At 45.8% G+C, this 57,671-nt stretch carries 37 protein-coding genes and 1 riboswitch; of the genes, 18 read left to right on the top strand and 19 right to left on the bottom strand.

What is annotated here, in order from left to right:
• Nucleotides 1-244 precede the first annotated feature (244 nt).
• Entirely contained in the window at nt 245-1,387 is a 1,143-nt protein-coding gene (locus tag C7460_RS14160) for a T9SS type A sorting domain-containing protein (protein WP_115868773.1), read from the top strand.
• A gap of 229 nt (nt 1,388-1,616) precedes the next feature.
• On the opposite strand, the gene C7460_RS14155 is transcribed toward C7460_RS14160, so the two are convergent.
• Genes C7460_RS14155 through C7460_RS14140 form a run of 4 tightly spaced genes read right to left on the bottom strand, consistent with a single transcriptional unit; the run spans nt 1,617 to nt 10,533 of the window.
• Entirely contained in the window at nt 1,617-3,959 is a 2,343-nt protein-coding gene (locus C7460_RS14155; RefSeq protein ID WP_115868772.1) for an OmpA family protein, read from the bottom strand.
• Complete coding sequence (locus C7460_RS14150; RefSeq protein ID WP_115868771.1) at nt 3,956-4,981, bottom strand: PorP/SprF family type IX secretion system membrane protein; 1,026 nt, start codon at nt 4,979-4,981, stop codon at nt 3,956-3,958. Before C7460_RS14150 ends, C7460_RS14155 begins: the two co-directional genes overlap by 4 nt.
• Entirely contained in the window at nt 4,978-6,180 is a 1,203-nt protein-coding gene (locus C7460_RS14145; RefSeq protein WP_115868770.1) for a hypothetical protein, read from the bottom strand. Before C7460_RS14145 ends, C7460_RS14150 begins: the two co-directional genes overlap by 4 nt.
• Complete coding sequence (locus C7460_RS14140) at nt 6,181-10,533, bottom strand: tail fiber domain-containing protein (protein WP_115868769.1); 4,353 nt, start codon at nt 10,531-10,533, stop codon at nt 6,181-6,183. It lies immediately after the preceding gene.
• 447 nt (nt 10,534-10,980) lie between these two features.
• Nucleotides 10,981-11,203: riboswitch (cobalamin riboswitch) on the top strand.
• Between the two features lie 149 nt (nt 11,204-11,352).
• Between C7460_RS14140 and metE the strand changes: the two genes are divergently transcribed.
• From metE to C7460_RS14110, 6 genes are all read left to right on the top strand, one after another.
• Complete coding sequence (metE, locus tag C7460_RS14135) at nt 11,353-13,665, top strand: 5-methyltetrahydropteroyltriglutamate--homocysteine S-methyltransferase (RefSeq protein ID WP_115868768.1); 2,313 nt, start codon at nt 11,353-11,355, stop codon at nt 13,663-13,665.
• 54 nt (nt 13,666-13,719) lie between these two features.
• On the top strand, nt 13,720-13,953 hold the full coding sequence (locus tag C7460_RS14130) for a cysteine-rich CWC family protein (RefSeq protein WP_115868767.1): 234 nt from the start codon (nt 13,720-13,722) through the stop codon (nt 13,951-13,953).
• Between the two features lie 2 nt (nt 13,954-13,955).
• Nucleotides 13,956-14,459 carry a PAS domain-containing protein gene (locus C7460_RS14125; RefSeq protein WP_115868766.1) on the top strand — a complete coding sequence of 168 codons (504 nt, stop codon included), beginning with the start codon at nt 13,956-13,958 and terminating at the stop codon, nt 14,457-14,459.
• A 46-nt stretch (nt 14,460-14,505) separates the two neighbouring features.
• Nucleotides 14,506-15,378, top strand: coding sequence for a cation diffusion facilitator family transporter (locus C7460_RS14120; RefSeq protein WP_115868765.1), 873 nt, complete (start codon nt 14,506-14,508; stop codon nt 15,376-15,378).
• Between the two features lie 6 nt (nt 15,379-15,384).
• Nucleotides 15,385-15,765 (top strand): hypothetical protein, encoded by a 381-nt coding sequence (locus C7460_RS14115; protein WP_147302959.1) that lies wholly within the window; start codon nt 15,385-15,387, stop codon nt 15,763-15,765.
• Nucleotides 15,766-15,911: 146 nt separating this feature from the next.
• Nucleotides 15,912-16,916 carry a transporter gene (locus C7460_RS14110; RefSeq protein WP_115868763.1) on the top strand — a complete coding sequence of 335 codons (1,005 nt, stop codon included), beginning with the start codon at nt 15,912-15,914 and terminating at the stop codon, nt 16,914-16,916.
• A gap of 78 nt (nt 16,917-16,994) precedes the next feature.
• Here the strand turns inward: C7460_RS14110 and C7460_RS14105 are convergent, their stop codons facing one another.
• Together C7460_RS14105 and C7460_RS14100 are read right to left on the bottom strand one after the other, a co-directional pair.
• Nucleotides 16,995-18,521, bottom strand: coding sequence for an OmpA family protein (locus C7460_RS14105; protein ID WP_115868762.1), 1,527 nt, complete (start codon nt 18,519-18,521; stop codon nt 16,995-16,997).
• 164 nt (nt 18,522-18,685) lie between these two features.
• Complete coding sequence (locus C7460_RS14100; protein ID WP_115868761.1) at nt 18,686-19,315, bottom strand: DNA-3-methyladenine glycosylase; 630 nt, start codon at nt 19,313-19,315, stop codon at nt 18,686-18,688.
• Nucleotides 19,316-19,341: 26 nt separating this feature from the next.
• On the opposite strand from C7460_RS14100, the gene C7460_RS14095 reads away from it, so the two are divergent.
• A complete protein-coding gene (locus C7460_RS14095) occupies nt 19,342-20,211 on the top strand; it encodes a DUF2911 domain-containing protein (RefSeq protein WP_170148020.1) in 870 nt (289 codons plus the stop codon).
• 124 nt (nt 20,212-20,335) lie between these two features.
• On the opposite strand, the gene C7460_RS14090 is transcribed toward C7460_RS14095, so the two are convergent.
• The 9 genes from C7460_RS14090 to C7460_RS14050 form a co-directional block, all read right to left on the bottom strand.
• Nucleotides 20,336-21,802, bottom strand: coding sequence for an RICIN domain-containing protein (locus C7460_RS14090; protein WP_147302958.1), 1,467 nt, complete (start codon nt 21,800-21,802; stop codon nt 20,336-20,338).
• A gap of 118 nt (nt 21,803-21,920) precedes the next feature.
• Nucleotides 21,921-24,629 carry an RICIN domain-containing protein gene (locus tag C7460_RS14085; protein WP_170148019.1) on the bottom strand — a complete coding sequence of 903 codons (2,709 nt, stop codon included), beginning with the start codon at nt 24,627-24,629 and terminating at the stop codon, nt 21,921-21,923.
• A gap of 152 nt (nt 24,630-24,781) precedes the next feature.
• A complete protein-coding gene (locus C7460_RS14080) occupies nt 24,782-28,831 on the bottom strand; it encodes a two-component regulator propeller domain-containing protein (protein ID WP_115868757.1) in 4,050 nt (1,349 codons plus the stop codon).
• A 29-nt stretch (nt 28,832-28,860) separates the two neighbouring features.
• Nucleotides 28,861-30,432 carry a glycoside hydrolase gene (locus C7460_RS14075; RefSeq protein WP_170148018.1) on the bottom strand — a complete coding sequence of 524 codons (1,572 nt, stop codon included), beginning with the start codon at nt 30,430-30,432 and terminating at the stop codon, nt 28,861-28,863.
• Nucleotides 30,416-33,796, bottom strand: a complete 3,381-nt coding sequence (locus C7460_RS14070; protein WP_115868755.1) for a VCBS repeat-containing protein — start codon at nt 33,794-33,796, stop codon at nt 30,416-30,418. Before C7460_RS14070 ends, C7460_RS14075 begins: the two co-directional genes overlap by 17 nt.
• 23 nt (nt 33,797-33,819) lie before the next feature.
• Nucleotides 33,820-35,544, bottom strand: coding sequence for a RagB/SusD family nutrient uptake outer membrane protein (locus C7460_RS14065; RefSeq protein ID WP_115868754.1), 1,725 nt, complete (start codon nt 35,542-35,544; stop codon nt 33,820-33,822).
• A gap of 6 nt (nt 35,545-35,550) precedes the next feature.
• Entirely contained in the window at nt 35,551-38,676 is a 3,126-nt protein-coding gene (locus C7460_RS14060) for a SusC/RagA family TonB-linked outer membrane protein (protein WP_245986365.1), read from the bottom strand.
• Nucleotides 38,677-39,081: 405 nt separating this feature from the next.
• The gene (locus tag C7460_RS14055; RefSeq protein ID WP_115868753.1) at nt 39,082-40,788 is read right to left on the bottom strand and encodes a sodium:solute symporter; all 1,707 of its coding nucleotides are present in this window, start codon (nt 40,786-40,788) and stop codon (nt 39,082-39,084) included.
• Between the two features lie 135 nt (nt 40,789-40,923).
• The gene (locus C7460_RS14050) at nt 40,924-43,413 is read right to left on the bottom strand and encodes a PIG-L family deacetylase (RefSeq protein WP_115868752.1); all 2,490 of its coding nucleotides are present in this window, start codon (nt 43,411-43,413) and stop codon (nt 40,924-40,926) included.
• A 228-nt stretch (nt 43,414-43,641) separates the two neighbouring features.
• Here C7460_RS14050 and C7460_RS14045 point away from each other — a divergent pair, with 228 nt between their 5' ends.
• From C7460_RS14045 to C7460_RS14020, 6 genes are all read left to right on the top strand, one after another.
• The gene (locus tag C7460_RS14045) at nt 43,642-44,316 is read left to right on the top strand and encodes a response regulator transcription factor (RefSeq protein WP_245986362.1); all 675 of its coding nucleotides are present in this window, start codon (nt 43,642-43,644) and stop codon (nt 44,314-44,316) included.
• Nucleotides 44,317-44,474: 158 nt separating this feature from the next.
• Complete coding sequence (locus C7460_RS14040; RefSeq protein WP_115868751.1) at nt 44,475-44,942, top strand: hypothetical protein; 468 nt, start codon at nt 44,475-44,477, stop codon at nt 44,940-44,942.
• A 227-nt stretch (nt 44,943-45,169) separates the two neighbouring features.
• Nucleotides 45,170-45,670 (top strand): hypothetical protein, encoded by a 501-nt coding sequence (locus C7460_RS14035; protein ID WP_115868750.1) that lies wholly within the window; start codon nt 45,170-45,172, stop codon nt 45,668-45,670.
• A gap of 13 nt (nt 45,671-45,683) precedes the next feature.
• Entirely contained in the window at nt 45,684-46,079 is a 396-nt protein-coding gene (locus tag C7460_RS14030) for a hypothetical protein (RefSeq protein WP_115868749.1), read from the top strand.
• A 12-nt stretch (nt 46,080-46,091) separates the two neighbouring features.
• Nucleotides 46,092-46,652 (top strand): hypothetical protein, encoded by a 561-nt coding sequence (locus C7460_RS14025; protein ID WP_147302957.1) that lies wholly within the window; start codon nt 46,092-46,094, stop codon nt 46,650-46,652.
• A 109-nt stretch (nt 46,653-46,761) separates the two neighbouring features.
• Entirely contained in the window at nt 46,762-48,096 is a 1,335-nt protein-coding gene (locus tag C7460_RS14020) for a sensor histidine kinase (RefSeq protein WP_115868747.1), read from the top strand.
• A 3-nt stretch (nt 48,097-48,099) separates the two neighbouring features.
• On the opposite strand, the gene C7460_RS14015 is transcribed toward C7460_RS14020, so the two are convergent.
• Nucleotides 48,100-49,170 carry an o-succinylbenzoate synthase gene (locus tag C7460_RS14015; RefSeq protein ID WP_115868746.1) on the bottom strand — a complete coding sequence of 357 codons (1,071 nt, stop codon included), beginning with the start codon at nt 49,168-49,170 and terminating at the stop codon, nt 48,100-48,102.
• A 15-nt stretch (nt 49,171-49,185) separates the two neighbouring features.
• On the opposite strand from C7460_RS14015, the gene C7460_RS14010 reads away from it, so the two are divergent.
• Entirely contained in the window at nt 49,186-50,370 is a 1,185-nt protein-coding gene (locus C7460_RS14010; protein ID WP_115868745.1) for an S-adenosylmethionine:tRNA ribosyltransferase-isomerase, read from the top strand.
• Nucleotides 50,371-50,374: 4 nt separating this feature from the next.
• Nucleotides 50,375-51,289 carry a mechanosensitive ion channel family protein gene (locus tag C7460_RS14005; RefSeq protein ID WP_115868744.1) on the top strand — a complete coding sequence of 305 codons (915 nt, stop codon included), beginning with the start codon at nt 50,375-50,377 and terminating at the stop codon, nt 51,287-51,289.
• Here C7460_RS14005 and C7460_RS14000 read toward each other — a convergent pair.
• Both C7460_RS14000 and C7460_RS13995 read right to left on the bottom strand, forming a co-directional pair.
• On the bottom strand, nt 51,273-52,010 hold the full coding sequence (locus tag C7460_RS14000; RefSeq protein WP_115868743.1) for a DUF2490 domain-containing protein: 738 nt from the start codon (nt 52,008-52,010) through the stop codon (nt 51,273-51,275). The genes C7460_RS14005 and C7460_RS14000 overlap by 17 nt on opposite strands.
• Before the next feature lie 107 nt (nt 52,011-52,117).
• A complete protein-coding gene (locus C7460_RS13995) occupies nt 52,118-53,026 on the bottom strand; it encodes a DUF3078 domain-containing protein (RefSeq protein ID WP_115868742.1) in 909 nt (302 codons plus the stop codon).
• Nucleotides 53,027-53,064: 38 nt separating this feature from the next.
• Between C7460_RS13995 and C7460_RS13990 the strand changes: the two genes are divergently transcribed.
• Complete coding sequence (locus C7460_RS13990) at nt 53,065-53,895, top strand: DUF3298 and DUF4163 domain-containing protein (protein WP_115868741.1); 831 nt, start codon at nt 53,065-53,067, stop codon at nt 53,893-53,895.
• Here C7460_RS13990 and C7460_RS13985 read toward each other — a convergent pair.
• Nucleotides 53,889-55,574, bottom strand: a complete 1,686-nt coding sequence (locus C7460_RS13985) for an AMP-binding protein (protein WP_115868740.1) — start codon at nt 55,572-55,574, stop codon at nt 53,889-53,891. The genes C7460_RS13990 and C7460_RS13985 overlap by 7 nt on opposite strands.
• A 1,769-nt stretch (nt 55,575-57,343) precedes the next feature.
• Between C7460_RS13985 and C7460_RS24075 the strand changes: the two genes are divergently transcribed.
• Nucleotides 57,344-57,586, top strand: coding sequence for a hypothetical protein (locus C7460_RS24075; RefSeq protein WP_115868739.1), 243 nt, complete (start codon nt 57,344-57,346; stop codon nt 57,584-57,586).
• The last annotated feature ends 85 nt before the right edge of the window (nt 57,587-57,671 follow it).

The following is a 57,671-nucleotide window of genomic DNA, read 5'->3' as shown; positions in this document are numbered from 1 at the left end:
GAAAACGTTTCCGTTAAATAAAAACGATACCGAGAACGTTTCCGCAATTTTTTAGCTAAAACCCTTCAAGTCAAAGGGATACAACACACTAGATTGAGTCATTAGTCCTGCTACCAAAGGCATTTTGTCCGAACAGTATGTTGCTGGTGACATCTACCTAATACTGACTACTCAGGCAGATCCCTTTTGGCGATAGCGGCTTAAAGTACGAGCATACATTTATCTAAACTATAAACTAAAACCAATGATGAAAAACCAACAACCTTACTTAGCAAAACTCGCCTGTCTGATACTACTACTGGCGGCAGGCCCCCTAGTACTGGCTCAGCAGGCGCCGCCCAGTGCTGTAGCAGGCTTGTACAATGCTTCGGTGGACTGGAGTGTGTCTGACGATTTTAACTCATTGAACTGGAGTAAATGGACCTACCGAAAAGACGATGGTACGAATGGCATAGGAGAAGGCAGCAACTACGTATATATAGTCAATAACAGCTATGTAAGTCTAAAGGGCTCAGGAGCTACCGACAAAGGTGGAGGGCTATCCTCTCTCAACCCGACGCATTATGGGTTTTACATTACAAAATTTAGACTATTGGGCGGTTTTCCTGAAGACCACTCCACTGCATGGCACCCGTCCATCTGGGCGAGTCCGTGGAACATGGGGAGCGATGCGCGTCAGCTAAACCCTTTGCCTTCAGACTGGGTGGAGATTGATTTTATGGAATACATCGAACAGTGGCCTTCATTTTGGCATACTCAACTCATACCACGCCTCAACAATGTAACGGAGCCAGTCTCAGGAAGACCTCTACTTTACACGCGAGACACAAATTTTGGAAGCTGGACCACTTTGGGACTGGAATATCACCCGGACTATTTTCAGCTATGGGAGCTTACCAATGGTACCTGGACCAAAAAAGGGACCAAAATCTACACGTCAGGCTATGAAAACACTACTTCGAAAATCCACTACAAATGCCGCTCGCAGGTATACTGGATACTCAGCAATAAATACCACTATGCTGGAGGGTGGTATCAGGGTGACAGCTGGATGCACGTAGACTATTTCTACTACTACCCGTACAATGGCAGCTCACGAAATGACCTGAGCCACTTTGAGGCTGATAATCCTCAGTCCAACATGGGGCTGGAGCAGGTCAGCCTCTCCCCCAACCCAACCCATGGGTTGGTATCATTGGCTAACCTGGCAAATGGCACCTATGAAGTAACGGTGGTAGACTTGCTGGGTAAAACTGCTCTTGAACAAACTATCAATGTATCTGCTGGCTCCTACAGCATGGACGTGGCCACCCTGCCTAAGGGTACGTATGTACTAAAAATTAAAAGCCGCGAGGGATCTAGAAACATGCGTTTTATCAAGTATTAGATCAACCAAAATGAGGGAGAAGTTTTATACAAAGAAAGCCCCGGGAAATTCCCGGGGCTTTAGTGCTTACCTCTGTATTTTTTCACCTAACCAAACCAATCTACGAGGCAAGCAAACTTCACTATGAAAAACCTGATGTAAAGATGCAGTGAAATACTCCCTATTTGGTCTCCAACTCGATGGTCTGCTGGAGTAACACGATCAGTCAACCGTTTGAGGCAATGAGTGCCTAATGCTTGTAAATCACCAACTCCTGGCCGGGCATGACTTTACCGGGCAGGTGATTTACCTCGATGAGCAGCTCCTCGATCACTCCGAATCTTCTGGCGATAGACGCTATGGTATCGCCTGGGCGCACGCGGTATGAAATGAGCTCTTTGCCTACCGCATCTTCAGGGATCATGTAATTGTAGTTTGGCGAAAGGTGCTGAGGGTCAAACACGCGCAGTACGTGTCCTTCTTTGAGCATGGTGACTCCTGCTTCCAGGTTGTTCCACTCACGCAGATTTTCTGCGGGGATTTGCAGCAAGTCTGAGGCTTTGTCTATAGACAAATCCTGACGAACTATGAACACCTCTGGGTGGGCAAAAACCACCGGCTCACGGGTATAGATGACAATTTCAGCGCGGCGGTTAAATAGCCGGCTGTACCAGGAATCATGACTGGATAGCAAGTCTTTTTCCCCGTTGGGGTAGATACGCAGCTGCTCATAACTGAGTCCTCTGTTGTGCAGGTAATCAATGATAGCCAGTCCCCGGTTTTCACTCAGCTCGTAGTTGTAGGCATTGTTGCCAAAATGGTCTGTATGGGTATAAACGTCTACCATCACCACGTTTTCTGGATCAAAGTAGCGCACCAGATCGTTGAGGGTTTCCATAGACTCATTGCGAAGGACTTTGGAATCAAAATCAAAGTAGATGCGCTCAAAATCGTACTTTATGCCATCAAAACCCATGGGTGAGACACGTGCCATTACAGGTTGGCCTGCTGCGGTGAGTGTGGGAGTGCGAAGTGTATCTGGCAGGAGTCTAAGCTCAAACCTGCCCTCATCTGAAGCCTTAGTGATCACCTCTGAGGTATCTGACAGGGTAAGCCTAATGACGGACTGTGCAGGTGCCGATCCAGTTACCATTTTGAATCCGAAGCTCGTTGATGAATCTCTAACTGTCTGCGAGCCTTTCACACCTTCTATGGGATGCAGCAGATGGTAGTCTTCGTACTCTTCCAGTCGGAATGAAAACAGGTCTACAGAGGCCGGCCGCTTGAGCACCAGGTCTACCAGTGCCCGCTCCTCCATGAATGACTTGAGTAGCCGCATCTCGCTACCGTAATCAAATCGGTAGATATCAAACTGGTTTTGGGATCGGTTGGTAGTGACAAACCCCTGGTTTGCTCGGATGTAAAAGTAATTGTCATCAAAAGAGCTATTGAAAGGTGGACCCACGTTGTATACATCAGCCGCAAAGAATGTAGTCCCTTTGGCCAGGTAAATGTCAAAACCACCATAGCCCACGTGTCCATTGGAGGCAAATAGCAACCCCCCGAAAGTGGAAGAATAGTATGGGCTCATTTCATCAGCCATTGTATTTACCGTAGCCCCCATGTTGATGGCTGGAGACCACTCACCTTTTCTAATCTGAAAGCTCATCCAAATGTCTTGTCCGCCTTCACCTCCGGGTCTATTGGATACAAAAAAAAGTGTATCTCCTGTATATGAGATTGCTGGCTGCTTGTTGTCATAGCCGGGCTTGTTGACCTGGGCACCCAGCTTGATAGGCTCTCCCCACTCACCTGCGGCTGATCGCTCTATCTGGAGTATTTCGCAGGGCTGATTGTCCAAACACGATGAGTAGTAAAAAAACTGGCCATCTGCTGAAAAGCTACCAGTGCCTTCAGCCCACTCGGTATTGAGGTGATCAAAAGATTGCTTATCTGAGCTAAGCATCTGGTCGCTGGTCTTAAAGGCATATATATCTGGCAACACACCACCGTATGTAGGGTCGTAGAACTGTTTTTTGCGTGTTTTCCGGGAGCTGGCGAGTGCATAGAGAGCATCCCCATCGTAGGCCAGGCCAAAGTCATGACTGGAGGAGTTGACCGCATCAAACGGAGTAAGCGTATATTCACTTCTATTTTGTGAAAAGCGGATACCCAACTGACATCCCTCTTGCTGAAACAACCCAAGTTTTCGCAGGTCTTCGTTCAGGCCTTTTTGAGAGAGCATCAGGCCAAATACTGAGTCGGCTTCATGATAAGCTCCAGCTACTTTGAGCAACCACCCATAGTGATAAAGCGCCTCCTCATTTAGGTAACCTGCATTGAGCAACTTGAGTAGCTCTTTTTCTGAGCGCTCATACTGTAGGCTATGGTGCAGACTGAGGGCCAGTTTTAGCTGAATGGCCCGATCATCGGGTTTTGCCTCGTGCAAAAACTCGTAATACTCTACAGCCTCTTTGTATTTCTCTGAGGAATAATATTGAGCTGCCAGGTCTTGTATTTGCGTAAGGCTTTGTGCCGCTACAGGCAAATACGCACTGGCAAGGAGCCATATGGTCGTTAGCGTTTTTCTCAAAACAAGGGATTTGACACGTCTACCATCACATTTTTGAACTGAAAGCTATAACTAAAAGACACCTCGTATGTTGTGCGGCTGTCTTCGGGTATGATCTCGCTATTCGTTAATGTATTGGCATTGAGGTCTATGCTGATGCCAGCTTTCCATTGCTTATGCTTTACACCTGAGAGGAAAATAAATGAGTCGTTGAATCTGTACCAGGTCCCGAGCTGAATGATGGTGGTCAGGTTTCTCCCCACATATCTGGAGAGGTATAGGCCGGAGTTGATCTGCACACTGCCCTGGAGGTACTGAACATACCCTGATGGGTGCAGAAAAAACAGCTGAGACACCTTTTTACGAGCCGACACGATGCCTTTGAATTGCATGGGGCGATTGGTGTTGCTATTGAAGCCATCCGCGGGGCGATTGATGCTATGTACACTTAGCCCTAGTAGCAGAGAGTTTTGGCTCAAAAGTGGGTTTTTATGGTCGGTAGTCTGTAATACTGCTCCTACATTGAAAGTAGGTGCAAATTTAGACCCTTCAGCGATCAGCTCAGCCGGTAATGAGTCGTCGTATCCATAGTAGGGATTGAACTGCGAGCCGTATTTCAGCTCAGATAGGTCCAGTTTGTTTTGAATGACTCCACCCTGTACTCCAAAAGACAGGAATTTAGTACCCTGATAGTCGAGGTTGAGTACGTAGGAAGAAGATAGCAACACATTAGTGGTTTGGTAAATGCCCTCATAGCCGCTTTTTTCCTGTACAAATGTTAGCCCCACTCCTGCTGATCGTGACGCAAAGGAAGTGACTTTCTGAATAGGATGTATGAAAGAGGCATGCGTAAGCTCCTGCAAAGCATGGCCATTTCCATTCACTCCAGATTTGTAGTTGAGGTCCATCCGCGTACTTGACTGTAGGCCTACAAATGCAGGGTTTAGATAAGCCGAGGTGGCGAAGAATTGTGAAAACTGAGTATTCTGCCCCTGAGCTGCGAAGCTCCAAATGATCGATATCGCAAGTAGTAGCTTTTTCATCGCATCAACATTACGGTACCAGACTGTTCGAATACTCCCTGATCTTTAGTTTCCAGCTTCACGCTGTAGTAATATACTCCCTGGGCAGCTTCACCGCCTTGCACCAGACCGTCCCACCCTGTTTCTTCCAATGGAGTGTCCATTACCTCCTCTGAAAAGACCTTATTGTTACGCTGATCCCAAACCATGAGGGCTACCCGCTCTACTTCCACTGCTGAGGCAAATGCTCTAAATCGTTTGTTTTCATCATACTGCCCAGAGGGAACAAATACAGTGGGCACATAAAACTCTGCTCCACTGATGACTGGCACTACTCCTACCCCAAGAATTGCGGTAGCGTTATCTAATCGAAGGGCATTACCAGACACTACACTCTGACGTGCATTGCCACCTGGCATTACCTCATGCATTTCTGATTGCCCACTAAGCGGCACAAACACACTATCGGCCAGCACAGAAACAATGGCGCTGTAAGCTTTGGATCGGATGGGGTTGGTCTGAGGTACGCTGGCAGGATCCATATCCGGATAGCCCAGCGTCACCATGCTATTCAATGCAACATTTCCGCTGTGCTGTACTTCCCAAATGGCCACATCTGAAATAGCTACCATCTCTTCGTTTGGCTGTAATAGAACCTGCTCTGGGGTTTTAGCTTCGACCTGAAGCCTTGAATCACTTGTATTTTCGAGGCTTAGTGGCAAGTAAACTCCATCATGCCCTACAGGATAATGAAGGAATTCAGCTTGCTTGTTGGTAATGGCCAGTTTTCCCTGTACAAATGAACTTTCGCTTCCACCTATGATAGTGCCCAGAACCTCCAATCCATCCCACCCGGCTTGAAGTATACCATGTGTAAGTCTGAGCTCATCGGTTACTGTAACCTGGGATGCGGTCAAACTACTTGTAGTGGGGCGGTCTATTTCTAAAGTTGAAACATTCAAATTGGAGCCCGTGATGGATTGAGCCGAAGCTCCTACCAGCTTGAGTGCTCCTAAAGTAGTATTTGGGCCAAAATCTGCATGTTGCTCTAGCTCTATGAGGCCTTCATTGTGTAGGGATCCAGAGATAATTGCGTCTGCGGAAAAATGAATGGTGGCACCCTTACTAACCTCAAGGTGTGACTGCTCTGGCACAAATACATATTGCGCCAGAGAAACCTGAGCGAGAATTAGTGTACATACGTTCCAGAATATTTTCATTTATTTGATCTCTGCTGACTGTGAGGCAAGCACTTCTAAGAGTGCTTCTACCTTTTGCAATCTAGCTTCGTACCCATTAGCAAGCTGACGGGATTCGTTCAGCTCAGCTCTAAGGTCGTCGATCTGTTGTGCCTGCTCTTTAAGTGCTTCTACCAAAACAGGGATTACACCTGTATAATTTACAGATTTGGTGCCTTCTGCATTGGTCATCACCAGGTCTGGAAAGGCTGTTTCCAACTGCTGAGCCATAAATCCATATTGAATTCCGGGTAGCGACTCATCCTTCCAGTAGTAGGTATACCCCTTCACCTGTCTGAGTCGGCTGAGGGCATTTCCGATACGTACAGTATCCTTTTTGAGGCGCTGATCTGAAGTACCTGTAGAAGTAATTTGCCCTTTACTGTTGTAAGTAATGGAGCCGCCCAGCACAATATTATAAGTATTGGCGGTAACGACATCTGCCATCTTACCTGGGGTAATGGCCAGGTTATCTACATCAGCCGTAGCTACGGTATTTTTTGCTGCCAAACTACCCAATGTTGGAGCACCCGTCAGGCTGCTATAGGCACCATCAAAATCGTCTGCAGCATTGGTATCCCAACCCGTAAAGTCCGGAGCACCCACCAAACTGCTATAATTGCCATCAAAGTCATCGGATGCGTTCTGGTCCCAAGCGCTAAAATCTACGATCGTATTGTCGGGATCGTTGGTCAGGCTCAGCTGGCTTGCGCTGTATTGTAAATCTTGAATCTCGTTGGTAGCACTAGCATCTGCGTCGTTGACGCTTGTGATAAAGCCAGCGTCATTGGTTAGATCACTCGTTTTAGTAGGGATCGTTGGAGCACCCACCAAGCTGCTGTAGTTGCCGTCAAAATCATCGGATGCGTTTTGATCCCAAGAGCTGAAATCTACGATCGTGTTATCGGGATCGTTGGTCAGGCTCAGCTGGCTTGCACTGTATTGTAAATCTTGAATCTCGTTTGTTGCACTGGCATCTGCGTCGTTGGCGCTGGTGATAAAACCTGTGTCGTTAGTTAGATCACTTGTTTTTGTAGGAATCGACGGTGTGCCTACCAAGCTGCTGTAGTTGCCGTCAAAATCATCGGATGCGTTTTGATCCCAAGAGCTGAAATCTACGATTGTGTTATCGGGATCGTTGGTCAGGCTCAGCTGGCTTGCGCTGTATTGCAAGTCTTGAATTTCGTTTGTTGCACTGGCATCTGCGTCGTTGGCGCTGGTGATAAAACCTGCGTCGTTCGCCAGATCACTTGTTTTAGTAGGAATCGACGGTGTGCCTACCAAGCTGCTGTAGTTGCCGTCAAAATCATCGGATGCGTTTTGATCCCAAGCGCTGAAATCCACGATCGTGTTATCGGGATCGTTGGTCAGGCTCAGCTGGCTTGCACTGTATTGTAAGTCCTGAATCTCGTTTGTTGTGCTGGCATCTGCGTCGTTAGCGCTGGTGATAAAACCTGCGTCATTGGTTAGATCACTTGTTTTAGTAGGGATCGTTGGAGCACCCGTCAGGCTGCTATAGGCTCCATCAAAATCGTCTGCAGCATTGGTATCCCAACCCGTAAAGTCGGGAGCACCCACCAAACTGCTATAATTGCCATCAAAATCATCGGATGCGTTCTGGTCCCAAGCGCTAAAATCTACGATCGTATTGTCGGGATCGTTGGTCAGGCTCAGCTGGCTTGCGCTGTATTGCAAGTCTTGAATTTCGTTGGTAGCGCTAGCATCTGCGTCGTTGGCGCTAGTAATAAAGCCTGCGTCGTTGGTCAGATCACTCGTTTTAGTAGGGATGGTTGGAGCACCTGTGAGACTGCTATAGGCACCATCAAAATCGTCTGCAGCATTGGTATCCCAACCCGTAAAGTCCGGAGCACCCACCAAACTGCCATAATTGCCATCAAAATCGTCGGATGCGTTTTGATCCCAAGAGCTAAAGTCAACGATCGTGTTATCGGGATCGTTGGTCAGGCTCAGCTGGCTTGCACTGTATTGCAAGTCCTGAATCTCGTTCGTTGCACTGGCATCTGCGTCGTTAGCGCTGGTGATAAAACCAGCGTCATTGGTTAGATCACTGGTTTTAGTAGGGATCGACGGTGTACCTACCAAACTGCTGTAGTTGCCATCAAAGTCATCGGATGCGTTTTGATCCCATGCGCTAAAATCCACGATCGTGTTATCTGGATCGTTAGTCAGGCTCAGCTGGTTTGCGCTGTATTGTAAATCTTGAATCTCGTTCGTAGCGCTAGCATCTGCGTCGTTGGCGCTAGTGATAAAGCCTGCGTCGTTAGTCAGGTCACTTGTTTTTGTAGGAATCGTTGGAGCACCCGTCAGGCTACTGTAGGCACCATCAAAATCGTCTGCAGCATTCGTATCCCACCCGGTAAAGTCAGGAGCACCCAGCAAACTACCATAATTGCCATCAAAATCATCGGATGCGTTTTGATCCCAAGAACTGAAATCTACGATCGTGTTATCAGGATCGTTGGTCAGGCTCAACTGGCTTGCACTGTATTGCAAGTCCTGAATCTCGTTTGTTGTGCTGGCATCTGCGTCGTTAGCGCTGGTGATAAAACCTGCGTCATTGGTAAGATCACTTGTTTTAGTAGGGATCGTTGGAGCACCCGTCAGGCTACTGTAGTTGCCATCAAAGTCATCGGATGCGTTTTGATCCCAAGCGCTGAAATCCACGATCGTGTTATCGGGATCGTTGGTCAGGCTCAGTTGGCTTGCACTGTATTGTAAGTCCTGAATCTCGTTTGTTGCACTGGCATCTGCGTCGTTGGCGCTAGTGATAAAACCTGAATCGTTGGCCAGATCACTTGTTTTAGTAGGAATCGACGGTGTGCCTACCAAACTGCTATAATTACCGTCAAAATCGTCAGATGCGTTTTGATCCCAGGCACTGAAATCCACGATTGTGTTATCGGGATCGTTAGTCAGGCTCAGCTGGCTTGCGTTGTATTGCAAGTCTTGAATTTCGTTCGTTGGATTGGCATCTGCGTCGTTGGCGCTAGTGATAAAGCCTGTGTCGTTGGTCAGATCACTCGTTTTAGTAGGGATGGTCGGAGCACCTGTCAGGCTGCTATAGGCACCATCAAAGTCATCGGATGCGTTTTGATCCCAAGCGCTAAAATCCACGATCGTGTTATCTGGATCGTTGGTCAGGCTTAGTTGGCTTGCGCTGTATTGCAAGTCTTGAATTTCGTTCGTTGAATTGGCATCTGCGTCGTTGGCGCTAGTAATAAAGCCAGCGTCATTGGTTAGATCACTCGTTTTAGTAGGGATCGATGGAGCACCTGTGAGGCTGCTATAGGCACCATCAAAATCGTCTGCAGCATTCGTATCCCAACCCGTAAAGTCCGGAGCACCCACCAAACTGCTATAATTGCCATCAAAATCATCGGATGCGTTCTGATCCCAAGAGGTAAAATCTACGATCGTGTTATCGGGATCGTTGGTCAAGCTCAGCTGGCTTGCGCTGTATTGCAAGTCTTGAATTTCGTTCGTTGAATTGGCATCTGCGTCGTTGGCGCTTGTGATAAAGCCTGAATCGTTGGCCAGATCACTGGTTTTTGTAGGGATCGTCGGAGCACCCGTCAAGCTGCTATAGGCACCATCAAAATCATCTGCAGCATTGGTATCCCAACCCGTAAAGTCCGGAGCACCCACCAAACTACCATAATTGCCGTCAAAATCATCGGATGCGTTTTGATCCCATGTGCTAAAGTCAACGATCGTGTTATCAGGATCGTTGGTCAGGCTTAGCTGGTTTGCGCTGTACTGTAAGTCTTGAATCTCGTTTGTTGCACTGGCATCTGCGTCGTTGGCGTTGGTGATAAAGCCTGCGTCGTTGGTCAGATCACTTGTTTTAGTAGGGATCGATGGAGTGCCAACCAAACTGCTGTAGTTGCCATCAAAATCGTCGGATGCGTTCAAATCCCAGTTCGACACATCTATACTGTTTCCATCGGAAATGGTGAGACTACCTCCTTCCAGAGAAAGAGTTTGTAATTCATTTTCTGGATCATTGTCTACAACTGCCTGATTGAGCGAGGCCCAGGTATTGTTGTGCCAATAGTAAAAGGCGCCTTCCTCTCTATCATACACCATCAATCCTTCATCGGCTGTGGATAACGACATTGCCAATCGTTGAGAGGAGGTTAATGCCGGAATTTGAAACCCCTGATTATTATTTGGCGAAACAAGATGGAGAACAGCATTCGGATTTGGAGTACTTGTATTGATGCCCACAGATTGCTGACTCCAACCTACTAAAGGCAAGAGCATCATTGTGATTAAAATACCTGTCAGCCTTAAGTTGTTTCCTGATCTGTTCATAATCTTCTAGTTAATTCAAGTGATTCGTCCCCGCTCCTACCCGTCTACTCTATCTTCATCTACACTCAACTTCTCAAAATTCATCTCCTCATCTTATCCCTTACCGTGGGAGAATCACTTAAATGTATACGGTAAATATCGGCTGATTAGATGTCTAAAAAAAATCAGCACCTCGTCAAAAATGGCCCAAAACAGCATTTAAAGACCACTTTTTACATCAAAACCGACCAACCAACTGGCTGACTTATTCGTCCAACTAGCAAAACCAATCACTCACCGAAAACCGGTTTTTTTTCAGCTTCTCAGAAAGATTTCTTTCAATTTTTTATTGATTTAATACAATTGCACCCGTATCGCTCTTGATTTTCTTAGTGCAGTCTCCTCTCTCTTACCTTACTTCTTAAAAAGGAGCACTATATTTGGCGTTCAAGTTCTTTTCTTGATTTCTTAATCAATATCGATTGGGGTTCGCCTACTTTACGAGTAGGTGATTAAAAGGGAATCATGTGCTCTACATGTGTAGAAAATCATGAGCTGACGCGCAACTGTAATTCTGATTTCGAAAGAAATAGTTCGCTTTGGGCATTGAACAGCCATTGTACTAGTAAAGTATGAGAAGGCTGCCTAAAGTCAGATAAGCCAGGAGACCTGCCAAAATCGAGAGACATTCGTCTCGTTTGACAATGCTTTCGCGGTAAAAAAAAGCACGGTTAGAACCATACAATACTCCTATGTAGGGTTTCCTCCGATCTTTTTTCAAGGCATTGTGAAGTTGGGCTAAAGAGCTTTTAACTAATTATCAATTAATTAAAAGCTAACATGCAAACACAAAACCTCGGGTTTCCCAGAATTGGGGCCCACAGAGAACTCAAACGTGCCTGTGAAAACTACTGGGCCGGGAAAATCACTCACGATGAACTGATGAATGCAGCTCAAAACCTGCGACATCAACACTGGAAAATGCAGGCAAAAGCTCAGATTGACCTGATCCCCTCAAATGATTTTTCACTTTACGATCAGGTGCTGGATGCCACACTCACTTACGGAGCAATTCCCAAAAGGTATGAAACTTTAAAAGGAGCCACACCAGAAGAAGTCACGCAATTGTACTTTGCCATGGCTCGTGGCTTACAAGCTGGTGATGTGGATGTGACCGCCATGGAGATGACCAAATGGTTTGACACCAACTACCACTACATCGTGCCGGAATTTGAACCGGATCAGCTTTTTGATCCCGCATGCAACAAACCACTGGAAGAGTTTTTGGAGGCTAAAACTTTGGGCATTCATACCAAACCGGTTTTACTTGGCCCTCTTTCTTATCTCCTTTTGGGGAAGGCAAAAAAAGTAAATTTTGATCCGCTCACGCTGATTGATCGGCTGCTACCTGTTTTTCAAAACCTGGTAAACCAGCTTACTGAAAATGATGCCACATGGATACAAGTAGACGAACCGTGTCTGGTTTATGAACTTTCACCTGAAGTCACTGCCCTTTATCAACGTGTTTACACCCACATTACTCAAAAATGTCCGGGTGCCAAACTATTACTGACCACTTATTTTGATGGCATCAATGCCCCTGAGGTTTTGAATAAACTACCGGTAGCGGGCATCCACCTGGACCTGGTGCGGGCTCCCGAGCAATTAGCAGCGGTAGCTCCACATTTGAGCAAATTCGAATTGATCTCTTTGGGTGTGTTAGACGGGCGAAACATCTGGAGAAATAATTACACGGATAGTTTGACACTCATCGATCAGGCGACTGCTTTGTTTAGACACCAGCAGCTGGTGATAGCACCCAGCTGCTCCCTGCTCCATGTACCATATGACCAAAACCTGGAAACCAACGATTCGCTTCCGGAGGCTGTTCGGGGCTGGTTGGCATTTGCCGTGCAGAAACTCACCGAGCTTAGTGAACTCAAGTCACTGGCCTTGTCTGCAAACCGTGCCAGCGAACCCTTACTCGTAGCCAATCAGGCATATGTGGCACAAAGATCGAATTCCTCCCTCATTGAGAATTTAGCTGTACAGGATCGAGTTCAAAACTTGTCTGCCACAGACCTGGATAGAAACCAGGCATTCCCAGTGCGCAAACAACTCCAACAGGACAACTTACAGCTTCCGTTGCTCCCTACGACCACCATAGGGTCGTTTCCACAAACGAAAGCGATACGACAGCTACGTGCAGATTATCGCCATCATCGAATTAGCCAACAAGAATATCAGCAACAGCTCGAAAATGCTACGCTGGAGGCTATTCGCATGCAAGAATCAATTGGGTTAGATGTGCTCGTTCATGGGGAGTTTGAGCGCAATGACATGGTAGAGTACTTTGGTCAACAGCTGAGCGGCTTTGCTTTTACCATCAATGGATGGGTACAAAGCTATGGATCCAGGTGTGTAAAGCCCCCCATTATCTATGGAGACGTTAGCCGGCCCCGGCCCATGACTGTCGGTTGGTCTGGCTTTGCTCAGTCGCTCACCAACAAACCGGTGAAGGGCATGCTTACCGGGCCAGTGACGATCCTTCAGTGGTCTTTCGTAAGAGATGATCAGCCACGAGCAGCCACCTGCCAACAGCTAGCGCTAGCTATACGCGATGAGGTACTAGACCTGGAAACAGCCAACCTGCAAATTATACAAGTGGATGAACCTGCCCTGCGTGAAGGCTTGCCACTGAAACAGACAGAATGGGATAGCTACCTAAAGTGGGCTGTGGATGCGTTTCGATTGGCTACGGCCGGAGTGTCAGACGCCACACAGATCCATACGCACATGTGCTATTCAGAATTCAACGATATCATAGAGCACATTGCTGCACTGGATGCTGATGTGATCACCATCGAATGTTCCAGGTCCCAAATGGAGCTACTGGATGCTTTTGTGGAGTTTAAATATCCCAACGACATAGGCCCCGGCGTATACGACATCCATGCTCCAAGGGTGCCAGATGAGGAAGAAATCTCTATGTTGCTGGAAAAGGCGCGGAAAGTGATTCCTGTAGAAAACCTTTGGGTAAACCCTGACTGTGGACTAAAAACCCGTGGCTGGGCTGAAACCAAAGGTGCACTGAGCCATATGGTAAATGCAGCCAAATCCAAACGTAAGGAGCTAGAGGAAACGATTGCTTAGCTATGAAAAGGCAGCCTGCGTGCAGGCTGCCTTTAACACCAAAAGATTAACCCAATGAAACACGAACTTAAAACATGTCCGTGCTGCAAAGCGTTATTCGAATGCAAGGTAGGGTCTATTCATCTTTGCCAGTGTTGGACAGTACCCCTTACCGAAGAAGAGCGAATGCACCTCAAAGAAAGCTTTGACGAATGTCTGTGTGCCAGATGCCTCTTAGAACAAAAGCAATTGCGCTCTCAACGTCTGTTTGATCAAAAGCTGAAGAAATTAGGACTGAAAACCAATTAGCCATGCTAGACTATAACAGAAGATTAAGAACTGCGCTCACCTTACCTTTATTGAGTTGGGACGTAGTGTCTATGCAGCGGGGACACCATTTCCTTACCACCACTGTGGAGAAAGATTTAAAAAAACTAACGTCACTTCAAGCCCATCATTCATGGGATCAAAGTGCCAAAGCGCTGGCCGACCTGCTATCCAGTCATGTATATGAAGCGCTGGTGCTCACCAACCAGGAAGAGCTCATAGAATGGGTGAGCGACGGGTTCGCCAGTATGACGGGGTATGGCCCAGAAGAAGTGTTACATCGCAAGCCAGATATGCTGCAAAACCCAAATACAGATCCTGGAGATACGCAAATCATTCGCCAACACCTCACAGCGCGCAAAACTTTCACTGCCACTGTACTCAACGAGCGAAAGAATGGTGAAGAATATCGGTGTGAACTTCATGTGGTACCGCTAACAAGTGCTGGAGAAACGACGCATTTCCTGGCGCTGGAGCGCGAAGTTTAAGAGACTCGACCAACAACTTTCCAAAAATTCGAGTTTAACACCTGATATGGGGCATCATCATACGCATCAGCACAGTACCTCCAAAATCAGAGTGGCATTTTTCATCAATTTGCTATTCTCAATTGTAGAACTTGTAGGAGGACTGTATACCAATAGTGTAGCCATTTTATCTGATGCATTACACGATTTTGGAGATAGTCTAAGTCTAGGTGTTTCGTGGTACTTTCAAAAAGTGTCTCAAAAAGGCCGTGACATCAATTTTAGCTACGGCTACCGCCGGTTTTCCATTCTTGGGGCTGTAGTCAATTCAGTTGTTCTCATCGTGGGTTCTATATTTATCGCTATTGAGGCCGTACCAAGGCTTTTTAACCCCACCCAACCGGACGCTGAAGGAATGATCTGGCTGGCAATAGGAGGAATCATTGCGAATGGGCTAGCCGCGTGGCGCCTACACGGTGGGCAATCACTCAATGAACAAGCGGTATATCTTCACTTGCTTGAAGACGTACTTGGTTGGACAGCCACACTTATTGCAGCCATTGTCATGCATTTTCAGAACGTTCCTATTCTGGACCCCTTGTTGGCAGTTGGTATTGCCATTTATATCCTGTTCAATGTAGCTAAAAACTTAAAGAAAGCAGCCAAAATAATCCTCCAGGGCACCCCAGAAGAAATTAGCCCGCTACGAATTACATCTATGCTCAAAAGCCTGCCTGAAGTAATCGACACTCACGACTGTCACATTTGGTCACTGGACGGGCAATACCACATCCTCTCCATTCACCTCGTCGTAAAAAACACTTCCCTGGATAAATTGGCAGCACTGAAACTCAAAGTAAAGAAGCTCCTGAGCAAAGAGCACATCGATCATGCCACTATAGAATTTGAAACCGACGAAGAAGAATGTGAAAAATTATAAGTCTATTTGAGCATTCCAAAATATATTCGCGCCGTGCGAATAGTGCTGCAAACGATACTAGCCATTGCCACCCTGTTATGCTCATTTTCTTTGAGCATACAGCAGATATATCGTGATGTATTTTGTACGGATACTGAGCAGTACCTGACCATCGCCGGCAGAAGTATTACCGTATGTGGCCAAACCTGCGATTTCGAATTTCAGCATGAAGCATCCAATGATGATGTGACTTTCCAATTCAACGAAGATGCTCCTCCACTTTTTTTTGAGCTTCGCGAAGTGAATCTACAATTCCCTTCAGGCACTCCTTCACAAGAACTCCCCTGGAGCAATTCCTATACGTTTATGATTGAGGTTGATTGGTTTCAGCCTCCCAGGTTTGTCTAACACCAAAACCTACCTAATGAAAGATATCAGCCTGGATCTACACGGAAATTACAGGTCTGTGCTGACATTCAACTCACTTTATCACATTTTGACAAACCTGGTGTCTTGTAGGTAATCACCACAAGCACTCTACGATTTAATTCTAAATGAAATTACTTATTGCAATTGCTGCGATGGGCATGAGCCTTTCTCTAGCAGCACAGGAATTATGGTCTGCAGGCAGGCCTGATGGACATGGACCAATCTCTGTAATGGGTGATCACACCCACAATCAGGGCGAATGGATGGTTTCTTATCGATATATGTACATGTATATGGACGGTATGCGGTCGGGCACCGAGGATCGCACCACCGAAGAAGTGCATGCCGACTATATGGTAAGCCCCTTAGATATGCACATGCACATGCATATGCTAGGCATGATGTATGCCGCCACAGATGAGCTAACGCTGATGGTCATGAGTGGTGTACAACAGCGCAGCATGAACCATGTAACGCGAATGGATATGGAGTTTGAAACTGCTTCAGGTGGCATAAGTGACCTGAAAATTGGAGGACTCTATAAAGTGCTGGACAAAAAGGCTCAACGAGTGCACCTCAACCTTTCTGTAAGCATTCCTACGGGTTCTATAGAAGAAACAGATGTGACACCTGCCTCTGACCCAGATGAGGCGCAGCTACCCTACCCTATGCAAATAGGTAGTGGTACCTGGGATATCCTTCCTGGAGTCACTTACCTCTATCAAACGCCTAAAACATCAATGGGTGTACAGGCTTCTGGAATACTAAGAACTGGAAAAAACGATCGAGGGTATGCCTTTGGGAACAGAGTGAGTACCACGCTATGGACTGCATACAAACTGAGCGAATGCTTCAGTGCCTCCCTCAAACTTAAAGGCATACAGGCAGGTGAAATATCAGGTGGCGATGATGCCTACATGAACCCCATGATGGTACCGACGGTACAAAGTGAAAACTTTGGGGGTACACTGGCCACGCTCGGTGGCGGTGTGAATATGTACTTACCAAATGGTATGCTCAAAAATGTGCGCATCGGAATAGAGGCAGCAATACCCATTTACCAAAACCTAAATGGCTTACAAATGAAAGCTCAGGAAAGCCTCACTATAGGTCTTCAGTATAGTCTATAAAGCACTTAAAAGTAAGGCTGCTTCCTTGACATGAACTAAAGATTCCAGGGAAGCAGCCTCTTTTTATTCTGTCAAAACCTAGTCATCTCTTCTGACCTCAAACTCCACCCTTCGGTTGAGCTTACGGGTGGCCTCATCGGCATTGCTAGCTATCGGCTGAGCTCCGCCGTATCCTTTACCATCTATGCGGTCTTTACTGATTCCATTTCGAATCAAATACTCCTGCACAGCATAGACGCGTTCCTGCGAGAGATGCACGTTCAGTGTGGCATTGCCCACATTATCTGTGTGACCTTTCAGGAAAATGGTTACATCAGGGTTATCGGTAAGCATCTCCACCACGAGATCCAGTTGCTCTTCTGAGCCTTCTACAAAATTGGCAGTACCTCTGTAAAACAATACGTGATCCAGCGTAATAGTGGCACCCGTTTCTAAAGGCTCCAGCTGTACCTCAACAGGAGCTGTCATATCCCACATTTCACTATTTACGTGAATGGTTTTGGAAAAATACCCTGGAGACTTAAACTCTACCACCAGAGGCCCTTCTCCTGCCTGAACTTCTACCAGGCCATTTGCATCTGCATCAAATAACTGATGCTGAGCACCAACGATCACTGCCTGGCCCTGGAGACTCTGCGCCGTCTTTTTATCAGTAATCTTAAAAACAAGTGCTGCCTCTTCCTCGGAGGTTATCGCCAGTTGCACCTGCTCCTGACTAGCTACTTTTTCCAGTTCCGCTTTGATTCTTATGCGTTTGATATCACCATAGCCATTGCTGTTTTGAGTAGATACAAAATAGGCCCACTCATCATCTGGACCGAATACCAGACTGGTTTCAGCTCCCTCGGAATTCACAGTGGTTCCGAGGTTTACAGGCTCAGACCACTGCTGCCACGTATCGTCCAGTCGTGTAGACTGAAACAAATCAAAGCTACCTTCCCCTCCATGACCATTGCTGGCAAAAATCAACGTTTTGTTATCCGCCGCCAAGAACGGACTGATCTCCTGAAATGCGGTATTGATTACACGACCCAGGTTTTTGGGCCCCGACCAGGTCCCATCACTTTGCAGCTCACACACAAACAAATCATCCACTCCATAGCCTTGTTGGTTTTCCATGCTGAGCATGAGGAATCGACCATCTGCTGATAGGTTTCCCGTCTGTAGTGGTGATCTGTTTACCAAATAAGGAATTTCCAGCTCAAAGCTTTCACCTTTTAAATCATTTGGCACGGCACGAACACTCCCATAATACAGCCCTTTATCATAACGTACTTGATGGTAGAGAAACAAATCCTGCCCGGGCATAAGCCCAGCTGGTGCGCTGAAATCCCGGGTATTGAAAGCAAGTGGCTCTTCCTCCGACCACTCTGTAGTAAAACTACTTAACCATACATCACCTTCATCCTGTGCAGCAGCTACATTTTCAGCATGCTTTACTCTGGTGAAGAACAGCCGTTGATTTTGCCAATCTAAACTCAGGTAATTTTCACTGCTTGGAGAATTCAATGAATCCTGTGGCTCAGGAGAACCATAAAAAGTAAGCTGACCATATCCAGACCACACCACTACTGTCATTAACCATACTGAAAGGATTCGCTTCATTATATAATTATTCAAGGATATATTGTAAGTATTTTTATTTTAAAAATTAATCAGGTATTTTTGATGCAAGCAAGCTTATTACTACAAACAGGTTTATGAATTTTAGTTGGGCCACTGATTGTTACCTTCAGTGGCCCTTTTTTTATGCTCAATTTTCAGTTCCATCATTCTTGTTCTTTTTTGGGCTTCACACTTACGTATGGGTGATCTGCTATCAGAAACCTCCAGGGCAAGAGAGCATCGGCTCCAGCATAGTCTACTCCCACACGCGTAGTGGCTACTACTGAGAAGCGCTCTGGCTCAGCTGCTCTGGCCACCCACAGCGAATCCCCATCAAGAGCCGTGCCGGATAAACCTGTATGTATAGCCAATGCCTGACTAAGTGTACCAGGACCGGCTGTGAGTTTTTTCGCCGACACTTTCGGTCCACGACGCTTAAACATCTCATCCACTCCTACCACAGGCTCCAATGCTCTGATCAGCACAGCGTCAGCCAGGCCCTCATCATTCGTGACAATATTGAACAGGTGATGAATACCGTAACACAAGTACACGTACGCTATTCCTCCCGCCTGATACATTACCTCTGTACGCGGAGTTCGTTTCTCAAACGCATGACACGCCCGATCATTGCGTCCACAATAAGCTTCTGTTTCCACGATCTTGCCCCCTGTCAGAAATCCATTTATGTTTGTGAAAACATACTTACCCAAAAGCTCACGAGCGATTGCGACCACATCTTCACGTTGGTAAAACGATTTCGGAAGTTTTTCGTAAGTAGAGAGGTCAATCATTTAATATTCTAACAAAACATCTCATTATGAACAAAATCGCAAAACTAACCTTATTATGCATTCTTTGTGCCTTTGGCACGGCCTATGCGCAAATCGACATGCCGCAGCCCAGCCCTGCAGGATCGGTGACTAGCAAAGTAGGCCTTACAGACGTGACTGTAGACTATTTCCGACCTAAAATGAAAGGACGTGCTATTTTCGGAGAAGGCAGTGATTTTTTGGTGCCATTTGGCCAGGTATGGAGAACAGGGGCAAACTCAGGGTCTAAACTTACACTCAGTACTGATGCTACGATAGCTGGCACCAAAGTGGAGGCTGGTACTTACCTCATCTTTACTAAGCCAGGCAAAGATTCATGGGATTTTATGCTGTACAGCGACCTTAGCCTCGGTGGAAATGTAAATGGCTATGACAAGTCTAAAGAAGTGCTGAGCACCTCTGTAAAGCCTGAAAAAGTGAGCCCTGCAGTGGAAACACTGACATTTAACATCAGCGACATCAGTGAGGATAACACTAGCGCCAACATACAACTCACCTGGAGTGATGTATCAGTAAAGGTGCCGATTGAAGTATCCTTTGTAGATGAAGTAATGGCCCAAATCGAAAAGGCAACACAGGTAAACCCTACTGTATACGTGCAGGCTGCCAACTTTTACCTAAGTCAAAACAAAGACCTGGAGCAGGCCCTGGAATGGATGAACCTGTATCTGGCTCAAGGCAATAACAGCAAGCAGTTTTGGCATGTACATACCAAAGCCAAAATACTTGCCGCTTTGGATCAGAAGAAAGAGGCCATTGCTACCGCTAAAAACTCTTTAGAGCTAGCTGAAAACAACCCTCAGGGTGACTTTGGCTATGTGAAGCGCAATAAAGACCTGATCAAATCCTTGAAGTAAACAATCTCGTTTAAAGAATTAAAGCCATCTCTCCAGACCCTTAGCCGAGTCGGGAGAGATGGCTTTTTTATTTTATCAGGAATCATCTAAAAGCAACTGAAGCATCGCTTCATTGCTTTTCAGATCAATGCAAAATCAATTCCCATTGCTGGTTTGAACCACCGGTCCATGTCCATTGGATCACATCTGCTCCGTTTGAGGTAGAGCCTCCATTCACATCAAGTGATTTGCCACTATTGCGATTGCGTATACGGCTGTAGCCTCCTCCAAGGTCTATGACCTCCCATTGTTGGTTATTGCCTCCATTCCAGGGCCACTGGATCACTGTAGCACCATTAGTCGAAGACCCCATATTCACATCCAGATCCAGCCCACTGTTTTTGTTGATGATGCGCGAGTAGCCGGTACCCAGATCTACGATTTCCCAAAGCTGATTGTCTCCACCATTCCATGGCCATTGCAGTACGTTGGCACCGTTTGCTGTAGAAGCGCCATTTACGTCCAAAACCTGTCCGCTGTTGCGGTTGACTATGCGGTAGTAGGGTGTATTGGTACCCGCTACATTTTCGCCCCAGCCATATCTTATACGCTGAGCCCCAGAAGCATTGGTGGTAGAGAGGGTAATACTAGTCCCACTTCCACTTCGGGTTTGAATGCTATAGCTATCCCCATCTCTAAGGCCTGGCCAGTAGATACTGGAGATACCGCTATTCCGAAAAAGATTGGTAGATCCCTGGATATAGGCGATCTCGTTATCACCACCTACTGACCCCAGATAGTCCTTCCCTGTGGTCATACCAGCGCCATATTCAGTCACTACTGTCCTGCTTGCATAGCTACCTATCCGGTTGTTCCAGTCCTGCTCCCATGCCGCCGTAGAGCTGTGAGTGGTCCAGAAAGCATAGTTATGAAGTGCTAAGTAGCATCCGCTAAACCTGCTATCGGCACCAATACCTGTTACATTTTCAGAATATCCCGTACCTCCAAGAATTATCCGATTGTGAGATACGGCACTGTAGGTTGTGAGCCAATCGTCATAAATGGTACTGAGCTCAGAAAGGGTATATCCGTGCGGTTCATTGAATGGCTCGAAGTAAACATTACTACTGTTTTGATAGTCGGCGACTATGGCATCCCACATGTCCCAAAACTCCGTGACATTATCCATTCGACCGTCTCGAGAAGATGCACCCTCCCAATAAGACAACACCACTTTCATATTTTTGGCCAGAGCCTTATCTATTGCCCCTTTGTAGGCCGACCACCAACTGGACAACACACTAGAAGGATTTACAGGTAATCTTACAGTATTTACGCCTGGCAGATTGGTCTGAAATCCAGTAAGTATAGCATCGGCCTTGGCAGAAACTGTAGTGTAATTATCTGTGGCGAGCAACCCAGATGGTATGACCCAGCCATCTACGAAGTTGTCTCGTTGGTCGGCCCAGTTGACACCTGCTATACCAGGGCCACCGGGGCCCGAGGGCACCGCCGACATGGCTACCTGAGGCTCATTGGGTGTCACGCTCGGGTCTTCTACACACCCAAAGCACATGACTACAGCCAGTACGGCCGTTAAAAAAGGTTTCATCACATTCATAGTTAAATGGTTTATTGATTAAAAAAATTACCGTATTGCGTCGTTTGCCTATGCCTCACACATTCCCCCGTTGCATAGGATTAACGACATTGAATTCCGATTCCTTAAATCAGCGTTTCACAAACCTGCTGCGGTACTGAATTCCGTTGGCAGACAGGTCGAGCACATATAGTCCGTTGGGTAGCTGACGTACATCCAATTGGCCTTGAGTGAGCGCGGAATGGCACGCACGAATGCGTCCGCTTTGATCGATAATTCTCACTTCGAAACTTCGAACACCATCAGGTACCGATACCATTAGGAAGTCAGAGGTGGGGTTCGGGTAGCAACTGATGTCGCTAGCCTCATCACTAGAGAGCACTTTACGTACTGAGGAGTCATTGACCAGTTGCCAGTCCTGGTTGTAGCCTCCATTGTCGGTCCACTGGATACTGGGGGCTCCATCGTTTTGCGACCCGCCAGAGATGTCTAAAAACATTCCGCTGTTGACATTGACCAGGTGCACATAGCCACTACCCTGATCCTGCAACAACCAGCGCTGGTTGGCATTATTTCCAGTCTTTTGATTCCAAAGAATATTAGCCGCACCAGGTTGTATAGAGCCCCCATCTATATCTGCAAAGAGACCACTACTGATGTGCTGTAGGGTAAACTCCCCCGTAGCTACTTCCTGCACACGCCAAAGTTCATTGGCCGTATTCTGCACAGTATATTGCGCTAGTGCCGAACCAGGTGTGGCCGTACCTCCAGGTCGGAGGGCTTTGTTGCTGTTGCGATTGACGATGCGATAGGTACCGGAAAGCCCAGATCCCTGATCGATGGTGATGTTGTATGTAACAGCCGATGAACTGCCGCAGGAGTTTGTAAAAGTTGCCGTAGCAGTACAGGAAGCAGAAGGCTGGATACTTTGCTCCCGCAAGCTTCCACCAGTACCGCATCCACTCCAGGACCAGGTACCACCCGACGATGGCTGTGGTCCAAAATTGATCGTCTGACCTGCAAAAGCCGTAAGTGAGCTACCTTCATCCCAGTCTTGAGCACCTACCTGAAAGTAGGGACGTACATATGGCTGACCACAGACACCTGTACTATTGATCTGCACCACAGCGGTACTAGCACACTGCTGAGGATCCAGGTAGGTAAGTGTATAGCGCCCGGCATCACTGGCATCAAACTGATCGAAGTACAGCCCTCGTGCCTGCCCGTCAAACTCATCGGTGATGTCCAGGTATCCATTGGGGCCTCTCCAAATGGTGCTACCATAAGCAAAATCAGCAGCCACTTCTATAGCCACTGTCTCTCCCAGGTTGACCGAGAGCGTCTGACTTCCCGATTGTGGAGTAGATGCCACACCATTGATCGTGCTCACCAGCTCCACAGTGTTGCTACATCCCCCGTTTGTGTACAGATCAAATTCTGCCACGGTCACATACGGGCTGTCATCAAAAGCCGAGTGGGTCACTAACCGCGCATAGGCCGCCTGTGTGCTGGCAAAACCAATATCTGCCTGCTGAGAAATCCAGCCACCTGCCACAGGGTCTCCCCAGTTCTGACCGTCTGTACTGAGGTACAATTCGAATGTTTCCATCAGGCCACTTACATTTCCATCCTGGCGTGGCACGTAGCTGTAGCCATTTACGGTATGTGTCCCTCCCAGATCAAGGATCAGCTCGTGTGGGTGATTCGATCCCTGGCTCCAGTTGGCATGCCAAAATGTAGAGAGGTTTCCATCCAGTACGTTGGTAGCCTGCCCGGGCTCATTGGTGGTCTCTTCACTACTTACTGACACCACGCTCCAACCAGACTTGGAAAGCACCTGTCGCGTGTCTGCTGACTGCCATACCCCGGTAGTGAGATTTACAGACCATTCGTGCTCATTATTGAGCTGAACAGTACCATTGTTTACCGTCAATGGAAAGAAGATATTTTTGGATACCACCAGATTGGGGTCTTGCCACCTGTCACCTACATAGATCCAGGTAGTAGTCTGTGAGCCATACACTGGTATGATATGGGCAGGCTGTGTATCAAAACTGATGCTATTGCCCATATTGGAAACTGCCGACCATGGACCTGTCACACTGCTAGCCGTAGCATACATACCCTGATTGGGCGCCCATCCGGTAAGTCCCGAAGACAGCATATAGTAGGTACTTCCGTCTTTGAAAATGACAGGCGCCTCGCGATTTTGGTTCTCAAAAAACTTCCAAAACGTACCTGTCACGTTCAAATAATCCGACGTGAGTTCATGAAGATAAAGTGTGGCATTTTCGTCACCTGCTGCTATAAAGTAGGCTGTTCCGTCATCATCTACAAACAGGTTGCAGTCTCGGGCCATTTTGCCATTAGGCCGCATGTTGCGCACAAAGGTGTAGTCTCCCGTTATGGTGGATGACTTAAACACCGCAGCTTCTGCTGCCCCATAGTTACCGCTTTCCCAGTGTACCCACACCACATACTCCTGAGTGGAGGCATTGTAGATGATCTTCGGACGCTCGATAAACCGCGTTTTTGCGGCCAGATCAGGGTGGGTCTGATCCGATATGATCGTATTTTCAAACGTCCAGTTTACCAAATCCTGAGAGGAATACATATTTACTCCCTTAAAGGTGTAGATGTTGCGCCGATCCTCACCGATCATGTAGTAGGTGGCGCCCACTTTGATGACGCCCACGCCATGTGCATGTATCAGGTCTCCATTGGTGTCGCTCAGGCTTGGACCATTTCTAAAGGTGCTATTTTGCGCAGAGGCCAAAATGGCCATCAGCAAGCAACCAAACAGGGCACTAATTCGCCCCAGCTTACAGAGTGTTCTCATAGTTAGATGATTTAAGTTGTGATTCATTAATGACACAAGTAACCATCTCATATTCAAAATCATGAGGTAATTATCAGGGTGTATGGAGGGGTGTATCGGGCCAAAATCACCTTTCTGAGCCCAGGCTGCCTGCACCCTTTCAAAAAAAGGAGTTAAGGGTTTTCTATTGACTCTCGATGAGCATTTTTATATTCCGATGGGGTCATCTCATACTGCTCTTTGAAGCATTTTCTGAAATATTTGAGATCTGAAAAGTCCAGCGCAAAAGCAATCTCACTCACAGTACTATCTTCGGTGAGCAACAGTTGTGCGGCGCGTTTAATACGAATCTTTCGTATAAAAAGCTGAATGGACATGCCGGTGATTGACTTGATCTTGCGATAAAGTGACGTTTGACTCATGCCCAGTTCTGCACAGAGATCCGGCACATTAAAGGCAGACTCACTCAGGCGCTCCAATATAACTGACTCTACCTTCAGGACAAATTCGGCCTCCCGCGCCTGTCCTGTGGAGGAAGTACCGATCAGCTCTTGTGCGCTATACCTGAGCTCCAATAGCTTACGGTTTTTCAGTATGTTGTTTACCCGAGCGACCAGCAGGTCTGCATTAAAGGGTTTGGTAATGTAGTCCTCTGCTCCCACCTCAAACCCTTCCAGTTTTGCCTGGCTACTGCTTTTTGCTGTAAGCATGATTACTGGAATGTGACTGGTGGCTATGTTGTCTTTGAGTGACCGACAAAACTCCAGCCCATCCATGCCGGGCATCATCATATCCGAAATGATGATATCCGGGATGTTTTGCACAGCAAGTTCTAAAGCCTCCGTGCCATTGTCAGCTGAAAGCACTTTAAAGTTTTGATCAAAAAGCGACCCTACATAGCGCGATATATCCCGGTTGTCATCCAGTATCAGTATGACCTGGTCCGTGTCAGTCACTTCAGTATGTGCTTGCTGATCTGCGATCGAAACCAAACTAGATTCAGCCTTTTCGCCTTCTACCTCCACAAACCGCACATGGGCCATCTGCTCTAGATGGGCCTTGCCGAGTGGCAGATACACCAAAAACTGCGTGCCCAGGCTGGGGTTGCTGGTGACTTGTATACGTCCGCCATGGAGCTCCACAAAACTCTTGCACAGCGCCAGGCCAATACCGGAGCCCCCGCTCCCGGCCGAGTTGCTTGCCTGATAAAATGGCGTGAAGATTTCTGAAAGTTCCTTTTCTGCGATACCACGCCCCTCATCTTTAACTTCTATTACGAGTTCGTTTTCCTCGGTAAACACTCCAAGCTTTATGCTCTTGCCCTCACCGGTAAACTTAAAGGCGTTGCTCAATAGGTTATTTAGGACGATCTGAATTTTTTCGATATCAACCCACACCTCCAATTCACTTTCACAATAGAACCCAAACCTTACACCTCGCTCACTGGCCAAATAAGCAAAACTTTCGGCTTCTTCCTGAGCAAGTATTTTGAGGTCGTGCAGTCCAACATTGAGGTTGGTTTTATTAAGCTCTATTTTCCGGAATTCGAGAATTCGATTTATGAATCGCTCCAGAACTACCGTATTCTTTCTAATCATAGAAAGATAGTTTCGCTGCTTTGGGTCTGAGGTATTTTTTAGTAGTTCGCCCACTGGTCCTGTGATTAGGGTAAGCGGGGTTTTGAGCTCATGAGAGAAGTTGGTATAGAAGCGGAGCTTTTCCTGCATAGCAAGCTGTTCTTTTTCACGTTGTTCTTTTTCAAAGCGCAGTTTCTGCATAAGCAGTACCCGTCCTTTGCTAAAGCTCACTATTTTCCAGAGTATGGTCAGAGCCACCAGCACAAACAGTGTGTAAGCAGTCCAGGTTCGCCACCAGGGAGGATTTACCACCACACGTAATTCGCGTAATACCTGTCCTTCGTAGGCGTCCTTTACCTGTAAGGTATACTTGCCTGGCGAGAGATTTTTATACGTGATTTTCCCTGTGGCATCCAGGTTTTGCCAGCGACTTTCATAGCCATCCAGTCGGTAGAGTAACTGATACTGTTCGCCCACCTGAAAACCTGGTTGTGCCACGGACAATGTGAAAATATTGTCAGTATGTGATAGCTCCAGCCGATCCGTAAGAAAAATGCTCCTATCCTTCTCAAACACCTGCGAGTTCACTGGCGTAAGCGTGGCATTCAGCACACTGAGTTCATTGAAAACAACGTGTGGTTGCCGCTGCCTGCTTAGTAGCTCCTCCGGGTAGAAAAGGTTGAGTCCATTGATGCCACCAAAAGCAATATAGCCACGAGAAGAGGTATAGGCCGATCCGTAGTTGAAATGTCCTGTTTGAAATCCTTTTTGGATTAAACGTACATGTTTGGAGTCAGGATCAAACGCCACCACTCCCTGGTTGCTAGCCAGCCATAAGCGTCGCTGACTATCAGCAGTGAGGCCAGATATGCTGAGATCCGCCATTCCTTCCAAATGGTAATACTCTTCAAAGTTCTCTGACATCATATGATAGGAAAGCAGCCCGTGATGCTGAGTAGCCAGCCAAAGGCGGGTTCCGTCATTATAGATATCAAAAACCACGTTGCGGATATTGTCCTGATTGTGAGTCCACGAATGTTCTTTAACTCGCCCTGTGGTGGGTTCGAAAGAGACGAGTCCGTGGTTAAATGTCCCCAGCCATAAACGCCCGTCCGGCGAAGAAGTGATGGCCCGCACATCCATATAACTCGTGGTGGTCAGGTGCCGTACACGGCCTTTATCGTAGGTATATAAGCCTCCATTGTTGGCTCCAAGATAAATCTCTCCCTGATCAGTCTCATGAAAGCAGCGTATATCATTGACCATCAAATCATTATTCCCCATGCCCTTGCGGAAATGGTGCAGGCGCCCCGCAGGTAGCTCATAGCAGTAAACTCCACTGGCATAGGTGCCGATCCACAAGCGCGAGCGACTATCCTCCATTACTGCCAAAATCGCCTTATCATCAAGTGCCTCTGATAGCTCATGCTGACGAATCTGACCGGTTGTTTGATCCAGCAGGTTGAGGCCTTTGCCGTCCGTGCCCACCCAAATATACCCGGAAGAAGCATCGTCTATGCCCCACACATTTTGGTAGCTTATGGAGCTGGGGTTGTTATACTGGTTGGTCACAATACGTACTTTTTCACCTGCGGGGTTAAAGACGTTAATACCACCATTGTGTGTACCCAGCCACAAGTAGCCTTCCACATCCTGGTATATCTTGCTGATCGTCCGGTGGCTGATACCACTGTGATCTATGGTAGGTGCAAAGTTCTGAAGCGTCTGCTCGGGATCATTTGCATTCGGATCAAAAGCATACATACCGTGCTGTCGGGTACCTAGCCATAGGGTACCATCAGTATCTTGCTGGATACTCATAAGGTCGTCAGCAGGCAGGGCACCAAGTACCGAACGCAGCTCGGTCTTCCCATCGTCCGTGCGATACTCCCGGTATAGCCCACGATCTGTCGTCACCCACAAAAGCTCATCCCTGTCCAGGTAGAGACTATAGATATGAATCTGATCTGCCTCGGTAAAGTATGAGGTATGGTAGTACCGTACATCACCACTGGCAAGATCTTTACGTGCCAGACCATGATCTCCAACTTCCATCCAGATGGCCCCTGCTGTATAAAGTACTTCCAGAATGCCCCCCATCTTGCTGAGGTCTCTTCCATCTTCAGGATCCACGAGCGTAAAAGCCGAAAGCTTGCCCTCAGGCGATACCTTCCATACGCCTCCATAAAAACGGTTGAAGTATCGGTTTCCGTCTGCATCCAGCGTCATAGAGGTGATGGGGCCAGTGATTTTTTCGGGCAAAAAACGCTCGATTACATCGGTTTCATAGCTGTATATGCCTATACCATTTTCTGTAAGGGCCCAGACCCGGTTTTGGTCGTCTACCTCTACTTTGTACACCATATTATTGGGCAGAGAGCGTACGTCATTTCGAATACGGCCAAACTTCCGAAATTGCTCCCCTTCAAATCGGAAAAGTCCGTCTTCGGTACCTACCCAGATCATTCCAAGCGTATCCTGAACGATATCGGTGACTACATTATTGGTGAGGCCATCTGCCTCATTGAGCCTGTGAAACTTGTACTGGGTAAACAGTTTCGGATCAGGCTGGGCAGATACCTGATAGGCACAGATTACGATTAGGCAAAGGGAGCGCTTGATCCATAATTCCAGCAAATCACACATAGGCACTATACAAGTTAAGTCAAAAAATGCTACCGAATCACGCAGGTAACAAGGGCTCTACCGGGCACAGTGAGGGTATCTCCTGTTGAAAATGTGCCCAAAAAAGTCAGGTTATCGGTTGCCGCTGCACTCGTCTGATAGATATCTAGCTCCCCATCACCGATACCGCGCAGGACCACCTCGCGTTTGCCCTTTACAGGATTGGTGAGCACCACTACTGTCTGCTCCGCCTCTGGCGACTGGTATGCTGAGACCATGAGTCCGGTCACAGTATCTTTAGAAGTACCATCTACGGCCGTGGCTATGCGGCGATATCCGGGCCTAATAAATCGTGAGTAGTGTCCTAGCGTCCAGAGCATTTTGGATTCGTAGTATGCCCCATCGGATTTATTGTGATCGATATATACCAGACCATCTTTGTAGTCGTATGGGCTAATGGCGAGCCACCACTGCCAAACAGAGGAGTTGGCGATGGCCATATCGGCATGAATGACCTTTGCCAAATACATGGCGGCATCCATACCCAGGTCTCTACCACTACCCTTCATTTCTTCATTATCCTCCAGCAGGCAGTACTCGGTCATCCAATACTCCAACCCTGCATCCACCACACCTATGCGCTCCCACAAGGTGCGACGAGACGAAATCAGCCACTCGGCATCCCAGGTGCTGAAGTAGCTATGTCCGGCTACTTTCCCAGCCACTGAAGATAAGTCACCCACGTACCACGCTGATGAAGGGTCAAAAAATACACGGATCTGATCGCCGCGATGTGGCTTGTCAGACGGTGCAAACAGATAATCGATCTTTCCTGCCTCAGTGAGCTCTATTTGTGGATTTAGTCCTTGAGCGTTCAGCACAGAATCTATCACCACCGTAGCTTTGTAGATTTCGGAGTTATTCCAGGGCGACCCCTCCTGACCACAGCACTTCCAATCCCACTGCGGTTCGTTAAACGGACTGAGGTAGTCCAGGTCCACGCCTGCCTGATCTCTGATGCCTTTGCTCACCTCAGCCAGAAATACAGCAAAATCCTCATAGTTTTCCGCGGCTATATTGGCTTTGGTGCCATCATCAGACCAGGCTTTGCCATTGCGAGTGAATGAAACAGGCGGGCTGTTCACAAATCCAATAAAGGTCGCTACGCCTCTTTCTGCTGCATCCTTAAGGAAATTGAGCTGACCCTGCTGAGCTGACCAGTCGTAGGTACCATCGGCCTGCAAAAAGCCTGGAGCTCTACGCCACTCATCGTCTATCTGACTATCGTCGCCCTGCTCAGTACTTCCTGCCCCGATATTGAATCGCCAAGCTGAGAGTCCAATTCCAATGGGCGAACCATCGGATTTATTTTCTGTAGAAAAAAGCAAGTCTGCTATGGCCTTGCGCTTATCCACTGGCCACTGATCACCGATGAACTGAACCGACCAAGCGTCTGACGCCCCAAAGTTGTGTACGACCTGATGGCGCACCTCCGGCTTCAATAAAATTTCGGTCGGTGCAGGTCTGGGCGTATCATCATTGGCATCATCGCCACCACCTTCAGGGGAGCAACTGGCTACCAGTATGCCGGTTAGCATCAGTAGGTTAAAAAGCTTCGTCATTTTTATTTCTTGTCTGATCATAAATTCTAAAAAGTTGAGCAGGCCCATCATTTTGTACATATAACAGGCTCAGCCCCTGTGGTCTTCTGACGAGCGCACCATGACGCACATTGCCTGCACTCAGCAGTCCGGTAAGGTCAGCAGGCTGCGCCATGAAAGCGCCCCGGGAATCACTCAGGAGTACCATTCCATAGTTAGCATCATTTCGAGGAGTTTCTACTTCAGATTCGTACCTATTGCCATGTACGATCAGGTCTTGGCGTCCGTCTCCATTGAGGTCATAAGGCAGGATGCTTCGAATGCTGCTGATCTGTGCCATATCTGGCAATGGTCTTGCCAAATACTCGCCGCCAGTATTTTCAAAATACATTGAGGCAAAAGTGGTAACCTTCCTATGTAGACTATTGGCTAGTCGTTCTTCTTCAAATACATCTATTAGCGTAGCACGGGCAAATGCGTCGTAATTCTGAAAACGCGACTTAACTACGGGTATCTGATTGGAGGTACACTCACGTCCTCTCACAGGATAAACCTTACCTTCCTCGTGAAAGCCCAGCACAATATCACCTGCTCCATTCCTGTCAAAGTCATTGAAATACACCTCAAAAGGTGCCTCTGCGGAAGCTTTATATTTATAGTTAAGTCCATTATTACCCAGCACAAAATCCTGATCTCCGTCCTGATCAAAGTCTCCCACTGCAACAGCCGTCCACCAGCCTGTGTAGGCATCCAAATCAGAAGCTGTAAACTGGGTTAGTGTACCAGAGCGGTTGTAGAAGATGACCGGTGACATCCACTCCCCTGCCACTAATAAGTCAGAAGCTCCATCACCATCAAAATCCGCCCAACTGGCAGCTGTTACCATTCCCAATTCTCCCAGACTGACCACTTCAAACTCAAGGACACCTCCCTGGCTATTGTTTTTGAGGAGATAAGAAACCGGGGAAACCGGATATGCGCCCGGCACTTGATAATTGCCAATGAATAAATCGACATCACCATCGGCATCATAATCACAAGGACTCACTACCCCACCGCTCTCACTTTCGAATAAGTGCCCTTCCCACAATGTCCAATTGCCATTTAGTTGGAGGTAAATTTTATCTGCCAACGCATCTGATCCACGCCCAAACTCGTTGCCTCCACTTACCACGTATAGATCAAGGTCGGCATCACCATCCAGGTCGGCAAAAACAGCGCTCACATCTTCGGAATCTTTTGTTTGTTCCAGTACATTTTCTGCAAGTGACTCAAACCCGCCGTTCTCATTTTGAAGAAGAAGGCGCCCCGAATGACCATGAGCCCCACCTATAAAAATGTCATCCAGACCATCTGCATTCAAATCGGCCACAGCCAATGCCGGACCATTTTGGGAGAGCCGATGGGGCAGCAAGCTCTCTCGCTCATAGTCATCAAACTCATTTTCGTGATGCTCAAATCGATCATCAAGTAGTTTACTTTCATTGACAAGCCAACTCACTGGGCTTTCAGCTTCTACCTCCGCTATTTCATGCTTTTCAATCACCAACTCCTGATTTGCCTCAGTTTTCAGCCAGGGACTATAGGTACCATCAGTCCACCTGACCCGAACTTCCACGGCTTTGGCGGTATCTAGTCCAAAATGAAGGCGTGCGCTCACACTCGATTGAAATCCGCGAGCTCGGTATAGCTCGGTCATTTGATGGAGTCCACTTTCAGTCCTCACCGTAACCCTGCTGCCAATTGCCTCTGGGTTGAGGGAGTCTCCGTGAAGTTTTACAGTGATGAAATTACCAGCTTGCCCATTGTTCTGGTAAATACCAGCCATCGAATTCATATCATTTGTGATCAAATCCAAGTCTCCATCGTTATCCAAGTCGGCGTAAGTGGCTCCATTAGATATTGTAAGTTCGGCAGGCAACCATTCTGAATCTTTGAACCGAATGCCTCCTAAATTTTGATAGATGCGATTTGGCCTGGGACGCCTGGGCATCTGACTAACGAGCTCATGAGTGAGCTCCCGTGCTTTTTGTAGCGTTTCGGTAGTACGTTGCTTTACACTTGCAAAAAAGCTATTGAAGCGCTCCTCCTTATACCTTAAAAAATCATTGTTTCGAAAGTCGCGAACAACCCCATTAGTGACGAGTAAATCTTTATCTCCATCGTTATCGGCATCCAAAAACAACGGCGACCAGCTCCAATCGCTACTAGCCACACCGGCAATTTGAGCCACATCTGAAAACATAGGAACACCATCTACCAAGCCTCTATTAAGTTGCAATGCATTGTACATGTACTGGAAATGAAACCCGTTTTCCGTTAGCGCTTCAAATTGCTTTGGATTCATTCCACTCATGGAGGTTTTGATATCATAGTTTGTCTCTGCGGCCATATCCAACGTGATAAAATCAAGCAGGCCATCATTGTTGAAATCGGCTATGTCATTGCCCATACTGTAAAAGGAAGTATGCCCTGTAGACTCACGAAGCACCTCTTTAAAAGTTCTATTACCGGAATTGAGGTACAGATGATCACGCTCGGAGTAATCATGACTTACGAGCACATCTGGCCAACTGTCATTGTTAAAATCCCCTACAGCAACCCCTAGGCCATAGCTCAGACCATTTTGAATGAGACCTGCCTGAGCGCTCACCTCATGAAAGCTTCCTGCTCTATTTTCGTAGAGTTGCTCAGCTTGTAATGGCTCGTACTTTTCTTTTAGATGCAACACTTCAGCATCTGTATAAGCTCTGATACCATGATTGATCAGAAACATATCCAAATCACCATCTAAGTCGTAATCAAAAAAGGTAGCCTGAGTGGAATAATTCATCAGGTCTAGCCCAAATTCAGCCGCCGCTTCTCTAAAAGTCGGAACCCCTTCCTCATCCACTCCCATGTGCAGAAACAATTCATTTTTGCGGTATCGGGGATCTGTGAATTTACCCGACTTACAGACATAAATATCCGGTAGGCCATCAGCATTGATATCCACAACTGTGACGCCCGTAGCCAGTCCGGCGCCTCCTGATGTGCCACTTTTTTTGGTAACGTTTAAAAACTGGAAATTCCCCTGATTGAGGTAAAGTTGATTTTCACCAAGGCTCGAAACAAAATAAAGATCAAGCAATCCATCCGCATTAAAATCTTCTGCTGCTACACCCGCTCCGTTATAGAGGTATTCATATAAAATTCCGTTGAGATGCGGGGTGTCATCTATCTGGTTGACAAAAGAAACGTTCGTTTGCTCAGCACTCAGTCGGGTAAACAGGTAGTCTTCTGTAGACGTAGAGCCACAGCCTATTAAAAGCGCGCTGATTATATAGTAAAAAACAAACCGTACCATAGAAGTAAGCATGCGGAAGGCAAGAGGTGCCTTCCGCATGAAATAAAGGTTAAAAAAATACCTTAATAAAAAGGGTTTTGATCGAGCATACCATCACTGGCCGAAATCTCTTCTAATGGAATTGGGAACCAATAGTGTTGCTGCTCAAACTGCTTGCCGCTCAATGCTTCCTGATCGTAAGAATAGGTCAGAGAGCCATCAGACTCCTTGGTGATAGTCACACGCCGTGCTGGCTGATTTTCGACGGTTTCGGCGATTTTCCATCTGCGAACATCAAAATATCGGTGTTCTTCAAAGGCGAGCTCCACCCTGCGTTCGTTTCTCAAACGCTCTCGAAACGCTGCTTTGTCTAAGCCTGCCGGCAATGCGGGCATTCCAGCACGAGCTCTCACCTCATTTACCGCAGCATATGGAGTATAGCCGGTACTACCAGTAGAATTCGGTCCAGCTAGTTCATTTTGAGCTTCAGCAAAATTGAGCAGTATCTCCGCATATCTGAAATATCTCCATGGAGTGGTGCCCATTTGATTCCAGGAATTCAGGCTGATGTCCTCACGCATAAACTTGCGCATGAGATATCCGGTAGGACTTGTATTCCAGGGCTCGTTGCCATCGGGGCTGTCAGCACCTCCAGGTGTAAAGCTTTCATAAGCCCTGTCCCGGATCATACCTCCATTGTATACCACACTTGCATAAAATCTTGGATCTCGATTGCTATAAGGATCCTGATCGTCATAGCCACTAGCAGGGTCTGTGATTGGCAGACCATTATCCATCTCAAAATCATCTACAAAATTCTGCATAGGACAGTTTCCACCCCAGCCACCAGAACCATTCGGTCCGTTCATACGCTCGATTGGAATGGCTCTTCCTCCTGAGGAGCTTTCCTCCACGTAAAACCTCATGAAGATATCCTCACTGGTTGCTGTTCGGTTTAGGAAATATTGCTGGAAGTTCTCTGCCGGGTCCGAGCGCAAGTCTGTAACCAACTGGTATTTGCCTAAACTGATTACCTCTTCGGCGGCTGTAGCAGCCGCTTGCCATTTGGCTGGGTCATCCGTTTCCGTATATAAAGGGCTTGCTGCATATAACAACACGCGAGATTTGAGTGCCATTGCAGCTCCACTGGTAGCTCGTGCCCCATTATCAGCGGGTAGGTTGGCGATAGCCAGATCCAATTCTGCCACGATGTAGTCTACCACTTCCTGAATAGGTCTTCTATCAAATAACTCTGAAAAATCAGCATCTTCAAGTGATGTCACTCTATCGCCCATAATGGGTACAGGACCAAAACCTTTCAATAAATCAAAGTAACGAAAGGCTCGAATAAAATGTAATTCACCGATCAGCCGATTTTTGATATCTTCTTCAAACGGTGATTCAGGAACATCTACTTTTGACAAAGCCAGGTTCACCTCTCGAATGCCACGGTAGCTGCGCCCCCATGTGGTACTCATAAATCCAAAATTACTCGGAGACATTTGCCCGCGCTGTACCAAATAGGTAGCATCATCGTTGCTATAAATCGTCTCATCGCTTACCGAACTAAACAGCGCCCAGTGAAAACCACGACCAAAGCCGCCCGGAGTATCTCCTCCATTGTGCCCAGGCTCCTTGTCGGCAATTCGGATGCTGGTATACAACCCTAGTACAAAAGCTTCCGCCAAGGTAGCATCTTGCCATACGGCCTGATCTGTAAGGTTGGGGCTTTCCACTTCGAGAAAGTCGTCATCGCAAGATGTTAGCATGACAACAGCCACCAATATCAATACTATAATATTTTTCATCTTTACTTAGAATTTAATGTTAACACCCAGATTGACAATTTTTTGTTGTGGGTAAAACTGCCCATTACCGCTATCTCCTTCAGGATCAATATCCGTAGCAGCAGTGAAGGTGGCCAGATTAAAACCACTCATGTACACCCTGGCAGACTGCAATCCAATTTTCTCCAATAAACCTTCTGGTAGGGTGTACCCAAGCTCCACATTCTTGATTCGTAAAAACGCGGTGTTTTGCAACCAAAAATCATTGTAAAACAATCCTCCATTGATGCTGGATGAAGTTCTTACATCCACTCTGGGATAAGTACCACCTGGATTGGTGGGACTCCATCTGTTGTCTGCCCATGTGCTAAAAAAGTTTCCAACTTCACCACTTTCTGGCATCACGTGCTGCACTACTTTGGCCTGTCCTTGTAGTAATACACTCAGGTCGAAACCTTTGAAACCTGCACCAAAGCTAGCACCGTATACGAGCTGAGGAACATTGCTTTTATCTAATCGGACACGATCCAGCTCAGTAATCTCACCATCTCCATCTACATCACGATAGATTAAATCCCCCAATTGCTGCCCGGGAAGCGTGACGTTGTTATCCAGATCTTCGGCATTTTTGAAAATACCAATAGCGTCATACACGAGGTATGACCCAAGTACTTTACCCTTTCTCAACTGATAGTCTGGAATACCTGCTGCATCATCCAGAAATACAACTCTATTCTGGCTGTACGTGGCATTAGCCGAAGCAAAAAATTGCACTTCTCCGAAATTTTCCTGAAAGTTTAAGATCGCTTCAAAACCTTTATTTTCGACCTCACCAATGTTTTCTTGAGGAATCATAGAGGCAACACCACGTTCGTTTACAATACCCGTAACTTGTGGCAAAGAGCCTTGACGTGCGGTTAGCAAATCTTCACGACGCTCATTGAAGTAATCCAGCTCTAGTTTGATATTTTCAAACAGTGTGAGCTCTAATCCAACATCCAATTTTTTGGCTGTTTCCCAGGTGATCTCAGGATTGGCCAGTTGATGAATCGTGAAAATTGGTAAGGGCTGTAGGTTACTGGACACATAATCCATTTGGCGTAGATTATAGGAGTTTAGGTACTGAAAGGCATCTACACGGTCATTTCCAAGCAAACCATAGCTACCTCTAAGTTTTAGGTTGTTGATCGCCCCTACACTAAACCACGATTCTTCGCTGATTCTCCATCCGGCAGACACACTAGGAAAAAATCCATATTGATTACCTTCTTTGAATATGGAAGAACCATCATATCTGGCTTGTACTTCCAGCAGGTATTTTTGATCATAATCATAAGCAAATCGACCAAAATAGTTTCGTCTGGTAAATCGCGTGCTGTACCCACTGTTGGTGCTTTGGGTGGGCTCTGATCCACCCTGACTTAGCTCAGGAATCTGATCTGACAAAAACCCAGCGCGAAACGCCTGAAATTCATTCCAGTTGTCTTCCTGCTGCTCATAGGCCACAAAACCTTTGATGTAACTTTTACCTAAATCTTTCTCGAAGTTGACGCTTAGGTTGAAAGTCTGCAGCATCTGATTTTGCTGACGCTGAGTTAGCTCCGGTGTGCGACTCCCTGGTCCACCCACCACCCGATCATAGGATACAGGATCAGTGCTATTATTGATCCTATACACGGTATAAGGTGTGGCAAACAACTTTCGTGAACGAAACGACCGATCGTGTGCATAAAAGCCTTTTATCGATACTTCCTCCAAAAAGGGAAGCGTGTAATCAAATTTAAGCATAGTGTTAAGCACAGTAGCCGGGTGCCTATCAGTGCCTGGTGCATCGGTCACCATTACCAATGGGTTTTGTGCATCTTCTACTCCTGCTGAAGGAAGTCCATTGGAATAAGTGATCGGAATCGTAGGATAAGTTCGGTAGATAGCTCGAAAAATATCCCCGGCTCCTCGTGTAGGATACAGCCTATTCTCCTGGCGTGCGGTGATATCCACTCCAATGTTGAGCTGATCATTTACCTGCATATCCAGATTGGTGCGTAAGCTGTACTGTTGATATTTGGTGATGCCGTTTTCGTAAATGCTCTCCTGATTGATGCGCCCCAGAGATGCGAAATAGGAAACCTGTTCACCTCCACCACTCACGGACAAACTTTGTTGATCTTGAGAAGACCAGTCACGAATAGTAGCGCTTACCCAATCAGAATTTGGATAATTATTCGGGTCTGATCCATTCTGAAACAAGCCAATTTCCTCTTCAGAGTAAATTTGATTCATGCCTCCATCCGGATTCCGGTAATAATTGATCTCATTGATAATCCGCGCGTAGGTAGGTGCATCAGCCATTTCGGGTAATACCGTAGGCTGAACAAAGCCCTGATTATGAGAAAAGCTAAATGTAGGCTTACCCTGCTCACCTCTCTTGGTGGTTACCAAGATTACTCCATTTGCCGCTTGTGAACCATAAATGGCCGCAGAGGCATCCTTCAGTACAGAGATAGAAGCAATATCATTCGGATCCAATCGATTAAGACCACCAAGCCTGTTGGCAACCCCATCAATAACCACGAGCGGGTCATTATTGCCTGGCGTACTTATACCTCTAATTCGAAGCGTGGTATTATCTTCTCCTGGTTCGCCAGATCGATTTAGGGCGATCACTCCTGGCACTCGCCCTGCAAATGCCCCACTCAGGTTTGGTTGTGGGCTCTTTACGAACTCTTCACCCTGCACCGAGGAAACACTTCCTGTGAGCGTCTCTTTCTTCTGAGTACCATAGCCAACTACCACTACTTCATCCAAACTCTCAAAATCAGGCCTCAAGGTGATTTCTATGACACTCCTTCCTGACACATCGATTTCCATGGTTTCATAGCCCACAAAGGAGACAATTAATATGGCATCTTCTTCAACTGACAGCTTGAAACGACCATCCAGATCAGTGACAGTACCGTTCATTGTGCTTTTTTCAACGATGGTTGCACCCGGTAATGCTTCTCCTGACTCATCCTTTACAGTACCACTTACCGTAAGTTGTTCCTCATCCACTGTCGAGGACCACACCGGCCCCGAGCTCATTAGCATAAGCCATGCACATAGCAAGCGCAGTGCTACTACAGGCCTAATCATTTTCAGTAGGTTTCTCTTCATGTTACTTTTAGGTTTGGTTAATCGGCTGTCGTCCACTAGAAGCCGAGGAATTAAAAAAATGATAAAGCAATGAAAGTAAAATGCCTGGATTCTGTGGATGTGCTGATCCGGCAAATGAGGGGGAGCTATCGAGCATTTCATAAAAAATGCTTAATTCCAGCTCCTGGACTTACATTTTTAGTGGAAATTCAGAATGCGAACCAAATATTATGTAAAGAACAGATCTTTCGTAGAAAACTACATCAATAATAAAAAAACCATGAAGCTCCCATTTCCAACAAAATAGGATTCCATGTAACTCTACACCAAAGATTCGAATGGACATATAAGACTCAATTACAGTGCCCAGCAACGCAGCAATAAAACGCCAGCTAAGTGTATCCAGATGCTTATATATTTTGCTCTTTAGCTATTCGTAGGCTTGCTTCTATCTAAACTTTGAAATATTATGCTGAGCAGAATCGTAAGCGCACAACCAATGGCATTGTACCAGAGGTATCCGAGTGTGATCATCTCCCATACCGTGAGAAAATGAAAAACAATCACTGTAAGCTGGGCGATAATTGCCGCTACAAATACAGCAGTACCTTTTACAAAGCGAAAAAAGAAAGCGACTAAAAAAATGCCGAGAATAGTCCCGTAGAATATGCTTCCAACAATATTGACTGCTTCGATAAGGTTTTCGGAGTTTTTGGCTAGCAACGCAAAAGAAATCGCCAAAATCCCCCAGCACAATGTGATCAACTTAGAGAGCCAGACCTGCTTGCCATTTCCCAAACCGGCATATGACTTATTGAGCCTCTTAGCAAAATCTACACTGGTAGTGGATGACAAAGCACTTAGCTCAGAAGAAGTCGAAGACATAGCAGCGGAAAAAATCACTGCGATAAGCAGCCCTATGAGCCCATGAGGTAAGTATGTCAAGATAAACGTCAAGAATACATAATCAGAGTCTTTGGTCTCGATCGCTGGGTCCATTTCCAACAACATTGCTTTTACTTCTTCCCGTTTGGCTACAGATTGCGCATCCAGGCTTCGGAGCTTTTCTGCTGCTTGTGCTTGCGCTTCATCTGCTACCTCTGCAAGCGACAAGGCCACTTGTTTACGCTCCTCGATCAGTTCATTGTATTCATTTTCCAGCTGCAAATACGCCGCTGACTGGTCTGAGGCTTTCAGCCGCTGAATACTGGCATCCTTGAAATGCACGGGTGGTGTGTAAAACAAGTAAAAGACGTAAACCATCACCCCCACGAAAAGGATGAAAAACTGCATGGGGATTTTTAGTACCGCATTGAACATCAGCCCCATACGACTTTCTGTGACGTTTTTTCCGCCAAGGTATCGCTGCACCTGAGACTGGTCTGTACCGAAGTAAGATAGGGCTAGAAACAGCCCTCCAGCCAAACCAGACCAAAGTGTATAGCGTTTTTCAAAATTCAAATCCAGATCTACAGCATTGAGCTTTTCGAGTTTTCCTGCAATCACCACGGCATCACCGAAACTCACAAAATCTGTGATGTAAGAAATGATCATAAAGAATGCTACGAACATCCCCCCCATGATCACTGCCATTTGCTGCTTTTGTGTAATGCTCACCGCCTTGGTACCTCCCGACACAGTGTAGATGATCACCAGAGTACCAGTTACTAGTATGGTAGCAGTAAGGTTCCATTCTAAAATACTGGAAAGTATAATAGCTGGCGCATATATGGTGATGCCAGCAGCTAAACCCCGCTGTATTAGAAACAAGAATGCACCCAGAAGTCTTGTTTTGAGGTCAAAGCGAGACTCCAGGTATTCATAAGCGGTATAGACCTTTAGCTTATAAAAAATCGGAATAAATACAGCAGACACAATGATGAGTGCTAAGGGTAGACCAAAGTAATTCTGAACAAATCCCATCCCGCTTTCATAACCCTGCCCAGGCGTGGAAATGAAGGTAATAGCACTCGCCTGAGTAGCCATGACGGATAGTCCGATGGTGCCCCATTTCATGGTCTGGTCTCCCAGGAGGTAACTATCGAGGTTTTTTTGTCCGCGGGTCTTCCATACGCCATAGCTCACAATGAAGCCCAGGGTACCAAACAATACGATTAAATCAATGGTGTTCATCAATAAGCGAGAGTAAAGAGGTACATCAGAGCCACGAGGGCCACTAAATTTCCAATAACAAGTAGATAAATCGTCTTCCAACTTTTGAAATATGGCGGGGTGTCAAGCTCCCGGCCCTCGTTTGCTTGCTTCATTTTAGGGCGTTTGTTTATTTCCAAGTGAAATCATATTAACCAACAACTTATAGGCACCCGGCACTCCAGCCGGAAGCTCTCTAAAAAAGGAGATCCCGGTGTAGCAATAGTAGCCCCTTCCATATTTAGCCACAAGCAGGCTACCTTTAGTCTGCTCCTCACCGGGATCACTCATCCCCAGTATTGGAGTAAAATCTTTGTGCCATTCAGATGGAAAATAGAGTCCACGCTCTTGGACCCATCCGTCAAAATCAGCAGCAGTAATCTTATTGGGGGAGTTGAGCACGTCATGCTTGGGGGCCAAAAACTCTACTGGTGCTTCCTCCACAGTAACCCGGTCTCTAGACAGCTTGAGTGCTAGTGGTGCTACTTGCTCGGTAACCAGGCGATGACTCGTGTTATACTGGACGATTACCGTTCCACCAGATTTGGCATACTCAAACAACTCATTGTTTTTATAGCTCAGCCATGACAATGTGTTGAATGCTCTAATACCCACTATGACTGCATCGAATGTGGCCAACTGGCTTTGTACCACATCATCTTTGGCCAGCAGTTGTACTTCGTAACCAATCTGCTCTAAACTATTGGGTACAGCATCACCCGCTCCCATGATATAACCAATTCTCTGACCTCCACGCTTGAGGTCAAGTTTTACGGCACGCGTTTCTGCTTCTGGAAAAAGTGTCTGCTGAGGAATGTGATCATAGGCAATCACCTGACGTCCTTGCCTGTAAGTGCGAGAATCTACTAAGGCTTCTGCACGCACCTGTGCTACGGATGCACCTGCTGGAGGCGTAAGCTCAAACTCAAACACAACCTCTTCATGAACGCGCTCCAGATCAAACGTAAACCGTTCTGGTTGGTAAGACCATCCCTCCTCTACAGCCAGGCGTACATCGCCCTTCACGCCCTCTTGACCTGCAATGATTTTTACAGGTACTTTCTGACTGCTGCCATTTCCAAATATCAACGCCTGGTCATCCAAATTGACCATCACCGGGGGACTCACCACCAATGGAAGGTTAACCTCCCCTTTCACCGGGTCTGTATATTGATAATTGACCGGCACCTCTACGTCTATAAACTGTCCGTCTATAGTCAGGGTGATCGTGGCACTGATAGCCGGAGGGTTTTGAGGAAGCCCTCTGAGCAACTGCTTGTCTACACGATACATACCGTCTGTACCGGGCTTATTTAACCAATATGGGTTGGACAGAGCGGTATTTTTCGGCAAAGTCAGGTTATAACTAAACTGCGTTTTGGTATTTTCATCCAGATTGAGTCTATAAATAAATCGCTCGTCTGATATAGAAAACCGCACAGATGATAAGCGAATGGGTGCATTACTTCTGTTGATCACCTCCAGATTAGTCTCCGGGCTATCACCAGGCACATAGGACTGTCTGTCACTGGTCATACTAATATAGGTGCCTGTCACCGCCAGCATCAATTCCTGCAACTCCTGTAGTTTTACTTCTTTCCAGTATTGATCGGGGAGCTTGAGTAGTGCTTCACGAGCTTTGAGTAGAGACCCCAAAATATCTGCAGGTTGCAATGGGTTATAGTTTTCCATTGCTTCATTCACAAAATAAGCCACCTCTTCAGCTCCCTGAACTCTATTCCAGGTCATATCCAGCCCACCAAACAAGGTAGTGGTACTGTCACCTGCCCATTGTTCAAAATACTCATACTCTGAGCCTCTTATGCCTGACACACCAAAGCCCTGGCTTTTGTGCATACTCCGGCTTTTTGCAGCTATCTCCGTACACGAAATACCCAGCACAGGATTGTATTTCCCAACGTCCAGTTTCACATAGCCCGTAGGGTCAAACACCTTTCCGCTTCTTCGGTATGACCAAAGACCAATGTTGTAGAAAACGCGTTTTGGCTGCCACGGGTCTACATACCGTAGTTGTTCAGGGAAGGCCGTAGCATCGCCACTAAGCTCAAAAGCTTCCATTGCCAGTACGGCAGAGGCAGTGTGATGACCGTGTGTGACGCCTGGCACCCTACTAAACCTGGTGATGAGCACGTCAGGCTTAAACTTCCGTATAGCCCACACAAAATCAGCCAACACCTTGTCCTTATCCCATTTATTAAAGGTCTCGTCAGGGTTTTTGGAATACCCAAAATCATTGGCTCGGCTAAAAAACTGCTCTCCGCCATCTATTTTTCGAGCTTCCAGTAGTTCTTGAGTACGGATGACACCAAGGCCCTCTCTGATCTCTGGACCTATTAGGTTTTGCCCACCATCTCCCCTCGTAGCTGCCAGGTATCCAGTCCGCAGGTGTTTTTGATTTGCCAGATAGGCTATCAGCTGGGTGTTTTCGTCATCCGGATGTGCTGCGATATACAGTACCGAACCAAGTGTATTGAGTCGCTGTAGTCGCTGCAATACCTCACCGGTAGAATAATCGTAGGACTGCTGAGCAGCGAGGCTGTTGATTAAAAAGAACGTGAGCGCAATAAAAATTGATCTTCTGGCCATAGAATTTCTGCTAACTTGTGGGTTTACGATCTCTCAAACGAAAAGTTGAATAACTTATACCAATGGCTAGCTCTAACCAAAAGGCATATATTTTTGCAAACTAATATATTCTGTGCGAGATTGATAAAAGTAAACCTTTAGTATTCGAAAGAGGTTTACTTGACGTTGGACATGAAAAACCACTAGAATATCTAAAAAAGGCCTGATTTTTTAGATTTTTTTTTAAACTTGACAGACAAATTTGAAGGAGTACTTATGGCTGCAAAAACAATTATGCTGGTAGATGATCACAAGATCATTCGAGATGGGCTAAAACTGTATTTTGAAGATAGCGAAGAATATGACGTGGCTGCAGAAGCTGAAAATGGCAAACAAGCACTGGAAATACTGGAATCAAAGGATTTTGATCTGGTAATTACAGATATCAGCATGCCAGAGATGGATGGGATTACTTTCACTCAGAACCTGAGACAGGCGAAACCTGAACAAAAAATCATGGCCCTCACCATGATGGGTGAAAATCAGCACATCAAACACATGCTGTCTGCAGGTGTCAATGGGTATATCCTAAAAAACTCCAACCGAAGTGAGATTTTCAAAGCGATAGAAACGATCCTCAACGGTGAAAATTACTACTCCGGTGAGGTGACCAAGATCATCATGGACAGCATGTCAGGCAAAAAGAAACCTACACAAAGGCTGACACTCGAAACTCCACTCACCAACCGGGAAAAGGAAGTCCTCAAACTCATTGTCAAAGAACACTCCAATCAAGAAATAGCCGACGCACTGTTTATAAGCGTGCGAACTGTAGATGCTCATAAGCGAAACTTACTGGAAAAAACTGGCTGCAAAAATATAGCAGGACTAGTGGTGTACGCACTGGAACACGACATCACTTGAGTAGAAACAATCTGTTAAGTAATTTACCTAAGCCAATCTCCTAGGTGTAAAAGGAGAATATTTTAACGGTAAAACCTATCTTGAGAAAATAGGCTTATCGCACTTACATGCGCATCACGTACAGCAGAGTTTTGCGTTGTTCCCAACAACTCAAATTCATGTACAACAAACAAACATCCGTTCGGTCTCGAACGCTTACATTTTTTACTTTATTACTGCTGCTCACCCTAGGAGCGTCACCACTAACAGCGCAAAAACTTGAAATATCCGCCATTGGTCAGCAAACAGTGATGGGTATGCAGTCCGGCTATCAAGTAGCTACCAAGTCCTCTTCAGGGTTCGGAGTAGGGGTATTCGTACAATCTTCCAATCATTTCTCCTTAGAAACCTCCCCAACCAACTATCCATTTTATGGAGCATCGATCATGGCACCAATAGCCACTCAAGGAGACATACAAATACTCGCACACCTAAAATCTGGAATTGTCAACAATCAGTTCCTTATTGTATCTCCAGAAATAGAAACCCGACTAACCCTTACAGACGTATTTGCTCTGGGTGTGACAGCCGCACTGCGATCCAGAGAAGCAGCCATAGGAGGTAAAATCACTGCGAGAGTCTTCTAAAAGGTAAACTAAGTAAAAGCACTAAGTAAATCACCTACTCAGAACGCCTAATGTGAGCCTCTAAAAATAGGTGCTTTTACCTAAAAGACTACCCTACGGAGATTATACGCCGATTTTACGCTTAAAACCTAAATTTTCGATTAAGCATTTTACGCTTATATCAGAAGGCTTATTGGTCCAATTTTACATCACAATCAAGATTTATTTTTAACTATTCCCACCCACCCATGAAAACTGTTATATCACTTTTTGCACTAATGATGATAGCGAGTACTTACATCCAGGCACAAGGCTTTCAAGCCACTACTTATATAGAGCGTACACACGTAAGCCCTAAGGTAGGTACCGCTGTTGGCTACGAGTTTAACCAAACACAAATAGAAGTAGGTGGATTCTTCCAGCAGTCTACCGTAGAGTTACAAGCAGAAGCAGGCAGACCTTTGACCAGCGAAATGAACTTCATTGGAGCATATTTCGCTTACCCATTGCTGAATAAGGGAATTGCCTCCCTCAAACTGAATGTACGAACTGGCGTGTCAAATGGTGAAAACTTCTCTATCACTCCAAGTATACTAGCGAATGTAAAACCTCTACGAAACATCAGTCTGGGTGCAGGCGTAGGTACGCGTTCACTGAGACCCACATTCATGGCGAGCATTAGATTTCATCTCAACCCTGGAAACCGCGGAGGATCTTTTCTAGCAATAAATACGACAAACTCACAATAAAACTTAAGAACCGATGGAAAGTATTAGCCTAATTAACCTGCCAACCGCCAAAGTACAGCCTCAAAACTCCCGAGCCAATCGCCCCAAAATGGTGGAATACCATCAGGAGCAGGATGTACTCATTATCCGCGACACCTCAAATCTTTCCGTCCATCACCTCACACCCGTTTTAGAAATTGTAAGGCACCATCTAAGCCGCAAAGAAAGCATCAAGTGCTTCCTATATTTAAAGAAGATCCCAGGAGAAATAGCTGATTTGTTGACCAGTGTTTTCGAAATGTTTCAAGGCTATGACCTACAAGGACGCAAAATCCTGGTTAGCTGGTTTACGAAATCCACCAATTTTGAATCGATAGAAAACAACTACTCTGACCCCTATGGCCTAAACATCAACCTGCATACTTATTGATTGCAGCCATCAATGTCCCGACTATTTTACTTGACTTTGATCCTAATAGCAGTAGGTTGTGAGCCAGCATGGGAACCCACCTTCGAGGTTTTTACTATAAAAAAGGGTCACCACTACAGCAAAAAAACCATCCAACTGCTCCAATCCAACACGCTCTACTTCGATGTGATATTTGATGAAACGGCCAAGTATCAAGCACTCACCAAAGAAAACCAGTGGGACACACACAAGCTTCTAGGGTTTTCGGATTGCAATTCTCATCATCATAAAAATAGCGCCCGGTTTGGGTGGAGGTGGGTAGACAATGAGCTTCAAATCATGGCGTATTGCTATACCAATGGCAACCGTATCATCGAGCCTATCGGCACTGTGGCGTTAAACACGGTTAATACATTTCGCCTTACAATGACCTCAAACACGTACGATTTTCAGCTCAACCATCAAACCAAAATCAGCATAGAGCGGTCAGCAAATTGTTCTAAAGGTCTTTACTACATGTTGTTCCCATATTTTGGAGGAAATGAAGTGGCCCCACACGACATTCATCTACAAATACGGATGATTCAAAGCTAACCACTTGAAAATCTAATAAATAATAGCGTACTTTAACCCTTACAACCAGTCCAAAGCAACCGAATCAACCAGGCAAGACCAACCATGTGCTATAAAGAAAAACCCGCCTATGCATTCTTATATTCCCAACCGGAAATTTGGACTGTTCAAACAATACATCGAGCATACTTCCGGAAACCTTTTATTGATCAACAATGATGGGGAAATACTTGCCACAAGTCCACCATCTCAGGTGCTATTTGGTGAACTTACCGGCAAAAATTTCAACCTGATCTTTCCAGGCATTGACCTTGATAGCGCTGGAAAAGAGCACATCATCATCAATAACAAGCGATATGTCATCACACTCATCGCCCACAAGGAAGAAGAAATTGTCCTTGCAGAACTAGTAGCTACTTCGCTTTCCCAGCAAGCCTTATCCATTACTCCTGTCTCAAGAGAGCCCTACCTGTACAATTACAAAATGATTCAAGCCTTAGTTTCAGGACTACCGGCTGTGATTTTCAGGTTTAGACAGCCCCCTCGGGGCGGATACGAGTTTATTAGCGACCAGATAAATACCCTTACTGGTTATCAACGAAAAGATTTTGCTCCCTATGGTAAAATGAAACTACATGACCTGGCCTCTGTACAGGATCAAAGAGAGATAGCCAATAAAATGAACAAAGCCGCGCAATCACTCACTCCCTATACCATTCAGTACAAAATCACCACACGTAATCACGAACAAAAATGGCTTCATGAATCATCTCATTTTGTACGCGAAAATGATGTGGTGTACTGCGAGGGGGTGATCACAGATATTACAGCTGATCTTCAGCAAACCTCGGCTTCATTAAAAGGTGCTTTAGAATCAGAAGACCTAACCAACTATGAAGTAGCTCACGCGATGCAAGAGGGTGTACAGCAGCAGCTGACAGCAGCTCTTTATGCTTTTGAAGCTGTAAAAAACCAAATGCCATCAGACAACCAGGTGTTTAAATCAGGTTTGGATGCCTTAAGAAATGGCATAGACCAGGCACGCACCGCAAGTACTCGAATTGCACCTAAGACATTGAGTGATTTCGGTATAATAGATACGCTGACCGAACTTGCAGAAAGTCTGACACGTCAGAGTGGAGTTAGCATTGAATTTAATACCAACTGCCAACAACTTAATCTACCTTATTTCCAGGCTACTTCGCTGTATAAAATATGCAAAGAAGCTCTGGATAACAGCTTGAAGCATGCCAATGCCTCAGCAATATGTGTGCAGCTGTACAAAAAAGGCAGTTGTATTCTGCTTTCGATCGAAGATGATGGAAATGGGTTTGAGGAAGATAACGTACCACATGGCCAAGGACTTGGTATGATGCGAGCACGAGCCCAAGCACTCAACTCCTCACTCCTGCTGGACAGCAAGACCAAGCGGGGCACTTCAGTTGCATTAGAAATAACGATATAAAATTCAGAAAGGCAGGTCCCATTGCTGTTTAGTGTCGATACCCAAATAAGCTCCGCTGATACACAGGGGACTCGATATATTATTGGAATATAACTGACCTGTACCTAGCCCCTGATATCCTATATCGGAAAAATTCCCAGCGAATTGACTCACGGCATTCAAGCCTATATTACTTTCCAGTGCTGAGGTTAGCCACCAGCCTATATTCATCTGATTGGCCAGCCTAATCCACTCCAGGGTCTGCTTAAACCCACCTAGCAGGGTTGGTTTTAGTATGATGTATTGGGGACGCAACATTTTAAGCAGCTCTTGCTTCTGAGAAAACTCAGCCACACCAATGAGCTCTTCATCCAATGCTATGGGTACAGGTGTGCGCTTACAGATAAGCTGCATGGCCTCCCACTGTCCTGGCATTATCGGCTGCTCTATAGAATGAACACCGTACTTAGCCAGCTCAGTCAGCCTGGCAAACACCTCATTCACTGGAAATGCTCCATTAGCATCTACACGTATCATCAGCGATTCAGACTCCTTTCGTAGCATTTCGATCAGGCGAAGCTCTTGCTCAAAATCGATGGCTCCTACCTTCAATTTTATACACTTGAATCCTTTGTTGAGCTTTTCGCTAATTTGAGTCTTCATAAACGACTCCTCCCCCATCCAAATTAACCCGTTAATGGGTATATCCTTGCTCCCTGTAGTAAAGTCATTATCAAAAAGCTGCATTTTACCGCCACCGATAAGGTCTAAAAATGCCGTTTCCAGCGCAAAACGAAGACTAGGCAGCTCCATACCCACGAGCTGATCCACCAATACCCAAACATCATCTTCATCAATAGGAATGGTGACTTTTTCGAGTTTTTCTGCCAGGTCAGGAAGCGCTTCCAGCACGTCAGCCACTGTCTCGGGAGAAAGCCCTACCAGCGGAGCTGCTTCACCATAGCCTTTTATGTCAGGCATGGACGATTGGTAGATTTTAAGGTATACTACATGATGCTTTCGCAAAATCCCACGCGAAGTACCGGCATCAAACTTAAAATCAAGCGTGTAGTCTTTATATTCGAGCTTTAACATACAGGGTAAAGAAAAATGCAGCCAGAAAGTTTAGATCTAAGAAACTATACCTACGAACTACCAGACGAAAAAATAGCGAAATATCCGCTAGAAGACAGAGCGAGCTCGAAGTTACTTTGCTATGACAATGGTCAAATCACCCATGGCCATTTCAGGGACATCTCCCAAAAGCTTCCAAGCGGCAGTTTTCTAGTCTTTAATGACACGAAGGTAATCCCTGCAAGGCTAATATTCTATAAGGAAACGGGCGCCAGGATCGAAATTTTCTTACTTGACCCTATAGCGCCTACCAATGTTTACGAAAGTGTGATGTCAGGCAAAGAGAGCTGTACATGGCATGCCATGATCGGCAATGCTAAAAAATGGAAAGAACACGCACTTACCATGCAGGTAGGTGATAACCTTTTGAAAGCCACTCGGGTGGCAGACGATCAGGTGAAATTTGAATGGACTAGTGACGACACTTTCTCCGATGTTCTCACTGCTATCGGAAAAATCCCCCTTCCTCCTTACCTTGGCAGAGAAGCTACAGACAAAGACATCCCCCGATACCAGACCATATACTCAAAACATGAAGGAGCTGTGGCAGCACCTACCGCAGGACTTCATTTTACTGAGGAAGTAATGAACAGCCTGAAGGCCCGCAAAATAGCAATTGACTACCTCACATTACATGTATCTGCAGGTACCTTCCAACCAATCAAAACAGACAATGTAGCGGACCACCCCATGCACCGCGAACAGGTAGTACTTAGTAAGACTAACATCGAAAACCTGCTCAACAATGATATACTGATACCTGTAGGCACTACGAGCATGCGTACTATGGAAAGCCTGTTTTGGTATGGTCAACTGCTCTCCGAAAATCCCGAAGCACCTTTTTTTGTAGAGAAATCCACTCCCTACAGAAAGGTACCAGTAATTTCGAAACAAGAAAGCTTACAAAATGTCTTATCTTATATGGAGAGAAACCAACTAGAAACTTTGATAGGACATACTGAAATATTTATCTATCCAGGTTATTCCTTCAAACTCTGTAAAGGGTTGATCACCAATTTTCACCTACCGGGCTCCACACTTATTCTTTTAGTAGCAGCGCTGATCGGTGATGACTGGAGAAAAGTATACCAGGAAGCCCTAAATGCGAACTATAGGTTTCTAAGTTACGGTGATAGCTCCCTGCTGCTACCTAACCAATAAGCACATGAATGAAACACTGGATGATCTTTGGGTGGAGGTAAGTGAAAGCTTTGAAGCCTTTCTAGACATTTTCACCACATCACTTTTCAAACTTGGGGTAAACGACATCAGCCTGGCCACTATCATCTACATGCTGATATCGTTCATCATTCTTACCTTCATAGCGCGTAGGGCAAAGAAAATCCTGGTAGAAAAAATACTTACCAGAGCAAACCTCGACAAAGGAGTGCGGGCATCCATTGGTACAATTACCAAATTTTTGATTCTCCTGGTAGGCAGCATAGTGATCATTCAATCTGCAGGGATAGATCTTACCGCACTTACACTAGTCGCCGGTGCCTTAGGAGTAGGTATTGGTTTTGGATTGCAAAACATCACCGACAATTTCATCAGTGGAGTTATAATCTTATTCGAAAAGCCCATAAAAATTGGTGACCGTATAGACGTGGGTGATGTTCAGGGAGATGTGATCAGCATTTCGTTTCGTGCCACCACCATACTCACCAACGACAACATTTCCATCATTGTACCGAATTCTGAATTTATATCCAGCAAAGTGATCAACTGGAGTCACAATGACCGCAATATTCGCTTTAGAATACCAGTAGGCGTAAGCTACAATGAAGATCCTGACAAAATAAAGAAAATCCTGCTACAAGTTGCAGATGCAAACCCCCATGTACTTAAGTCCCCACCGCCATCTGTTCTTTTTGATGCCTATGGGGATAGCTCACTCAACTTTTACCTCGCAGTGTGGACCTCCACGCATACGGACAAACCCCGCATACTAAAGAGCGAGCTCTATTTCGAAACATTCCGCAAGTTCAAGGAAGAAAACATAGAAATCCCCTTTCCTCAGCGGGACATTCACATTCGTACAGGTGACATCTCCCCTACTGAATCTAAAACTTCTGTGTGAGATACAAATTAAAGATATCTCGCTGTACATAGGTATTTTCGGCTTGCTGCTGGTACCAGTGAATATACCCCAGAGAAGCACCCAGCTTTTGAGTAACCTCGAAGCTTAGTCCTGCGCCTATTCTATTTTGATCATAAAGATTAGGTAGGCGTTGGTCTCCAAAATGCACCATGACTTCATTTGAAACATATGCAGAAACAGGCAATGCAGCTTCAGCATTTGTAATACGATAAGCTAACTGCCACTTAAATCGTGGGCGTATGTAGGCATAGTAGCCATCAGCTACTTGTGGGTTTCCTGTTGCATCCTGCGTCATTTTTTGCCGAATGCGGTTCTCAATGAGTATTCTTGTTTGAAAAGTCAGCCTATCACTCCACTGCTGCGACTGTTTGGCAAATACATGAGGCCTCCACTCTCCTGAGGTGACCTCCACATCTGCTTCCGGATCAGACGGTACGTTGATGGTCCACCGCAAAAAACCAACTCCTACTGCCCAACCATTGGTTAGCTTTCTGGTGGCATCTATCGTGTACAGCCACATATGCTGCCGGTTGTTCTTAAAGTACCTCCGGTCTTCAATACTCGCACCTAATGTCCAATTGTTTTTCAAACCAATTTGGGCCCGGTATTTCAACCAGTACAGGTCCTGATGAGTGACATCATGCTGGGCATAAGCGCTACTTACCATTACCAACAACAGTATTGCTACTATATTTTTCATATCTCGTGTATAAAAAAGAAGCCGACTCTAAATCGGAGGCGGCCTCTATTTGATAAATTCATTTACGAAGTTAGCTTGGCGCTTAGATTGAGCCAAAGCGATTTGCACTAATCTTTTTGTGCACCAAAATTATAGGCAAGCCCTGCACCAAATACATTTTTAAACTGCACTCTGGCCTCCTCTACTCCTTCGTCTGTTTCTGTTTTGATATCCTTGTCGTAAAGTAGATGTGTAAACAAGTTGGCCGATAGCACCTTATTGATTTTCATTACTATGGTCGTTTGCCAGTTTACGTCTATCACACCAAAATCCTCGATGTAATTGCTAAACAGCTCCAACCTGGACTCAAGATTCACATTTTGAATCACCTCATCTTTGTATTTCACACGAAAATATGAACCAAGCTCAGCTCTGACTTTCTCTCCTGGATCTACACCGTAGGCGCCCTTATCAGCCAGGGCCTGGTTGTTTACAAATGTGAACTTTCCCGTCACTGGCGTGTAGTTAAAGGATATCTTTTTGTTAGGCTTATAGTCGATACCGAGACCGACAGTAAGGTACCCCGGAACCATAAAATTGGAAATAAGACTATCTCTTCCGTCATCCGTCTGCACATATCCTTCATCAAACTGAGTACGAAAATCCAATAACGCACTAAAAAACCAATTACTACCTTCCTCACTCTTTATTCGGTAGCCGTATTTGGTAACAAAGTTTAGTTTATCGTCAGATTTCACAAAATCAGCGCCTTTACCCTGCTTGATGAGTCCGTATCCCATATCCAATGAATTCTCCCAGGTATGCCGGGCTTTCTTGTAATCAGCAAACACAGCCGTAGCTCCATTAATGGCCGTGTTTTCTGACCCTCCAGCTGACCAACTATCGCTCAGGTTTACCTGAGAAAAAGTAAGCGCTACAAAACCTCCGGACGTCCAATACGTGGTATCTTGCTGAGCAAACACCGAGCAAGAGCAGATTACGAATAAAGAAAAAAGCGTAAGTTGTCTTAGATTCATGATTCAGTTTATGATTTTTGTTGCAATTTAATTGACACATGCCTTTATTCATGACACAGTTCTCCAAATACACCAAAGAGTCTTACTTTTTACTTATCGCTCTCTTTCTATTCGTAGGTGCATGTGATAACCCAAAAGAGTCTAGAACTAGCTCTCCAGAAGCCCCGAACGAGGACATTAGGTTTGAGTATAGCATGACAAAAATAAGTGAACGAGCTAATGACTGCTCGTCGCAAAGTTGTAGCGAGGTAATAATCAACCTCCCCACATTTACTAAAGGCATCTCCTTACATGAAACGCTAAACAAGCGGGTAACGCAAAATGTTAAAAAAAATCTATCTGACCTGGTGATGCAAGACACAGAGCCTGACCTCAGCCTTACGGAATTAGCCAGGCGGTTTATCCAAAGCCATGAAGAATTCAAAGCTAACTTTCCAGAAAGCACCTCTCCATGGTACGTTCATATAGATGTATTGGTGGGTTACTCTACTGATGCTTTCGTTTCTCTGAGTGTGGCCACATCCAGTTATACCGGAGGAGCCCATCCAAATAGCATGGTGGAATATATAAATATCAGCAAAAAGGGTGAAGTGATTGAAGAGCCCGACTTTTTTGTATCATCTGAGAACGAGCTTAAAAACCTGGCCGAACAAAAATTCAGACAAACATTCGACATTCCTGACAGTCTAACCTATGCAGATAAAGGATACCTGTTTGAGAATAATGAATTTCAACTGACCAGTAACTTTGGCTTTACCAAAGCAGGCATGGTTTTTTACTACAATAGCTACGAAATAGCCCCATACGCAATGGGGCCATCTGTTTTAATCATTCCATTTCATGAGTTGAATGACTTAATAAGTCAATAGCTATTGGTTTCCGCATCCTTTTCTTTTAAAATCCTGCGCAATATTTTACCTACATTAGATTTAGGTAACTCATCAGTAAAAGCGATATACTTAGGACATTTGTAGCCTGTCAGCAGGTCCTTACAGTGTGTTTTCAACTCATCCTCTGTAAGGCTGGCATCCTTTGCAACTACATATGCTTTCACTGCTTCAGTAGATTTACTGTCAGGCACACCTATTACTCCCACTTCCAACACTTTAGGGTGACAAGCAATGGCGTCTTCTACTTCGTTGGGATATACATTAAACCCTGAAACCAGGATCATTTCTTTTTTGCGGTCAACGATCCGAACATAACCGTCTTCATCCATGGTAGCTATATCACCTGTTTTAAAATAACCGTTGATGAAGCATTTTTCTGTTTCTTCAGGGCGGTTCCAGTACCCCACAAAAACCTGAGGCCCTTTGGTACAAAGCTCTCCTTTTTCTCCTGGTGCCACTTCGTTACCATCATCATCCAGCAATTTCACATCCGTATCCGGTATAGGCAAACCAATTGTACCTACGCGATTACCGTCTTTGAGTGGGTTGATGCAAAGTGCAGGGGATGTTTCGGTGAGTCCGTATGCTTCCGCTATCTTGTTGCCGGTAATCTGCTCCCATTTATCAAAAACTGCTCGCTGCAAGGCCATACCACCCGCCAAAGCTACTTTCACTTTCTTGTGGTCTATCTCCTCAAACCCTGGAGTATTGAGCAATCCATTAAATAAAGTATTTACCCCAGTAATTAAGGTAAATGGATGTTTTTTGAGTTCTTTCACGAACCCTTTCATATCTCTTGGATTCGTAATTAGTATATTCTTTGCACCAATTTTAGCAGGTAAAAGGGCATGCGCATTTAATGCGAAAATATGATACAATGGCAATGCGGCTATAAAGATTTCCTCTCCATTTTTAAGATCACTTTGAGCAAGCCATGCCTCAATTTGCTGAAGGTTTCCAGTAAGGTTCCGGTGGGTGAGCATAGCTCCTTTAGACACTCCTGTAGTTCCTCCTGTGTATTGTAAAAATGCAAGATCCTCTGCTACTATCTTAGGCGGCACCAACGTATGCTGACTCCCCAGATTTAAGGCGTCTTTGAACGAAACAGCCTGAGGTAGTGAAAATGCAGGCACCATCTTTTTCACATACTTCACCACAAAATTTACCAATCCTCCTTTGACCCCTCCTATCAGATCTCCCAATTGAGTGATAATAACATGCTCAATGGCCGTCTCCTCTATAATCTCCTCCAGATTATGAGCAAAGTTGCTAAGGATAACAATGGCTTTGGCTTCAGAATCCACAAACTGGTGCTTCATCTCTGCGGGAGTGTATAATGGATTAGTGTTTACCACTGTAAGCCCTGCTTTCAATGCACCATACATTGCAATAGGGTTTTGCAAGACATTTGGCAATTGTATAGCGATCTTGTCCCCTTTTTTGAGCTTGAGATCATGTTGAAGATAGGAAGCAAAATCATCCGATAATTTCCCCAATTCCTCAAATGTGATCATTTTGCCCATATTTTCATAAGCTGGTCGATCACCATACTTTGCTCGGGATTCAGCAAAAAGGTCAGGAATCGATTGGTATTTATCAGCATCTACATGTTGTGGCACGTTTGCCGGATAACTTTTTAGCCAGGGTTGTTCGGTCATCATTCTAGGATTGTTTCCCTACTAATATAGATGGTGTATAGTGTACGTGCAACAGCAAAGCAGCCTTAAAGTGGGAGTTTTTGAGATTTTTATAAAATCAACACGATTCAATGCATTGTTTTTGGTAGATCAACACCTACACCCCTTAATGAAATGAGTAAAAGCCAAGAGATACCAATCACCTTGTCAATTAAGGAAGAAAGATTATTGGCGAGAATTTTCAAGTGAGAGAAATCAGAGCATACCTCTAATTGCTCCGCATTCAATAAAGCCCGAAAAAAGAAAAAGTTCTCAGCACTCACTTGCCGTGCGCCACTTGCCGTGCGCCACTAGTCGTGCATCACTAGCCGTGCGCCCTACCAAGACCAGATTCTCCGCAAGAGTTCTGCGAACAAACAAACAACATTAACCCAAAAATGGCTGTAGGGGAAGGATTCTTCCTCAGGAATGCCTGCGGCAGAACCTACACGGAGCAAATCAAAATTCCATGAAAATATGACAAAAAAAGAAAGAATTATGTGAATTGGTTGACGCACCAAGAGTTAAGTACTGGTCAGCTCTCTAGCTGAAAACAAAGGATAGCACACATAAGATATTACCCCTATAAAAAGAAAAAGGTCATGGCACCCACTGGCCGTGCGCCACTTGACGTGCGCCCTACCACGATCAGATTCTCAGCAGGAGTTCTGCGAACAAATAAACAACATTAAACCAAAAATGATGGCTGTAGGGGAAGGATTCTTCCTCAGGAATGCCTGCGGCAGAACCTACACGGAGCAAATCAAAATTCCATGAAAATATGACAAAAAAAGAAAGAATTATGTGAATTGGTTGACGCACCAAGAGTTAAGTACTGGTCAGCACTCTAGCAGAAAACGAAGGATAGCACAGAGTAAGATTCTTACCCCTATAAAAAGAAAAAGGTCGTGGCACCCACTGGCCGTGCGCCACTTGCCGTGCGCCCTACCAAGACCAGATTCTCCACAGGAGTTCTGCGAACAAATAAACAACATTAACCCAAAAATGGCTGTAGGGGAAGGATTCTTCCACAGGAATGCCTGCGGCAGAACCTTCACGGAGCAAATCAATGATCTACTGGAAATACAATGAATAGAGAGTGAATAACGAGAGCAGGCTTGCTCACAAACAATATAACAGGCAGGAATGTACTCTAGCGGAAAACAATGAATCAATCCGAAGCAATTAGCAGAGTCAGATACTGCCTCCATAAAAAGAAAAAGGTCGTGGCACCCACTGGCCGTGCGCCACTTGCCGTGCGCCCTACCAAGACCAGATTCTCCACAGGAGTTCTGCGAACAAATAAACAACATTAACCCAAAAATGGCTGTAGGGGAAGGATTCTTCCTCAGGAATGCCTGCGGCAGAACCTCCACGCAGCGCATCCATACTTCATTAAATTATGACAAAAAGAAGGAATAATTTGAATTGGTTGACACACCAAGAAATAAGTGCAGATCAGCACTCTAGCAGAAAACAAAGGATAAATCCGAAGTAATTAGCAGAGTCAGAAATTGACCCCCGTAAAAAGAAAAAGGTCCGTGGCACCCACTTGCTGTGCGCCCCACCACATCCAGATTCTCCGCAGGAGTTCTGCGAACAAATAAACAACATTAACCCAAAAATGGCTGTAGGGGAAGGATTCTTCCACGGGAATGCCTGCGGCAGAACCTCCAAGAGCGTATCAATACTTCATGAAAATATGACAAAAAGAAGGAATAATTTGAATTGGTTGACACACCAAGAAATAAGTGCAGATCAGCACTCTAGCAGAAAACAAAGGAAAGCACAGACAAGATATTTACCCCTATAAAAAGAAAAAGGTCGTGGCACCCCTACCACGACCAGATTCTCCACAGGAGTTCTGCGAACAAATAAACAACATTAACCCAAAAATGGCTGTAGGGGAAGGATTCTTCCTCAGGAATGCCTGCGGCAAAACCTCCACGCAGCGCATCCATACTTCATTAAATTATGACAAAAAGAAGGAATAATTTGAATTGGTTGACACACCAAGAAATAAGTGCAGATCAGCACTCTAGCAGAAAACAAAGGATAAATCCGAAGTAATTAGCAGAA

Source organism: Marinoscillum furvescens DSM 4134, from assembly GCF_003386095.1.
In the GTDB taxonomy this organism is placed as follows: domain Bacteria; phylum Bacteroidota; class Bacteroidia; order Cytophagales; family Cyclobacteriaceae; genus Marinoscillum; species Marinoscillum furvescens.
Note: the sequence above shows the minus strand (reverse complement) of the source record. Positions and strands in the feature narration are given on the sequence as shown.

What these genes read in the sequence shown, in the direction of transcription:
- C7460_RS14160 (WP_115868773.1), top strand. Translation starts at nt 245, where the DNA reads ATGATGAAAAACCAACAACCTTACTTAGCAAAACTCGCCTGTCTGATA.
- C7460_RS14150 (WP_115868771.1), bottom strand. Translation starts at nt 4,981, where the DNA reads ATGAAAAAGCTACTACTTGCGATATCGATCATTTGGAGCTTCGCAGCT.
- C7460_RS14145 (WP_115868770.1), bottom strand. Translation starts at nt 6,180, where the DNA reads ATGAAAATATTCTGGAACGTATGTACACTAATTCTCGCTCAGGTTTCT.
- C7460_RS14140 (WP_115868769.1), bottom strand. Translation starts at nt 10,533, where the DNA reads ATGAACAGATCAGGAAACAACTTAAGGCTGACAGGTATTTTAATCACA.
- metE (WP_115868768.1), top strand. Translation starts at nt 11,353, where the DNA reads ATGCAAACACAAAACCTCGGGTTTCCCAGAATTGGGGCCCACAGAGAA.
- C7460_RS14130 (WP_115868767.1), top strand. Translation starts at nt 13,720, where the DNA reads ATGAAACACGAACTTAAAACATGTCCGTGCTGCAAAGCGTTATTCGAA.
- C7460_RS14125 (WP_115868766.1), top strand. Translation starts at nt 13,956, where the DNA reads ATGCTAGACTATAACAGAAGATTAAGAACTGCGCTCACCTTACCTTTA.
- C7460_RS14120 (WP_115868765.1), top strand. Translation starts at nt 14,506, where the DNA reads ATGGGGCATCATCATACGCATCAGCACAGTACCTCCAAAATCAGAGTG.
- C7460_RS14110 (WP_115868763.1), top strand. Translation starts at nt 15,912, where the DNA reads ATGAAATTACTTATTGCAATTGCTGCGATGGGCATGAGCCTTTCTCTA.
- C7460_RS14105 (WP_115868762.1), bottom strand. Translation starts at nt 18,521, where the DNA reads ATGAAGCGAATCCTTTCAGTATGGTTAATGACAGTAGTGGTGTGGTCT.
- C7460_RS14100 (WP_115868761.1), bottom strand. Translation starts at nt 19,315, where the DNA reads ATGATTGACCTCTCTACTTACGAAAAACTTCCGAAATCGTTTTACCAA.
- C7460_RS14095 (WP_170148020.1), top strand. Translation starts at nt 19,342, where the DNA reads ATGAACAAAATCGCAAAACTAACCTTATTATGCATTCTTTGTGCCTTT.
- C7460_RS14090 (WP_147302958.1), bottom strand. Translation starts at nt 21,802, where the DNA reads ATGAAACCTTTTTTAACGGCCGTACTGGCTGTAGTCATGTGCTTTGGG.
- C7460_RS14085 (WP_170148019.1), bottom strand. Translation starts at nt 24,629, where the DNA reads ATGAGAACACTCTGTAAGCTGGGGCGAATTAGTGCCCTGTTTGGTTGC.
- C7460_RS14080 (WP_115868757.1), bottom strand. Translation starts at nt 28,831, where the DNA reads ATGTGTGATTTGCTGGAATTATGGATCAAGCGCTCCCTTTGCCTAATC.
- C7460_RS14075 (WP_170148018.1), bottom strand. Translation starts at nt 30,432, where the DNA reads ATGACGAAGCTTTTTAACCTACTGATGCTAACCGGCATACTGGTAGCC.
- C7460_RS14070 (WP_115868755.1), bottom strand. Translation starts at nt 33,796, where the DNA reads ATGCGGAAGGCACCTCTTGCCTTCCGCATGCTTACTTCTATGGTACGG.
- C7460_RS14065 (WP_115868754.1), bottom strand. Translation starts at nt 35,544, where the DNA reads ATGAAAAATATTATAGTATTGATATTGGTGGCTGTTGTCATGCTAACA.
- C7460_RS14060 (WP_245986365.1), bottom strand. Translation starts at nt 38,676, where the DNA reads ATGAAGAGAAACCTACTGAAAATGATTAGGCCTGTAGTAGCACTGCGC.
- C7460_RS14055 (WP_115868753.1), bottom strand. Translation starts at nt 40,788, where the DNA reads ATGAACACCATTGATTTAATCGTATTGTTTGGTACCCTGGGCTTCATT.
- C7460_RS14050 (WP_115868752.1), bottom strand. Translation starts at nt 43,413, where the DNA reads ATGGCCAGAAGATCAATTTTTATTGCGCTCACGTTCTTTTTAATCAAC.
- C7460_RS14040 (WP_115868751.1), top strand. Translation starts at nt 44,475, where the DNA reads ATGTACAACAAACAAACATCCGTTCGGTCTCGAACGCTTACATTTTTT.
- C7460_RS14035 (WP_115868750.1), top strand. Translation starts at nt 45,170, where the DNA reads ATGAAAACTGTTATATCACTTTTTGCACTAATGATGATAGCGAGTACT.
- C7460_RS14030 (WP_115868749.1), top strand. Translation starts at nt 45,684, where the DNA reads ATGGAAAGTATTAGCCTAATTAACCTGCCAACCGCCAAAGTACAGCCT.
- C7460_RS14025 (WP_147302957.1), top strand. Translation starts at nt 46,092, where the DNA reads ATGTCCCGACTATTTTACTTGACTTTGATCCTAATAGCAGTAGGTTGT.
- C7460_RS14020 (WP_115868747.1), top strand. Translation starts at nt 46,762, where the DNA reads ATGCATTCTTATATTCCCAACCGGAAATTTGGACTGTTCAAACAATAC.
- C7460_RS14015 (WP_115868746.1), bottom strand. Translation starts at nt 49,170, where the DNA reads ATGTTAAAGCTCGAATATAAAGACTACACGCTTGATTTTAAGTTTGAT.
- C7460_RS14010 (WP_115868745.1), top strand. Translation starts at nt 49,186, where the DNA reads ATGCAGCCAGAAAGTTTAGATCTAAGAAACTATACCTACGAACTACCA.
- C7460_RS14005 (WP_115868744.1), top strand. Translation starts at nt 50,375, where the DNA reads ATGAATGAAACACTGGATGATCTTTGGGTGGAGGTAAGTGAAAGCTTT.
- C7460_RS14000 (WP_115868743.1), bottom strand. Translation starts at nt 52,010, where the DNA reads ATGAAAAATATAGTAGCAATACTGTTGTTGGTAATGGTAAGTAGCGCT.
- C7460_RS13995 (WP_115868742.1), bottom strand. Translation starts at nt 53,026, where the DNA reads ATGAATCTAAGACAACTTACGCTTTTTTCTTTATTCGTAATCTGCTCT.
- C7460_RS13990 (WP_115868741.1), top strand. Translation starts at nt 53,065, where the DNA reads ATGCCTTTATTCATGACACAGTTCTCCAAATACACCAAAGAGTCTTAC.
- C7460_RS13985 (WP_115868740.1), bottom strand. Translation starts at nt 55,574, where the DNA reads ATGACCGAACAACCCTGGCTAAAAAGTTATCCGGCAAACGTGCCACAA.